The organism is Phyllobacterium brassicacearum (genome assembly GCF_003010955.1).
Classification (GTDB): domain Bacteria; phylum Pseudomonadota; class Alphaproteobacteria; order Rhizobiales; family Rhizobiaceae; genus Phyllobacterium; species Phyllobacterium brassicacearum.
Genome location: NZ_PGGO01000023.1, coordinates 1 through 57,671, shown reverse-complemented (window position 1 = coordinate 57,671; position 57,671 = coordinate 1). Strand labels below are relative to the sequence as shown.

Annotated in this window: 52 protein-coding genes (1 of these 52 running past the window's edge); 20 read left to right on the top strand and 32 right to left on the bottom strand. The window is 55.1% G+C overall.

Annotation, left to right across the window (positions count from 1 at the left end; all coding sequences use genetic code 11):
- The 3 genes from CU102_RS23310 to CU102_RS23300 all read right to left on the bottom strand — a co-directional run.
- Nucleotides 1-817: the 5' portion of an adenylate/guanylate cyclase domain-containing protein gene (locus tag CU102_RS23310; RefSeq protein WP_106713479.1), read on the bottom strand. Its footprint begins 122 nt before the window's first position; 817 of the gene's 939 nt are visible here — the first part of the coding sequence; its start codon is at nucleotides 815-817; its stop codon lies beyond the left edge, outside the window.
- 239 nt (nucleotides 818-1,056) lie between these two features.
- A complete protein-coding gene (locus CU102_RS23305) occupies nucleotides 1,057-1,662 on the bottom strand; it encodes a calcium-binding protein (protein ID WP_106713478.1) in 606 nt (201 codons plus the stop codon).
- A 316-nt stretch (nucleotides 1,663-1,978) separates the two neighbouring features.
- Nucleotides 1,979-2,875: a LysR family transcriptional regulator gene (locus tag CU102_RS23300; RefSeq protein WP_106713506.1), complete on the bottom strand. Its 897-nt coding sequence runs from the start codon at nucleotides 2,873-2,875 to the stop codon at nucleotides 1,979-1,981.
- Nucleotides 2,876-2,974: 99 nt separating this feature from the next.
- Here CU102_RS23300 and CU102_RS23295 point away from each other — a divergent pair, with 99 nt between their 5' ends.
- From CU102_RS23295 to kdgD, 4 genes are all read left to right on the top strand, one after another.
- Nucleotides 2,975-3,721: a sulfite exporter TauE/SafE family protein gene (locus tag CU102_RS23295; RefSeq protein ID WP_106713505.1), complete on the top strand. Its 747-nt coding sequence runs from the start codon at nucleotides 2,975-2,977 to the stop codon at nucleotides 3,719-3,721.
- 117 nt (nucleotides 3,722-3,838) lie between these two features.
- The gene (locus CU102_RS23290) at nucleotides 3,839-4,702 is read left to right on the top strand and encodes an alpha/beta fold hydrolase (protein ID WP_106713477.1); all 864 of its coding nucleotides are present in this window, start codon (nucleotides 3,839-3,841) and stop codon (nucleotides 4,700-4,702) included.
- Nucleotides 4,703-5,020: 318 nt separating this feature from the next.
- Nucleotides 5,021-6,202: a mandelate racemase family protein gene (locus CU102_RS23285; RefSeq protein WP_425351594.1), complete on the top strand. Its 1,182-nt coding sequence runs from the start codon at nucleotides 5,021-5,023 to the stop codon at nucleotides 6,200-6,202.
- Nucleotides 6,203-6,250: 48 nt separating this feature from the next.
- A complete protein-coding gene (gene kdgD, locus CU102_RS23280; RefSeq protein ID WP_106713476.1) occupies nucleotides 6,251-7,192 on the top strand; it encodes a 5-dehydro-4-deoxyglucarate dehydratase in 942 nt (313 codons plus the stop codon).
- Between the two features lie 32 nt (nucleotides 7,193-7,224).
- Here the strand turns inward: kdgD and CU102_RS23275 are convergent, their stop codons facing one another.
- From CU102_RS23275 to CU102_RS23245, 7 genes are all read right to left on the bottom strand, one after another.
- Nucleotides 7,225-8,283 (bottom strand): dienelactone hydrolase family protein, encoded by a 1,059-nt coding sequence (locus CU102_RS23275; RefSeq protein WP_106713475.1) that lies wholly within the window; start codon nucleotides 8,281-8,283, stop codon nucleotides 7,225-7,227.
- Entirely contained in the window at nucleotides 8,280-8,993 is a 714-nt protein-coding gene (locus CU102_RS23270) for a FadR/GntR family transcriptional regulator (RefSeq protein WP_106713474.1), read from the bottom strand. The genes CU102_RS23275 and CU102_RS23270 overlap by 4 nt, the downstream gene beginning before the upstream one ends.
- Before the next feature lie 68 nt (nucleotides 8,994-9,061).
- Nucleotides 9,062-9,820, bottom strand: a complete 759-nt coding sequence (locus CU102_RS23265) for an ABC transporter ATP-binding protein (protein WP_106713473.1) — start codon at nucleotides 9,818-9,820, stop codon at nucleotides 9,062-9,064.
- A complete protein-coding gene (locus CU102_RS23260; RefSeq protein ID WP_106713503.1) occupies nucleotides 9,820-10,677 on the bottom strand; it encodes an ABC transporter ATP-binding protein in 858 nt (285 codons plus the stop codon). The genes CU102_RS23265 and CU102_RS23260 overlap by 1 nt, the downstream gene beginning before the upstream one ends.
- A gap of 10 nt (nucleotides 10,678-10,687) precedes the next feature.
- On the bottom strand, nucleotides 10,688-11,596 hold the full coding sequence (locus CU102_RS23255; protein ID WP_245425491.1) for an ABC transporter permease: 909 nt from the start codon (nucleotides 11,594-11,596) through the stop codon (nucleotides 10,688-10,690).
- Nucleotides 11,593-12,609 (bottom strand): ABC transporter permease, encoded by a 1,017-nt coding sequence (locus CU102_RS23250; RefSeq protein WP_106713501.1) that lies wholly within the window; start codon nucleotides 12,607-12,609, stop codon nucleotides 11,593-11,595. The genes CU102_RS23255 and CU102_RS23250 overlap by 4 nt, the downstream gene beginning before the upstream one ends.
- Before the next feature lie 71 nt (nucleotides 12,610-12,680).
- Nucleotides 12,681-14,285 carry an ABC transporter substrate-binding protein gene (locus CU102_RS23245; RefSeq protein WP_106713472.1) on the bottom strand — a complete coding sequence of 535 codons (1,605 nt, stop codon included), beginning with the start codon at nucleotides 14,283-14,285 and terminating at the stop codon, nucleotides 12,681-12,683.
- Between the two features lie 325 nt (nucleotides 14,286-14,610).
- On the opposite strand from CU102_RS23245, the gene kduI reads away from it, so the two are divergent.
- Genes kduI through CU102_RS23230 form a run of 3 tightly spaced genes read left to right on the top strand, consistent with a single transcriptional unit; the run spans nucleotide 14,611 to nucleotide 16,563 of the window.
- The gene (gene kduI, locus CU102_RS23240) at nucleotides 14,611-15,456 is read left to right on the top strand and encodes a 5-dehydro-4-deoxy-D-glucuronate isomerase (RefSeq protein ID WP_106713471.1); all 846 of its coding nucleotides are present in this window, start codon (nucleotides 14,611-14,613) and stop codon (nucleotides 15,454-15,456) included.
- On the top strand, nucleotides 15,453-16,211 hold the full coding sequence (kduD, locus tag CU102_RS23235; RefSeq protein ID WP_106713470.1) for a 2-dehydro-3-deoxy-D-gluconate 5-dehydrogenase KduD: 759 nt from the start codon (nucleotides 15,453-15,455) through the stop codon (nucleotides 16,209-16,211). Before kduI ends, kduD begins: the two co-directional genes overlap by 4 nt.
- 10 nt (nucleotides 16,212-16,221) lie before the next feature.
- Nucleotides 16,222-16,563, top strand: a complete 342-nt coding sequence (locus CU102_RS23230) for a cupin domain-containing protein (protein ID WP_106713469.1) — start codon at nucleotides 16,222-16,224, stop codon at nucleotides 16,561-16,563.
- Nucleotides 16,564-17,021: 458 nt separating this feature from the next.
- On the opposite strand, the gene CU102_RS23225 is transcribed toward CU102_RS23230, so the two are convergent.
- The 5 genes from CU102_RS23225 to CU102_RS23205 all read right to left on the bottom strand — a co-directional run bounded on the left by CU102_RS23225 (nucleotide 17,022) and on the right by CU102_RS23205 (nucleotide 19,500).
- The gene (locus CU102_RS23225; protein WP_106713468.1) at nucleotides 17,022-17,261 is read right to left on the bottom strand and encodes a helix-turn-helix domain-containing protein; all 240 of its coding nucleotides are present in this window, start codon (nucleotides 17,259-17,261) and stop codon (nucleotides 17,022-17,024) included.
- 176 nt (nucleotides 17,262-17,437) lie between these two features.
- Complete coding sequence (locus CU102_RS23220; protein WP_106713467.1) at nucleotides 17,438-17,644, bottom strand: hypothetical protein; 207 nt, start codon at nucleotides 17,642-17,644, stop codon at nucleotides 17,438-17,440.
- Between the two features lie 220 nt (nucleotides 17,645-17,864).
- On the bottom strand, nucleotides 17,865-18,140 hold the full coding sequence (locus CU102_RS23215; protein WP_106713466.1) for a helix-turn-helix domain-containing protein: 276 nt from the start codon (nucleotides 18,138-18,140) through the stop codon (nucleotides 17,865-17,867).
- A 469-nt stretch (nucleotides 18,141-18,609) separates the two neighbouring features.
- A complete protein-coding gene (locus CU102_RS23210) occupies nucleotides 18,610-18,870 on the bottom strand; it encodes a helix-turn-helix domain-containing protein (protein WP_106713465.1) in 261 nt (86 codons plus the stop codon).
- Nucleotides 18,871-19,263: 393 nt separating this feature from the next.
- Nucleotides 19,264-19,500: a helix-turn-helix domain-containing protein gene (locus CU102_RS23205; RefSeq protein WP_106713464.1), complete on the bottom strand. Its 237-nt coding sequence runs from the start codon at nucleotides 19,498-19,500 to the stop codon at nucleotides 19,264-19,266.
- A gap of 302 nt (nucleotides 19,501-19,802) precedes the next feature.
- On the opposite strand from CU102_RS23205, the gene CU102_RS23195 reads away from it, so the two are divergent.
- From CU102_RS23195 to CU102_RS23180, 3 genes are all read left to right on the top strand, one after another.
- Complete coding sequence (locus tag CU102_RS23195; protein WP_106713462.1) at nucleotides 19,803-20,189, top strand: bacteriocin; 387 nt, start codon at nucleotides 19,803-19,805, stop codon at nucleotides 20,187-20,189.
- A gap of 799 nt (nucleotides 20,190-20,988) precedes the next feature.
- On the top strand, nucleotides 20,989-21,453 hold the full coding sequence (mobC, locus tag CU102_RS23185) for a plasmid mobilization relaxosome protein MobC (protein WP_106713460.1): 465 nt from the start codon (nucleotides 20,989-20,991) through the stop codon (nucleotides 21,451-21,453).
- Complete coding sequence (locus tag CU102_RS23180; protein WP_106713459.1) at nucleotides 21,443-22,534, top strand: relaxase/mobilization nuclease domain-containing protein; 1,092 nt, start codon at nucleotides 21,443-21,445, stop codon at nucleotides 22,532-22,534. Before mobC ends, CU102_RS23180 begins: the two co-directional genes overlap by 11 nt.
- 943 nt (nucleotides 22,535-23,477) lie before the next feature.
- Here CU102_RS23180 and rfbD read toward each other — a convergent pair.
- From rfbD to rfbA, 4 genes are read right to left on the bottom strand one after another with little or no spacing between them, the layout of a single operon-like run.
- Nucleotides 23,478-24,362: a dTDP-4-dehydrorhamnose reductase gene (gene rfbD, locus CU102_RS23175; protein WP_106713458.1), complete on the bottom strand. Its 885-nt coding sequence runs from the start codon at nucleotides 24,360-24,362 to the stop codon at nucleotides 23,478-23,480.
- Nucleotides 24,359-25,435, bottom strand: a complete 1,077-nt coding sequence (gene rfbB, locus CU102_RS23170) for a dTDP-glucose 4,6-dehydratase (protein ID WP_106713500.1) — start codon at nucleotides 25,433-25,435, stop codon at nucleotides 24,359-24,361. The genes rfbD and rfbB overlap by 4 nt, the downstream gene beginning before the upstream one ends.
- A 16-nt stretch (nucleotides 25,436-25,451) precedes the next feature.
- Nucleotides 25,452-26,006: a dTDP-4-dehydrorhamnose 3,5-epimerase gene (gene rfbC / locus CU102_RS23165; protein WP_166648392.1), complete on the bottom strand. Its 555-nt coding sequence runs from the start codon at nucleotides 26,004-26,006 to the stop codon at nucleotides 25,452-25,454.
- Nucleotides 25,999-26,880, bottom strand: a complete 882-nt coding sequence (gene rfbA / locus CU102_RS23160; protein ID WP_106713457.1) for a glucose-1-phosphate thymidylyltransferase RfbA — start codon at nucleotides 26,878-26,880, stop codon at nucleotides 25,999-26,001. Before rfbA ends, rfbC begins: the two co-directional genes overlap by 8 nt.
- 698 nt (nucleotides 26,881-27,578) lie before the next feature.
- On the opposite strand from rfbA, the gene CU102_RS23150 reads away from it, so the two are divergent.
- The 5 genes from CU102_RS23150 to CU102_RS23130 all read left to right on the top strand — a co-directional run bounded on the left by CU102_RS23150 (nucleotide 27,579) and on the right by CU102_RS23130 (nucleotide 31,860).
- Entirely contained in the window at nucleotides 27,579-28,364 is a 786-nt protein-coding gene (locus tag CU102_RS23150) for a hypothetical protein (protein ID WP_133624496.1), read from the top strand.
- Nucleotides 28,365-28,433: 69 nt separating this feature from the next.
- Entirely contained in the window at nucleotides 28,434-28,637 is a 204-nt protein-coding gene (locus CU102_RS23145) for a helix-turn-helix domain-containing protein (RefSeq protein ID WP_106713454.1), read from the top strand.
- Nucleotides 28,638-28,665: 28 nt separating this feature from the next.
- On the top strand, nucleotides 28,666-29,163 hold the full coding sequence (locus CU102_RS23140; RefSeq protein WP_106713453.1) for a helix-turn-helix domain-containing protein: 498 nt from the start codon (nucleotides 28,666-28,668) through the stop codon (nucleotides 29,161-29,163).
- Nucleotides 29,145-30,182 (top strand): tyrosine-type recombinase/integrase, encoded by a 1,038-nt coding sequence (locus CU102_RS23135; protein ID WP_106713452.1) that lies wholly within the window; start codon nucleotides 29,145-29,147, stop codon nucleotides 30,180-30,182. The genes CU102_RS23140 and CU102_RS23135 overlap by 19 nt, the downstream gene beginning before the upstream one ends.
- Before the next feature lie 535 nt (nucleotides 30,183-30,717).
- Nucleotides 30,718-31,860 carry an acyltransferase family protein gene (locus CU102_RS23130; RefSeq protein ID WP_208113817.1) on the top strand — a complete coding sequence of 381 codons (1,143 nt, stop codon included), beginning with the start codon at nucleotides 30,718-30,720 and terminating at the stop codon, nucleotides 31,858-31,860.
- Between the two features lie 197 nt (nucleotides 31,861-32,057).
- Here CU102_RS23130 and CU102_RS23125 read toward each other — a convergent pair whose 3' ends face one another.
- The 9 genes from CU102_RS23125 to CU102_RS23080 all read right to left on the bottom strand — a co-directional run bounded on the left by CU102_RS23125 (nucleotide 32,058) and on the right by CU102_RS23080 (nucleotide 45,688).
- The gene (locus CU102_RS23125) at nucleotides 32,058-33,182 is read right to left on the bottom strand and encodes a glycosyltransferase family 4 protein (protein ID WP_106713451.1); all 1,125 of its coding nucleotides are present in this window, start codon (nucleotides 33,180-33,182) and stop codon (nucleotides 32,058-32,060) included.
- A 1-nt stretch (nucleotide 33,183) separates the two neighbouring features.
- Nucleotides 33,184-34,299 carry a glycosyltransferase family 4 protein gene (locus tag CU102_RS23120; protein ID WP_106713450.1) on the bottom strand — a complete coding sequence of 372 codons (1,116 nt, stop codon included), beginning with the start codon at nucleotides 34,297-34,299 and terminating at the stop codon, nucleotides 33,184-33,186.
- A gap of 41 nt (nucleotides 34,300-34,340) precedes the next feature.
- Nucleotides 34,341-37,223 (bottom strand): glycosyltransferase family 4 protein, encoded by a 2,883-nt coding sequence (locus CU102_RS23115; protein ID WP_106713449.1) that lies wholly within the window; start codon nucleotides 37,221-37,223, stop codon nucleotides 34,341-34,343.
- Between the two features lie 465 nt (nucleotides 37,224-37,688).
- Nucleotides 37,689-38,648, bottom strand: coding sequence for a GDP-mannose 4,6-dehydratase (locus CU102_RS23105; RefSeq protein WP_106713447.1), 960 nt, complete (start codon nucleotides 38,646-38,648; stop codon nucleotides 37,689-37,691).
- 39 nt (nucleotides 38,649-38,687) lie between these two features.
- Complete coding sequence (gene gmd / locus CU102_RS23100) at nucleotides 38,688-39,662, bottom strand: GDP-mannose 4,6-dehydratase (RefSeq protein WP_106713446.1); 975 nt, start codon at nucleotides 39,660-39,662, stop codon at nucleotides 38,688-38,690.
- Between the two features lie 85 nt (nucleotides 39,663-39,747).
- A complete protein-coding gene (locus tag CU102_RS23095) occupies nucleotides 39,748-41,163 on the bottom strand; it encodes a mannose-1-phosphate guanylyltransferase/mannose-6-phosphate isomerase (protein WP_106713445.1) in 1,416 nt (471 codons plus the stop codon).
- On the bottom strand, nucleotides 41,160-42,590 hold the full coding sequence (locus CU102_RS23090) for a phosphomannomutase (RefSeq protein ID WP_106713444.1): 1,431 nt from the start codon (nucleotides 42,588-42,590) through the stop codon (nucleotides 41,160-41,162). Before CU102_RS23090 ends, CU102_RS23095 begins: the two co-directional genes overlap by 4 nt.
- Nucleotides 42,591-43,152: 562 nt before the next feature.
- Nucleotides 43,153-43,524 carry an FkbM family methyltransferase gene (locus CU102_RS31165; RefSeq protein ID WP_106713443.1) on the bottom strand — a complete coding sequence of 124 codons (372 nt, stop codon included), beginning with the start codon at nucleotides 43,522-43,524 and terminating at the stop codon, nucleotides 43,153-43,155.
- 127 nt (nucleotides 43,525-43,651) lie between these two features.
- Nucleotides 43,652-45,688, bottom strand: coding sequence for a methyltransferase domain-containing protein (locus CU102_RS23080; protein ID WP_166648393.1), 2,037 nt, complete (start codon nucleotides 45,686-45,688; stop codon nucleotides 43,652-43,654).
- A 646-nt stretch (nucleotides 45,689-46,334) separates the two neighbouring features.
- Here CU102_RS23080 and CU102_RS23075 point away from each other — a divergent pair.
- From CU102_RS23075 to CU102_RS23065, 3 genes are all read left to right on the top strand, one after another.
- A complete protein-coding gene (locus CU102_RS23075; RefSeq protein ID WP_106713441.1) occupies nucleotides 46,335-47,144 on the top strand; it encodes a phytanoyl-CoA dioxygenase family protein in 810 nt (269 codons plus the stop codon).
- A gap of 467 nt (nucleotides 47,145-47,611) precedes the next feature.
- The gene (locus tag CU102_RS23070; protein ID WP_106713440.1) at nucleotides 47,612-48,364 is read left to right on the top strand and encodes a DUF1698 domain-containing protein; all 753 of its coding nucleotides are present in this window, start codon (nucleotides 47,612-47,614) and stop codon (nucleotides 48,362-48,364) included.
- Entirely contained in the window at nucleotides 48,361-49,563 is a 1,203-nt protein-coding gene (locus CU102_RS23065) for a glycosyltransferase (RefSeq protein ID WP_166648394.1), read from the top strand. Before CU102_RS23070 ends, CU102_RS23065 begins: the two co-directional genes overlap by 4 nt.
- Nucleotides 49,564-49,592: 29 nt before the next feature.
- Here CU102_RS23065 and CU102_RS23060 read toward each other — a convergent pair whose 3' ends face one another.
- From CU102_RS23060 to CU102_RS23050, 3 genes are read right to left on the bottom strand one after another with little or no spacing between them, the layout of a single operon-like run.
- Nucleotides 49,593-50,948, bottom strand: coding sequence for an FkbM family methyltransferase (locus CU102_RS23060; protein WP_106713438.1), 1,356 nt, complete (start codon nucleotides 50,946-50,948; stop codon nucleotides 49,593-49,595).
- Complete coding sequence (locus CU102_RS23055) at nucleotides 50,945-52,075, bottom strand: glycosyltransferase (RefSeq protein ID WP_133624500.1); 1,131 nt, start codon at nucleotides 52,073-52,075, stop codon at nucleotides 50,945-50,947. The genes CU102_RS23060 and CU102_RS23055 overlap by 4 nt, the downstream gene beginning before the upstream one ends.
- Nucleotides 52,072-54,441, bottom strand: a complete 2,370-nt coding sequence (locus tag CU102_RS23050) for a glycosyltransferase (RefSeq protein WP_166648395.1) — start codon at nucleotides 54,439-54,441, stop codon at nucleotides 52,072-52,074. Before CU102_RS23050 ends, CU102_RS23055 begins: the two co-directional genes overlap by 4 nt.
- A 971-nt stretch (nucleotides 54,442-55,412) precedes the next feature.
- Between CU102_RS23050 and CU102_RS23045 the strand changes: the two genes are divergently transcribed.
- Nucleotides 55,413-55,994 carry an FkbM family methyltransferase gene (locus CU102_RS23045; RefSeq protein ID WP_166648396.1) on the top strand — a complete coding sequence of 194 codons (582 nt, stop codon included), beginning with the start codon at nucleotides 55,413-55,415 and terminating at the stop codon, nucleotides 55,992-55,994.
- Between the two features lie 85 nt (nucleotides 55,995-56,079).
- Entirely contained in the window at nucleotides 56,080-57,324 is a 1,245-nt protein-coding gene (locus CU102_RS23040; protein WP_106713434.1) for a class I SAM-dependent methyltransferase, read from the top strand.
- 242 nt (nucleotides 57,325-57,566) lie between these two features.
- Here the strand turns inward: CU102_RS23040 and CU102_RS23035 are convergent.
- The coding region (locus CU102_RS23035) for a transposase domain-containing protein (RefSeq protein WP_146146483.1) at nucleotides 57,567-57,671 on the bottom strand (105 nt) is incomplete at its 5' end.

Genomic DNA, 57,671 nt, shown 5'->3' with positions numbered 1-57,671 from the left:
TGCCAAGGCCCGCTGCGCCCAGCGTGGCGAGCATGCGGTCCGTCCCTTTTGCCGACCGCAACCAGATCAGCACCGATAACACGGCGAGCGCAAGCAGAGGCCAGGCTGCCCAGAATTCTCCCTGCCAGGAGAGGAGGTTTATGCCGGCGAGGGCAGCAGCAATCACCGCAAGTACGCCATATTTCCTGGTGGGCCCTCTCACCGGAGCGGCACCGGCCCGCAGCGGTACTTCCGCGGGGGACTGCTGGCGGCCAAACGCGCTATGTGGCGGCGCCGGAGCCGGGTCTTCGCCTTCTACGCCGATCCGCACCGCGTAGCTTGGCACCCCGCCATCGATGTTCTTGACCTCAAGCAGGCCGAGGAATTCGAAGCCGACAGCGACCTTGTTACGCACCTGATCGTAGACGGTATTGGAGATCACAATCCCGCCCGGTGCCGCCGACGTCTGGAGGCGCGCGGCAACATTGACGCCGTCGCCATAAATGTCGCCATCTTCGGCAATCACGTCACCGAGGTTGATGCCGATGCGAAACAGCATGCGCGCGTCATCCGAGCGCTTGGTGTTATAACCAGCCAGCTCGTTCTGCGCGTCGACTGCAGCACGCACCGCCTCGACAACGCTTGGAAATTCGGCGATCAGCCCGTCGCCCCAGGTGTTGATGACGCGGCCGTCATGCGCCACGATCAGGCGTGCCATAGCATCACGATACTGTTTGAGAGTGGCGAGTGTCCCCTCTTCGTCGGCCCGCATCAGGCGGGTGTAATCCTGAACGTCGGCCGAGAAGATCGTTGTGAGCTTGCGCCGCGTTTCCGACATCGCATCCGTCCTCGCTCGATCGCTGCGGGCTGCATCCCGGGACTGTCCAGCCTGCCGGACAATTGGTCGCTCCCGCTCTGGGCACGAACATAGGGATATTCAAGCGGTTTTCCAAGGAGTGCTGGCGACTCCAGAAAGACGAAAATAGCAAAGGGAGGAGATGCGGTATATCAGATGCAGCTAAATACTGGACGAAGCAGCGTGCCCGACCATTAGGCCGGGCACGCCATTGTTTCGGATCAATGTACGGTGAAGTAGCTGTCAGGATTCGCCTGAACATCTTCCGAATTGGTGTTCACCAGAGTGACGGAATCACCATGGCCGAGGTCGACCACGACATTTTCGCCAACCTGTGTGACACGGGAAGCCAAGTCATCCGGCGACTGGATGTCCTGGCCATTGATACCACTGGAGATCTGGAGGATGTCTTCACCAGGGGTAAAATCAAGCACGACGTCATTGCCGCCGCCGCCCGCGAACACGAACACATCATCGCCTGCGCCGCCCGATAGCTCATCGGCACCGGCACCGCCAATCAGCGTGTCGTTGCCTTCGCCGCCGGACAGAACATCCTTCCCGGCACCGCCGAGAAGCACATCGTCTCCGGCGTCACCATTCAGGATATCAGCTCCGTGATCGCCAAGGAGAGTATCGGCTCCGTTGCCGCCGGAAAGGGTATCGTTGCCCTTTTCGCCAAACAACAGATCATTGCCGTCATCGCCAAATATCGAGTCGCCTCCCTGACCGCCAAAAACAACATCATCGCCGCCATTGGCATGGATGAAATCGTCAAAACGCGAGCCGAACAAAACGTCGTCGTAGGCGCCGCCTTCTAGAGTAGCCATATGCTTCTCCTTCTGTCTGCTTTCGTGTTTGTGTCTGCCGGAATGAACCGACGATCGATGCCCCGCGATTATGCAACGCACATATGCAGGGCGGCCCTAATTAAGAATATAAATGCGGCAATCAACAATAACAATTTATTAAATCGTGTATTACACCGGCTAATTTCAATATTATCACGAAATATTGTGACCAGTACTAAGATTAATAAACGTACAGATTGGAATCAATATGGTTCATAATTCAAAACATTGTTCACATTCCGGTCACATTTGCCAGAGTGGTGCATAATATTATTATTTAAACCCATAGTTGTATTTATAGACGATCATTATCGCCGCTCAATGCAAGGTGGTGAAAGAGGTTGCGCGCAGGTGACGTCAATTCCTCTTCGGAGCGGACGCAGACCGACAGCTGCCGTGTGGCCCAGTCGTCGGCAAGGCGGACAAAAGCGAGCTTCAGGGTTCTGCTACAGCGCCGCACCGCGGTCTCGGGCATGATGCCGAGGCCCACGCCGTTGGCAGCCATATGGCAGATGCCCTCAAAGGTTGCCATCCGCGCGCGTATCCTCAGCTTGACACCCATCCTCGCCGCCTGGGCGTCGATGTGATCCTGCAGTGCGCCCGTCAACCCGACAAACGGCCCATGCAGAATATCCGCGAACGCGACACGTTTCTTCACCGTCAGCGCGTGATCGCGCGGGACCACGACGACCAGCCGGTCGATGGCGAAGGGGCGCAGCTCAAGGTTGGTGGTATCGACCGCATCCGAAAGAATGCCGATCTCCGCCAGCCCGGCCGAGACAGCTCTCGCGATCTCGATGCTTTGCCGCTCCTTCAGCTCGACATCGATCTGCGGGTGAGCCGCCATCCAGCCACCGAGCCGTTCGGGCAGAAACTCAGTGAGCGTGGCCGTGTTCACGGCGAGCCGGATGGTCGCGCGCAGGCCGCTGGCATGCTCGCCGAGCTCTCCGCGCATCTTTGCGATCTGGCGCTGGATCAGGCGGGCGTGGTGCGCCAATGCCTCGCCAGCCGGTGTCGGCCGGACGCCGCGGCGTCCGCGCTCAAGCAGCCGGACCTTGCCGGCGGCTTCCATGTCGCGCAGGCGCTCGCTGGCGGCCGGTAGTGAAAGCCCGACGTCCGCCGCCCCTTTCGTGATGCTGCCGGCATCCACCACGGCGAGAAACAGGCGAAGGTCGATCAGGTCGAAGCGCATGCCAACGAGGATACCCGACATTCAGCCTTCGGACCAGCCGAAGTCTGAATGCGGATCATCCGCATTGTGCCTGCCAGGAGATGCATTAAAGCGAATGGCATGATGGACAACCCGATACTGCTCGTGGCAGTAACCGCTACCTTCTTCGCCGCCGGCATCGTCAAGGGCGTCACCGGCATGGGTCTGCCGACCGTCGCCATGGGCGTGCTGGGCGCGCTGATCTCGCCGCTGGCCGCGGCCAGCCTGCTGATCGTCCCTTCTTTCGTGACCAATGTCTGGCAGCTTTTCGCCGGGCCGAACGTCAGCGTGCTCCTTCGCAGACTCTGGCCGATGATGCTAGCGGTGGTCGCGGGTACGATTGCCGGTTCGTCGCTGCTCACCAGCGGCGACACCATGCTGACGACAAGCGCGCTCGGGGGAGCGCTTGTCCTCTATGCGGGCTGTACGCTCGTCGCTCGCCAGATTCGTGTGCCGGCGTTGCTGGAACCGGTTCTGTCTCCCATCATCGGCGCAGCAACCGGCCTCGTCACAGGCGGCACCGGCGTCTTCGTCATCCCGGCCGTGCCCTACCTGCAGGCACTCGGCCTTGAAAAGGACGATCTGGTCCAGGCACTTGGCCTGTCTTTTACTGTCTCCACGATCGCTCTTGCGGCCGGATTGGGGTGGCGTGGCGCCTTCCAGTTGGAAAATCTCACTATGTCGGCGCTCGCGATCGTTCCAGCACTCGCTGGCATGTGGGCTGGGCAGATAATCCGTAGCCGGGTCAGTCCGTCGGCCTTCCGGCGCTGGTTCCTGATTTGCTTGTTGCTCCTCGGTGCCGAAATGCTCGCGCGGCCTTTCCTGTAAGCGCGAGAGTCGGCGGTCATCTGAAAAAATCGATCACCTCATGTCGGATCGTGGAAATGCCGTTCGTCTAACTGTCGACGCCGGCATCGGCCGCGCACAAAACGAGGAGATAGATCGATGTTACGAACCGCTCTGATTGCCGGCGCCCTGCTTGTCGCCAGCGCCGCGATTGCCCAACCCATATCCGCGGGTAAACGGGTTGAGGTCAATGGCATGCAGATGTACTACGAGGTCTCCGGCGAGGGCGATCCACTGATCGTGCTGCACGGCGCCTACATGAACATTCCGACGATGGGCGCGATCATCCCGAAACTTGCCGAGACCCACAAGGTCTATGCACTCGAGCTGCAGGGGCACGGCCGCACGACGGATATCGACCGGCCAATTACCTATCCGAACCTTGCCGACGACGTCGCTGCGTTCATGGACGCCGTGAACATCGAGAAAGCTGACGTATTCGGCTATTCCATGGGCGCGGCCGCCGGCCTGCAGCTTGCTATCCGCCATCCCGACAAGGTGAACAAGCTCGTCGCCGCCTCCGTCGCCTACGATGCCGAAGGCTGGCAGCCGGACTTCAAGGCGTTCATTCCGCAGATGACGGTCGAGATGTTCGTTGGCATGCCGTTCGCCGAGGAATATCGCAAGCTCGCCGCCAATCCCGACGGGTTTCCTGCTCTCGTCAGGAAACTCATTGCGCTCGAACACGAACCGATGGCGTGGGAAGCCGACGTCAAGACGCTCAAGACGCCGGTCCTGATCATCAGCGGCGATGCAGATGTGGCTACGCTCGAGCATTCGGTGGCGATGTTCCGGATGCTCGGCGGCGGGGTTATGGGCGACATGGGCAAGCCGCTACCGGCCTCACGCCTCGCCGTCCTGCCCGCGACATCGCACACCGCAGTCATCGATCAGACGGACCTGCTGATTGGATTCATCGAGCCCTTCCTGAACAACGAGACGCCAAAAGGGATATTTGAATAGGTGCAATCTCCCTGATGGGGGGGGAATATTTACAGAAGGGTGGTTGGGGCGACGAGAATGTCGACCCGCCCCGACCGGGACGGATCGTGGCCATCATCATACAACTAACGTAGTTTCGGCTCCAGTCGCCTCAACCAGTCTGGAGAACGGCCCGCCGATAGCTGTAGCTGGTGTTCAAGGATGTTATATTATCTCGATAGTTACGTGCATCTGGACCGATCGGCTCAAACTTGCTGGCAATCGCAAATAGGCGTTGTCAGTCATCATACAACATGATATTGAAACGGGTAGTGAAGCAGATTCGCCAAGCAATTTGCTATGATAGCCAGGCAGAGCATTGGAGACGGGATCTTGAAAATAATCGATATCAGCGTGCGTCGCTTCAAGCATACGACTTACAGACATGCGGACAGCGCCGGCCATGCCCATCCCGGCCCTGCACACAAGGTTGAACTTGCTCTGCTGACGATTGCTGCCGATGACGGCAGCGAGGGCTACTGTTTTTCGCCGGTCGAGATCGTTCGTCCGCATATCATCGACAAGTTCGTGAAGAAGGTTCTGCTTGGTCAGGATCCGTTCGACCGTGAACGCCTTTGGCAGGACTTGGCCCACTGGCAGCGCGGCAGCGCGGCACAGCTGACGGACCGCACACTGGCGATCGTCGACTGCGCCTTGTGGGATCTGGCTGGCAGGAAACTCGGCATCCCGGCTCACAAACTCATCGGAAGCTATCGCGACAAGGTCCCCGCCTATGGTTCGATCATGTGCGGTGATGAATTGGAAGGCGGATTGGCGACGCCAGAGGATTACGGCCGGTTTGCCGAAAAGCTGGTGAAGCGCGGGTACAAGGGGATCAAACTGCATACATGGATGCCGCCCGTTTCGTGGGCGCCCGATGTCAAGATGGACATCAAGGCTTGCGCGGCTGTGCGTGAGGCGGTGGGCCCAGATATCCATTTGATGCTCGATGCCTTCCACTGGTATTCCCGGACGGAAGCGCTCGAACTTGGCAGGGGCCTCGAAAAGCTTGGCTTTGCCTGGATCGAGGAGGCGATGGACGAGCAGAGTTCTGCCTCTTACACATGGCTCGCGGCAAATCTCGACATTCCGGTTCTCGGTCCGGAAAGTGCCGGAGGCAAGCACTATACCCGCGCCGAATGGATCACCTCGAAAGCTTGCGACATCCTGCGCACCGGCGTGCATGACGTGGGCGGCATTTCGCCAGCGCTGAAGACGATGCATCTTGCCGAGTCTTTTGGCATGAATTGCGAGGTGCACGGCAATGGAGCACCCAACCTGATCGTCACGGCGGTTTCGAAGAATGTTCGCTGGTATGAGCGCGGCCTGCTGCACCCGTTCCTCGAATATGACGATGGGTTTGAGTATCTCAACGCGCTGGTCGACCCGATGGACCAGGACGGCTTCGTTCATCTGTCTGACAAACCCGGCCTCGGCGAAGACATCAACTTCGATTTCATCAACGACAACCTCGTCGATTGACAGCGTCTGGATGCGGCGCGAACGCCAATCCCGAAAAAAGGACACATCATGAACTACAACTCAACGAACCGGCTGGCCTATGATCCATTGGCCCTCAAATCCGTTCTGTCATCCGGCCTGATGTCCTTTCCTTTGACTGACTTCGATGAGCAGGGCGAGTTCGACCCCGCGGGCTACCGGGCAAGGCTCGAATGGCTGATGCCCTACAGTGCGACCGTGTTGTTCGCGGCCGGCGGGACTGGGGAAGGGTTCTCATTGACCCTGGCCGAGCACGCACAGGTTATCCGAGCAGCAGTCGAAACCTGTGGCTCCCATACACCCATCATTGCGGGAGCGGGGTATAGCACGCGTCTGGCGGTTGAGATGGCGCGCAATGCCCAGGCGGCGGGCGCTGCCGGAATTCTGCTTCTTCCCCATTACCTGACTGAGGCCAATCAACAGGGTCTCGCTGCACACATCGAAACCGTGTGCAGGTCGGTCGATATTGGTGTGATCGTTTATAACCGCAATGTCTGCCGTCTGAGCGCCGATACGCTTGAACGTTTGGTCGACAGAAATCCCAATCTCATCGGTTTCAAGGATGGCATTGGAGAAATCGAGGCCGTCACAGAAATCCGCAGCAGACTTGGCGACCGCCTGAGCTATCTCGGCGGCCTGCCCACCGCAGAAGTCTATGCCGAAGCTTATAACGCCGCGGGCTTTCCGGTTTATTCATCCGCCGTTTTCAATTTCATCCCCAAGACTGCCATGGCGTTCTACGGGGCAGTGCGCAGCGGCGACCGCAACACGACCGAGCGGCTCCTGAAAGAGTTCTTCCTGCCCTATATCGCAATCCGCAATCGCGCCGGCGGCTACGCCGTGAGCATCGTCAAGGCTGGGGCACGTCTCGTTGGAAGGCCCGCCGGACCGGTTCGTCCGCCGCTGACGGATTGCTCGAAACAGGACCACAAGGACTTGCAGGTTCTGATTGAAAGGCTCGGACCGCAATAGGGTCCGTGCCTGACACGCCGAATACGAGCGATTCAACTTCGGTTAAACACCGCATCGAGCCACTGGATTGCCGCGTCCTGCTGCGCGGCTCCAAACTCATGACCTGACGGCCAGATTCTGGTTTCCAGATGCCCGGGAGCCTGGGCAGCGCCCCAGCTTTCGGTCAGATCGCCGAATGCCGCCGTTACGGCTGCGCGCGGGAAATGAGGGTCGTGATCGCCCGCGTAGAAGAGCCCGGGTCGCGGGGCTATGAGGGCAGCGATATCAGGGTAATCCAGCTTTCCGGCAAGTGGCGGATGCAGCATGTAATAGGCCGATTGGCCGCGGAGCAGATTGGCTCCCGGCTCCATCAACCCGGTTAACCGCCCCATCCAGCTGATGGCCACCGAAGCCGATATTGCCTCAGTCAGTGCGGCTACCTGCCAGGCACGGTAGCCGCCGAATGAAAATCCCATGCTCGCCACGCAGAGTTCGTCAACTTCCGGCAATGCGCTCAGGCAAAGTGCGGCCTGCACATCCTCCGACGCCACGACCGCAGCAAGTGACGTCCCGAATTGCAACAGGTTGGCGGCCAGAGCCTGTTGCGCCTGATAGCCGTTTCCTTCGCGGCTGCCCCAGCCGAGGGCGTCGGCACAAAGAACAACATAGCCACGTTTGACGAGCACCTCACCAAGGTAGCGACTATCGTAACAGCGTTCGGTCCACGCGCTTGCAGAAAGCGCCTTGTCGTCATTCCAGGGCCGAACGAGCTTTTCCTTGCCGATGTCAAAACGCGAGCCATGGTCGTGGAGCAACAGGACGGCGGGACGTCGGGTCTTGCCGGCGGGTAAGAGAAGGAATGCTTCAGTTGTTTCACCGCTGCTGAATGTGAGTTCCAGCAGCCGGGTCTCATGCGATTCGTGATCTCGCCGCTCAATGGTTCGGGCGCGTGCTGCGCAGGCATCGCGAAGGTCGAGTGCCTCAGTGACAAATGCCCTCGTCGCTGACTGCCAGGAATCGAACGACAGATCTGTCGACTTGAATGATCTGGTAAACTGGACTGACTCACGCAGTCGCCGCGACAAACCGGACATGTTGTCCCGGTCAATCATTGTCCATCGTCTATCGACTGCTGAAGGCGGTCGCGGCTGCCGCTCAAATGCATCCGCATCGTCGCCCGCGCGCCATCTGTGTCACTCCGGCGGATGGCGACGAGGATTTGCCGGTGTTCGGAATTGACGCGTGCGAGATATTCCGAGAGCGTGGATTCGTCAAAACGATGCGTCTGCAGTCGTGCTCTCGGGATCAGGACTTCGCCGAGATAATTGAAGATCTTCAGAAAATGATCGTTCTGACTGGCGCGGGCAATGGCCCGGTGAAAATTCAAATCCGCTTCAATACTGTCGCTTCCCGTCTTGATGGCATCGGCCATCGCCTCGCACGCGCCTTCGATTGCGCGAATGTCGTCATCACTGCGTCGCTTGGCGGCCAGCGCCGCAGCCTCGGACTCCACGGCAATGCGCAATTCCAGACCCTTGACGACCTCCTCGATGACGGAAAGATCTTCTTCCGCGATGCGGAATGCAGGCAGAGCGGTGTTGTGGACGACGAAAGCGCCGATGCCCTGCTGGGTCGAAACCATGCCATTGGCGCGAAGATTGGCGATCGCTTCACGAACGACAGTTCGGCTGACACCGAACTCGTCGATCATTTCCTTTTCAGTCGGGAGTTTCGCGCCCCTGGGAAATTCACCCGATTTGATCCTGCCAGCGACTTGCCTGACCAATTGTGAGGTTAGTGTTTCTCGCCTCTTCGTGTTCATTCGTTCCCCTTTGGAGAAATCTACTCACGGCCGATCAGACGCATGCAAGTCCAGTGATAATTGAGGACTCATGCGACTCGATCATATTCAATACTCGAGTCGATCAATTGGCGCGCGTATGGATGTTTTGCCCCGCCTTTGCACAACTCTGTACGATTCATGATCTCCACAATGCTTCCGGACTGCATGACGGCCAGGCGCTCGCACATGTAGTCGATGACAGCCAAATCGTGCGAGACGAACAGATAGGTCAGCTTTCGCGTGCGCCTGATTTCGTTCAGCAAGTTGAGCACCTCCGCCTGAACAGATACGTCGAGCGCTGATGTGGGCTCATCAAGCAAGAGCACGCTCGGCTCAAGGATCAACGCCCTCGCAATCGCCACACGCTGCCTCTGTCCGCCCGAGAGTTCATGCGGATAACGTGAAAGGAAGGAGCCATTCAAACCAACATCGATGAGCGCTTTTTCCATTCGCTCTTGCTGGCGATCGAGCCGGTGAATCCGAAGCGGCTCCTGCAACGCGGTCTTGATCGACTGGCGCGGATGAAGCGAACCATAGGGATCCTGGAACACCATCTGCACGAGGCGACAATACTCAGCGGCAGGGATCTGGTCGACCGGCCTGCCGGCAATCGAGATCTCGCCGGACCAGAATGTCAGCAGGCGCGCAAAGCAGCGCAGAATGGTCGATTTTCCCGAACCGGATTCGCCGACGAGCCCGAACGATTCTCCGGACGCAACTGAAAAGCCGACCTCATTGAGGATCTTCTTCTGGGCAGCACCCATGCCCAGTGAAATGGTGAGACCCTTGATGGTTACATCGCTCATCACATTGTCTCCACTGCTGGTTTTGCGAGACCGGGATCGCGGCCGAGGACCGGCAAGGGTCCCCTATTGCCCCCGATATGCGGCTGCGCGGCCAACAATCCTCGCGTGTATGGGTGAGAAGCATGGGTCAGGTCGCGCGCCGCGCAGGATTCCACGATCTCGCCCGATCGCATGATCAACACCCGATCGCAGAAGTTGCGAACCAGGTTGAGGTCGTGACTGATCATGATCAGTCCCATGCCCTTGCGCGTCACCAGTTCATTGAGAATATTCAGCACCTGCATGCGGACAGTGACGTCCAGCGCTGATGTCGGCTCGTCGGCAATGATCAGCTGTGGCTCGGGTATCAGCATCATTGCAATCATGATGCGCTGACCCATGCCGCCGGATACCTCGTGCGGATAGAGGTCGTACACACGCTCGGGATCGCGGATATGCACAGCCTCGAGCATCTCCAAGGTTTTCTGACGTGCCTGTTGACTGGATGCGCGTGTGTGCACGCGGTACGCCTCCGAGACCTGATGGCCGACCCGGTGTACCGGGTTGAGCGAGAATTTGGGATCCTGCAGGATCATGGAAATGCGGCGGCCGCGAATTGTCAGCATTTCCCGTTCGCCAGCCTTGAGCAGGTCGGTATCCTGAAACTGGAGCCGGTCGGCGCTGATCCGTGCGGACGGGAGCAGCTTCAACAAAGCCCGGCCAATTGTCGATTTGCCGGACCCGGACTCTCCCACGATACCCAGTCTCTCACGCCCAAGTGTAAAGGAGACACCCCGCACCGCATCGGAATAGGTCTTGTCCTTGCGGTAGCTTACGCGGAGGTTGGAAACGTCCAATAGAGGTTGCTGGTCGTTCATGGTCCTCTCCTCAACGCTGTTTTGGATCGAGGGCATCGCGAAGACCGTCCCCGAGAAGGTTGAAAGCCAGACTGACGATCAAAATGGCAGCACCCGGAAATGCGACCAGCCACCAGCTGTCAAGCATGTAGCGGCGACCCGTTGCGATCATGGCACCCCATTCTGGCAGCGGCGGCTGAGCGCCGAGGCCCAGGAACCCAAGTCCCGCTGCGGTCAGGATGACGGTCGCCATGCTCAACGTTATCCGCACCAGGACCGAAGGGAGACACATCGGCATGATCGACTTGGTGATGATGCGGATCGACGAGGCGCCCTGCATGCGTGACGCTGAGATATAATCCGCCGAACGGAAGGTCAGCGTTTCGGCCCGGGCAAGGCGGGCGATCGGCGGCCATGATGTCAATGCGATGGCGATGATCGCGTTTTCGAGCCCCGCACCCAGTGCCGCAACGAATGCGAGTGACAGGATCAGACCGGGAAATGAGAGAAAGATGTCGGTGATCCGCATCATGACGGTGTCGCACCAGCCGCCGAAATATCCTGCGGTCGTGCCCACCAGAAGACCGACTGGCCCGACGACGATCGAGACGAGGGTGATGATTGACAGGGTGATCCGCGTACCATGGACAATGCGGCTGTAGATGTCGCGGCCAAGCTCGTCCGTGCCAAACCAGTTCGCGGCATCCGGAGATCGGAGCGCATTGGGCAGGTCCACAAGATTCGGATCATGCGTTGCGATCCAGGGTGCGAGGATGGCGCAAAGCACAAGGATGACGACGACAGCGAGGCCGAAGCAGGATGAAGGGTCGGAGGAAAGCCGTTTGAGGACGGCACCCAGTCCTTTCAGCGGTCCGGAGAACCATGGGGAGACACGTGCGTTCGACATGTTTTCGGTACCGTACAAGCTCTTGATTGTCATCGCGTCCTCGGATCAAAGATTTTGTAAAGGACATCGGAAAGCAGATTCAGACAGATGAAAATGATGCCGACAATGAGCACGCAGGTCATGACGGCGTTCATGTCGCCGACCAGCATGTTGTTCGTCATGTACTGGCCGAAGCCCGGCCAGGAAAAGACGGTTTCAATCAGGACGGCACCTTCGAGCAGGCTGCCATAGGCGAGCGCTACAATGGTCACGAGCTGGACGCGGATATTGGCGAAGGCGTGGTGCCATACTGTCCTGCTGTTCGAGAGCCCCTTGACGCGGGCGGTGACCACATACTCCTGGTTGAGCTGGTCGAGCATGAAGCTGCGGGTCATGCGCGTAATGTAGGCCATCGACGAGTAACCCAATATGCTGGCCGGCAAAACGAGATGGTTGACCGCGTCCCGGAACACTTCCCAGTCGCCCGCCATGGCGGCGTCGATGAGGAGAAATCCAGTGGTTTCGGGGACCAGCCCGATATTGTAATCCGACATGCGTCCGCCGCCGCCGACAAGACCGAGCGATGCATAGAAGACGATAAGACCGATCATGCCGATCCAGAAGATGGGCATCGAGTGGCCAAGCAAGGTGACCACGCGGATCGCGTGATCGATCAGGGTGTTGCGGCGGACTGCGGCAAGGATACCCAGCGGAATGCCAAGGCCTGCGCCGCAGATGATTGCGAATGTCGCAAGTTCGATTGTCGCCGGCATGACATGGGCGATATCGTTGATTACCGACTGGCCAGTGCGGATCGACACGCCAAAGTTTCCGGTCAGGATGTCACCGAGATAGCGCAGGAACTGTTCATAGATCGGCCTGTCCATGCCAAGCCGTTCGGCCACCATGTTGTAGGTAGCGGCATCTGCCTCCTCGCCGATGATGGCGCGGACAGGATCGACTGGCATCAGCCGGCCGATGCAGAAGGTAAGAACCAGAAGACCGAACAGCGTCACCAAAATCGTGGCAGCTTGTCTTGCTCCGGCATATAAACGTTCTTGCGTCATCTGGAACATCTCTTGCGGTTGCCTTGCTGCCGCTGCCACACGGTGATGCGGCAGCGGCCGGGTCAGGGGATTCAGCGCGCCTTGGTGACGGCACTGAGATCCGTGGACCAAGACGGATTAAGCGCGAGGCCCTTGATGTCCGCCCGTGAAGCGACAGAATCGACGACTTCGGAGAACGGCTGGATCGATGGCATCATATCCGCATAGTAGGTCTGGATCTCGCCATATTGGGTTGCCTGACGCTTGGTATCGGACTCGACCAGGGCGTCATCGATCATCTTGTTGAGCTTTTCGTCGAAGAACGATGTTCTCCAGCCTTGGAAATTGGTGAGCTTCGCATCGTCCGCATTGTTGGGATTATAGGCGATGGCGCGCAGGTTTGAGTCCGGGTGAGGCAACTGACCGCCGCCGCCACGACCCACGATCAGTTCGAATTTTCGCTCGCGCATCGCGCCGTAAATCTGATCGCCGGACCCGGTGATGACTTCGGCCTTGATGCCGCCCTGAGCAAGGCTTGCCTGGATGGCGGTGGCAAGGTTGAGGAACGGGGCATCCGAGAGGGCGCGCAATGTCGTGGAGAAGCCATCCGGATAACCAGCTTCGGCAAGGAGAGCCTTTGCCTTTGCCACGTCGAGCGTGTAGCCGACATCTGGAAGTACGCCGGGCAGACCACTCTGGATGGGCCGGTCATGCGGCTTGCCGAAGAACGGCAGCACTGTCGCGTTCAGGCCCTTATAATCGATGAGATAGCGCAGCGCCTCACGCACCTTCGGCTTGTTGAATTTTTCATCCTTCATCGACACTGCGAGGTAGTAGAAACCACTGCCGCCGATTGTCTGCACCACAACGTCCTTGTTGGCCTGCAATGCCGTCAAATCTGCTGCTGCCATCGAAAAAGCGATATCGATGTCGCCCTTTTCCAGCATCAGCCGCTGGCTCTGCGATTCGGGAAGGTGCCGCATGATGATGCGGCGCATGGCGGCCTCCTTGCCCCAATGATTGTCATTGCGGGCCAACAATACCCGCTCATTGGACTTCCATTCCTGCAACACGAAGGGTCCGGAACCCGCGGAATGGGTAGTGAGCCAGGCGCCACCCATGTCGCCGTTCGCTTCATTGGCCATGACGGTCTTGCTGTCGAGGACCGAGCCGGGCCCGACGATGCCCAAGGTCAGGACGATGATCTGCGGATCGACGCGCTTGGGTAGTGTGATGACTACTGTCGAAGCATCGGGAGCGGTGAAGCTCGCGTCGGCATTGGCAGCCGAGAACCCATGGGTCTTCAGGAAGGAAGCCTGGGCAAGATTGAGTTTCATCAGGCGCTTGAACGACCAAACGACGTCCTCAGCGGTCACCGTATTGCCGGAAGCAAACTTGGCGCCTTCGCGCATCTTGAACACAATTTTTGTATTGTCCTCGCTGACAGTCCAGCTCTCGGCGAGTTGAGGATTAGCCTGCGAACGGTTCACCGGGTCAAGCGACACCAGGCCTTCGTAAATGTTGGCGAGGACCTGCACGGTTTCCTTGCCGGTAATTGCGGCAGGATCGAGCGTCAGGATGTTCGACATCGAGAACCCGACCACAAGCTGGTTCGGCGGCGTTTCGGCAAACGATACGGTTGCAAAAGAAACGGTACTGAGCATCGCGGCCGCTACGGCCCTTGCGAAAACATTCATAAGTAAGCTCCTCCTCGCGGACAATGATTGGCGCGTGTCTTGAATGATTCAAAAGTTGCCTCCTGCAACTTGATTTCAAACATATGACATCTTACAACTTGTGTCAAATGGGTTAGTGCTATATGGTTCGGACAGGGATCACCTAGGGCTCATCAGAGGATATTAGCCAGATGTATCAATTAGTTACTGATAGAACGACAATGAACTCACCGGAGCGCAAGGTCGTATACAATGACAGGAACCCAATAGCCGACGTGGCCCGCAGGTTGGGTCTATAGCCATAGATACTCAGGGTAGTATGACCTCTTGGGAAAGGAAAGATAATATGACTGGAACACATTTCACCTCGCGCTTTGCAATATCACCAGCCGAGGCCGCGACGTTCGGAACGAAGGAGCTCCGCGCCAATTTCCTTGTGGCGGATCTGTTTGCTACGGATCAGATAAACCTGACCTATTCGCACTATGACCGCATGATCGTCGGCGGCGCCAATCCGGTTTCGCAAGAGCTGAGGCTGGAGAGCATCAAGCCAACGGGAACCGCGAATTTCCTCGATCGCCGCGAGATGATCGCAGTGAATATCGGCCAAGCCGGCATCGTCAGCGTCGACGGCCAGCGCTTCGAACTCGGCCATCGCGACATGATCTATATCGGCATGGGAGCCAGGGACGTGCGGTTCGCATCGGTCTCGAAGCAAGAGGCTGCTTGCTTCTATCTTATCAGCGCGCCGGCGCATCAGGCCTATCCGACGACATGTATCACTATCGGCGACGCGAAGCGGATTGACCTTGGCTCACAGGAAACCAGCAATGAGCGGTCGATTTTCCAGTTTGTGCATCCCGAAGGCGTCAAGACCTGCCAGCTTGTCGTGGGAATGACCACGCTCGCGCGGGGCTCGGTCTGGAACACCATGCCGGCGCATGTGCACGACCGCAGGTCCGAGGCATATCTTTACTTCGGCTTGGCAGAGAATGCACGCGTGGTGCATCTGATGGGTGAACCAGACGAGACCCGCCATCTCATTGTCGCCGACAAGCAGGCCGTTCTGTCTCCCGGCTGGTCGATTCATTCAGGGTCGGGGACGTCGAACTATACCTTCATCTGGGCGATGGCCGGCGACAATGTCGATTATACGGATGTCGATCCGGTAGCGATCGGAGATCTGGCATGACGAGCCCCTTCAGTCTCGCCGGCAAGCGCATCGTCGTGACCGGCGCAAACACCGGCATCGGTCAGGGCATCGCGGTCTCGATTGCCCGGGCGGGCGGCAGCGTCGTCGGCGTTGGCCGGTCGCCAATGACGGAAACAGCCCGGATCATCGAGGCGGACGGCGGCACATTTACCGGTGTCCAGGGTGACCTTGGCGATGTGCAAAAGGCGGTCACGATCATCAACGACATCTGGGATGGAATTGGAACCGTCGATGGACTGGTCAACAATGCGGGGATCATTAGGCGTGCTGACGCACTTGATTTCAGCCCTGAAGATTGGGACGAGGTCATGGACGTCAATCTGCGGTCGGTCTTCTTCATGTCCCAGGCCTTCGCCAAGCGACTGGTCGCCGAGGACAGGCGCGGCAAGATCGTCAACATCGCGTCGATGCTGAGCTTCCAGGGCGGCATCCGGGTGGCCTCCTACACCGCATCGAAATCCGGCCTGGTCGGCATCACGCGACTGCTTGCGTGCGAATGGGCGCAAAGGTCTATCAACGTCAACGCGATCGCGCCTGGCTATATCGTCAGCAACAATACGGAGGCCCTGCGCAACGATCCTGACCGCAACAGTGCAATTCTTTCCCGGATCCCTGCCGGGAGATGGGGAGAGCCACAGGATATTGGCGACGCCGCGGTGTTTCTGCTGGCAGCTGCTTCGAATTACATGCATGGCGCAGTCATACCCGTCGATGGCGGCTGGCTGGCAAGATAAAGGATAAACAATGTCAAACGTGAAACTCTTCGCCCAGGCCGACGAACACGCCTGGACCACTCTCGACAATGGCAATCGCCGCCGGGTCATCGTTTATACGGATGAGCTGATGCAGGTGGAGTTCGATTTCGATGAAGGAGCCGTTGGTGCCCTGCATTCGCACCCCCATGTCCAGGCGAGCTATGTCGCCGAAGGTCGCTTCGAAGTCACTGTGGACGGCAAGTCCGCCATCATCGGCAAGGGCGGCAGCTTCATAGTGCCCTCGGGTGCCGTGCACGGCGTCAAAGCTATCGAAAAAGGCCGCCTGATCGATACGTTCACGCCGCATCGTGCGGATTTTCTTGGGGGGTGATGGGTCAGCCAGGGCCTCGACCTGGTAGCCATTGCCGACGCCGTTCGCTACGTGGAGAACTCTTCGACCAGATCGTTTGGTTGCCCGAACGAACACCGCAGTTGGTCTATTCACAACGGTATATCTCTTCGGGCGGTCCGAGATTTCCGCAGACCTAGTTTAATCAGGCATGGACGAACCCTGGCGTGGCCAGTGTGGCTCCGGTTAGGGAGAGAACGTGCGCTACATGCCGGTTCGGCTCGTGATGCCAGCATGCAGTTTGCCTGCTCGCAAAATCTTTTCCAACGTCCGAGAGTTTCATGTGGGCTCCGCCTCACATTCGAAACCTCCGGCGCAGAGGGAAAAGTCCCGACACAACAATTGTGGGTACCTATTCCCGCCACGAACACGGGCGACATCGGATCGCACGCCTTTTGGGGACGGTAATGGGATGCTGTCCGTGTTCGTGGCAAGGCAAGTCAGTGGACTTTCAGTAGTCGGCTTAAGATCGCGTCCGGTTCGAATTCCAGTATCGAGGCCAGTTCGAGAAATTCAACAACGTCCACGCGCCTCTGTCCACTTTCAAGTCTGGCAACGAACGATTGGTACTCACCCAAACGGGAGGCGAGTTCAACCTGGGTAAGGCCGGCAGTCTCCCGCTTCTCTATCAAGAGGGCTATCAGGGCTTTGTGTCTCGCCGTTCCCAGGGTCTTTACCACGATCGATTCCCCATTTTCAGATGGGGTCTTCAATTATATCTGAAAATAAGTTATCTTAAATTCAGATATTCGTTTTTGATTCGAGCTCTGGAGGTCACCTTTCGATGGAACTACGCCAGCTCCACAATCTTGTCGTGGTTGCCGAACGCCTTCAGTCGCGCGGGCAGGTTGACAGTTCATATTGCCTGGCCGGCACCGAGCACGCAGATCCAGTCCTGGATTGTGACGTGACCGCTTCGGGAGGAGTAGATGAGCGGGTGCGTTGCATTTGGCGCGAATGGATGGCAACGCACAGAAAGCTCGAGGAGCTGTGTAAGGCGCAGCAGCGTCTTGAACGCCGTCTGGTTGCGGCTATCGGCTTCCCCCGCGTTGGCAGCGGACATGGAGCGACCGGCCGCGGCGTTTACAGCAGGCGAGATCGATTCCCTGCTTGGCGGAGGAACAGAGACCGTCGACGCACGAAAAGAGGCGAAGGCAGTTCTTCGTGCGCGGCAGCACGTCTGGGACGGGATGGACGAGCGGTTGGAGTACAGTCGTGCGATTCGTGCCGAGGCAGAGGCGGATGTAAACGTTGGATCAGACGGAGGGACTTCTGAGGGATCATTATCCGTTTCCGCTTCCCGCGTTCGGCCCCGGCGTCTTGGTAAGTCTTACGCCTACACCTTTGTCGTTGCTCTCGGGGAGAAACTCTATTCCTGCCCTTTCAAGGACCGCCTGAATGGCGTTCAGATTTGCGGCGGTGATGGAGGGCGTCGTGTCCTCCGCTTCCGCGCGGCGTACCGTCGAAATGCCGACAACCGCCGCACTGGCAAGGTCTTCCGCACTCCAGCGAACAAGAGCCCGCGCTGCTCGTATTTGGGCTCCATTAATAGTTTTCATTTCTTCCGATTTTTCAGCTTGAATGTTTTTCATTCATATGATACTAAAAGGCTCACTCTGATCCGCGAAGCACGCTTATAAGAGCGGCGCTGGTGGCAAATTCAGAGAGTGCGGCTGCACAAGGTGCTGGTAACACCGTGAGCAGCCTGACCATAAACCAAGTTAATAGGGAACTCGGATCGATGGCTGATTCTGAGAATAGCAGAACTTTGTCGCCAGTCACCTGCAGAGGCTTGCTCTCGGGTGCGGCGGTATGGTTGGCAGGCCAAACGGCAAATGTGATGCCTGTTTGCGGCGTAACCGCTTCGGCAGAAACGGATGTGCGGGTACTTTGCATTGGCGCAACTGGATGGCGGCGCACAGAGAGGTCCGATCAGCTGCGCCGGGCGCAGCAGCGTCTTGAAGGACGCCGGGTCGCGACTATCGGTTTCCCTCGCGTTGAAATAAAAGCTGAACGGTATTTTGAGCGTCAGTTCGATTGTGCTTCCTTCTTCAACCTAACGCCGGGTCCTTCGCCATTCTCTGGAACGAAGATCACGCCCGCAGATTCAAGGACAGCGATAACCGCTCGCAAATTATTTGATAGGGGTATCGGGCGTCTTTCGGCCTCCATGCGCCTTACGGTGGGAGCAGAAATATTGGATTGCTTGGCGAGTTCCACTTGACCAAGCCCAGTCAGAGCGCGCGCTGCAGCTATCTGTCGCCCCGTAACGTGATTAATTTCGCTCATTTTGATAAATTCCGCTTGACTCTTCTCTTGACCGCGTAATATATATCGTGGCGAGCGATTCTAATCAAAGGAATCCCGTGGCGGCCGAATAGCGTCGCCGATTCAACCATTTTGGCAGTGTGGTTCTTTGTCATACCGAGTCCGCCAAAGCGACGTAATACGAGGAGACCGGCATCAATGGAAAACGGTTAACCAAAATTGACCGAACGTTTGTATTGCATGGCCGGCGCAGGTCCATGCTCTGCAATGCGAGCTCGGTATTCATCTGACGGTTCGCGCCACAAGGCATGATGCCGAATACAGCCCGACCATAAACCAGCTTAACGGAGCTCGGATCATGACCGATTCTGAGAATAGTAGAACTTTGTCACCAGTCACCTGCAGGCGGGTCAATCAGCGGCTACCAAGCTTCACGCCGGTTCCATTGAAAAATTCAATGCCGGCCGATTCCAATACCAATCGAACGGCGGCGACATTATTTATCATTCCACTGGCTGGGCCATCGCTGGCCTCCATTCGCTTTAAAGTGGGGACTGAGATGTTTGCGCCCTCAGCCAGCTTGGACTGTGACATCCCCAGCAGCGCTCGAGCGGCAGCAATCTGGCGTCCAGTGATAGCGATGTGATCCATAGGTATCAAAATTATCCAAAGGTGTTGACATGCGTATCGCTGTGATCTAAAAGTATCACATCGACCCAATGATCTAACCAGAATCAAGCTGTTGGGAGCTCGGATCATGGCTGATTCTGAGAATAGCAGAACTTTGTCTCCAGTCATCCGGAGAGGTTCGCTATCGGGCACGGCGTTATGGCTGGCGGACGAGACCGCAATTGTGGCGCCTGATTGTGACGCCGCCGCAGGTGCTTACCGGCACCAAACCTATGACCAATGGCTATCTCGGATAGCACAACAATAGAGGGAAATATACAGACATGCAGACAACGAAACCATTCGTAGCTCGCCCCGTTTCTCTGGCTTTGATCATTTCGGCCTCGGCGCTGGCTGCCAGTATTGCGATACATCCCGTACTTGCCGGTGCGCTCGATGGAGAGAGTATTGGCGGTGGCATCGGCGGCGCTGTCGGCGCGGGCCTTGGCGGAGCAGGAGGGGCTGCAGTGGGCGGTCCAACCGGGGGCGCCATAGGAACGGGCCTTGGAAGTCAGGCGGGAAGAGAAATCGGGGAGCGTGTCGGTAAACAACTCGGCGACACCGACTGGAGCGGAGTGCCCGACGACGCTAACTACGATGCAATGGGCAATTACACAGGGGGCAGTAGCGATACGAGTGGAGGCCGTCGGGATGCCGGCGATCACCATTAATTGTTGAATCAACGGCACTATCGTAAAAGAGCAGAGGCGCTATCGCTTCTGCTCTTTATGCAAAGGAAGATCTCGACAATGGAACTTTCGATATCGGCAAACAACGCAATCATGAGAATGTCGTTTATGGCAAGATTGCTATTGCGGTGCGCAATTGTCGGTGTGGCCACGCTCGTTTCCTATCAATTTTTCTCCAAAGATTCATACTACCTGTTCGTAATATTGCTCTGCATTGCCGCTATTGTCGGAGGACTATGGTGGCGTAAAGACGAAAGAGGTCTGTGGAGCCGGAATGACAAACAATAGGATTGTTTGCCTCAATCGCAGGCGTGCCAAGGCAGAGGCGAAAGCCCATCGTGACGAGCTGGCGGAAGCCCTTTGGGCAGCGCGTGCCCATCGGTGGTGGGAATAGTCGCGAAGCTTCATACCGTCCTATCGAGATGCGAGGACGACGGACCTCACGACGAACCGCCATGGCCGCAAATCCGTTCGGTCCTCATGGAACTCACCAGCCTCAATGGCACCAGCTCTGGCCGTTTCGAGGCGCGACCTGAGCCAGGATCCGCAGCGTCATCCATCATCGAAATGTCACCCCAACCGGTTCAGAGCCCTGATGTCGTCGGGGCTTTTGGCTGGCCATTTGCTCCCCCCCTGTCGGTGAACCAGGTGGATCCTTTGGCGAGCGCACGAGACAGCACAGACATGTAAACGTTGTTCCCACGGATTTTTTGGGTAAAACGTTTCTAGTGCGGGGTAGCTGTCGCGACTGAATTTTTGCCAACTGACGCCAAACGGGGACATGAAGCATTTAAGCACCCACATCGATGACAGACTGGCCGTCGATGGACCATCGCCGGAACAGACGCCGACGCTGCCCGATCCCGCCGAGCGAATCTTGCACCTGTCGCTGCGGCTTTGGGCGAGCGAAGCAGCGGCGGTGAGAAGGGCGGCAGCAGCGCGCGGCGTGAAACCGGCGCAGTGGCTCCGCTCGGTGGTGCGCGTGCGCCTCGGGGCCGGCACGCAATACAGCGCGTCGGAGCTGCACGAACTGCGCGCCCTGACCAACCAGGTGCGCAGGATCGGCGTCAATCTCAATCAGCTTGCCCGCGCTGCCCATGAAGCGCGTCTCGAACAGGTGCCCTTCGCCGTTGACACCAGGGTTCTTGCAACCGCGTGCGGGGAAGTCGAGCGGATATTGGCCGCGCTGCATTCTATGGCGCGCGGCAACGTGCGCTTCTGGGAGGGGTTGGCCGATGGCGAATGACCCGAAGGTCCGCCTGCTTTACGATGATTTTTACAAGGAGGTCGGTGTGGCCGCGGCATGGACGCCGCCGTCGAAAATCAGGGTCTATCGCGATGCGCTTTTAAAGGGGCGGGTAAAGCCGGGGCCGCGCAACAGCGCGGCGGACAAGGCAAGGCTCGCCCGCATTGCCAGCAAGGCGCCGGAAGTCATGATCAAGGTTACCGGACGCACCGGCGATGCCGCGCATCTGAAAGCGCATATGGATTATATCACCCGCAACGGGAAAGTGGCCGCAGAGACCGATTACGGCGCAATGAAAGGCAAGGACGCTGTCAGGGATCTCTATGACGACTGGATGGACGATGACATTATCTACGGCGGTCAGCACCAAATCCGCAAGGCGCCGCTTTCGGTGAACATGATGCTGTCCATGCCGCCCGGCGTCGACCGGGACGCCTTCCGCAATGCGGTGCGCGATTTCGTCGACGCCGAACTGCGGAAGCGTGCCGATGTGATGGTGGCGTTTCACGACGACACGGAGCACCCGCACGCGCATGTGACCGTGCGCGGCCGTCAGCACGACGGCAAAACCTTCAATCCGCAAAAACCGGTGCTTGCGCGCTTTCGCGAGCAGTTTGCCGGCGCATTGCGCCATCGCGGCATCGAGGCGGAAGCAACGCCGCGGTATGCGCGCGGGCAAACCATGAAGTCCGAGCGGTTGCATATGCGCCATATGCGCACGAAAGGGCTGATGCCCCGCACCGAGAGCGCAGCAATCCTGGATGCGTTCCGGGATCTTGAGCGCGCGAGGAACAGCGCCTCACTTCCCGAAGACGAGGGGAAATCGCGCCCATGGGTCAAGGTGGCGAGGGAGCGCCATGCGGGCGTCATGGCGGTGTATGCCGCCGCCGTGCGCGAATTGGCGGCAAGCGCAAACCCTTCCGATCGACAGCTTGCGCAACAGGTCGAGCAGTTCGTTCGATCGATGCCGGCGCCCATGTTCGCGCACGATCTCTACAAGCAGGCGCTTGAGCGGCAGCTTGCCGAAAGAGCAAAGCTGCCCCCAACGACCGTGAAGCAGCGGGACAGGCCGGAGCGATGAACGAACTTGGTTACGCAGACGCTCTAAGTGCTGGAATCGAGCCAGTCCCTTATCGTACAGTTTCAATTAACGCGCCCGGTCCAGGCGAATTTCCCGGGACTCTGGACGCTTTGGTTTGGGCAAAGCGGCAACCGGCCTTACTGGCACTCGTGACACTGGATACCGGGTTGAAGGTCGTCGTCGTCGGCTATCACCGCAACCGGGATGGGGTTCCATACGCGGGTTTGCGTAATTTTACGCCCGGTCAGAAGATCAAGGTGAACGTCGAGGTCGGGCCCCGAAACGGACTGCGCTCCAGATTATCAGCAATCAACGTGTCCCAATGCTCGGGTCCCGCTTATGCTCGATCACCTGCTTCCCGGCCTTGGGCTGGCGCGCGGCAAGCGTAATGGTCTATGCTTCGTACTCAACCGGTAGGTTGGCGAGAAGTTTCACAAAGGGCGTGTTCGAACCAGGCGGCCGCGAAACTGATGTGTCTTGGTCTAAGCACGGCAATACAATGGCTGCCGAGAGTTCGCGACGCAGCTGGGCAAAACGGATGATCTCGAACCGGCGGCAGAGACTGCGTCCGAACCAAGCAAGACAAGATCGCCCACGGTGAGTTAGAGGTCTGGTACCTAGTTGCTGTCCCGTTGCATAGCAAGCTCCCCGACCTTGCCGTCGGCGTCAAGGGTCAAGGTAGCCGCCGAGGCTCGCGAGCACCTGGAGTGCGCTGCAGCGCTGAGCAGCCGGTAAGCTGAAACGCACAAGGGATGGGGCCGGCCTTGTTCGCTCAAAATCTTCGTCGTGAGCCTCAGACAGAAACAGCGCGTTTGAGCGCCTCCTTCAACCGAGCGAAATCTTCGTCACTGCACCCAAGAGTCCTTGCATACTCGGATGCTCTGGGTGGCGCTTGTCTCTAAGCTGCATCTGCTGACCATGCGAAGCTAATGCCGGGAAATGGTTATGCGCGCAAGAGCCTCTTGACCACGCTCGTCATCGATTGTTCCCATGCTGGCGCCCGCCAGTCAAAAACGTCATGGAACTTTTCACTGGAAAGTCGGGAATTCAACGGGCGCCGAGCTTGCGTCTGATATTCTGCCGTCAGAATATCCTTGACCTCGGCGAATGGCCCCCGCAGGTTCCGGCTGGCTTCGAAAATTGCGCGCGCAAATGTGCTCCAGTTGGTGCTGCCCGTGCCAGCCAGATGGTAGACGCCAAAAGCATCGAACTGCCCATCTGTCCGAAGGCGGTTCGCCACACGTAGAATTCCGTCAGCAATATCGATGGCCGATGTCGGGTTGCCCCATTGATCGGCAACAACCGAAATACTGTCGCGGTTTTCCGCGATGCGCAGCATTGTCTTGACGAAATTCTTGCCGAACGGGCTGTAGACCCAGGCCGTACGCAAGATCAAATGACGGAGATTGGCACCGGCAACTGCCACCTCACCGTCGAGCTTGGTCCAGCCATAGACGCCGTGGGGTCCTGTCGGATCATGCTCGGTGTAGGGTTTTTCGCCGTCACCCGAGAAAACATAGTCCGTGGAGAGATGGATAACCGGAGCGCCAATATCGGCGGCAGCTTGCGCGACAGCTCCTGCGCCCGTCTCGTTGATGCTGCGTGCCAGGTCGGGTTCGTCCTCGGCCTGATCAACCGCCGTATACGCGGCGGCCGACACGACCAGATCTGGCCGGGCAGCACGTATGGTTTGGTAAACCGTTTCCGGCTGCGTCAGGTCCAGTTCCGGGCGTCCGAGAGGTAGGAGCTCGACGGATGGATCAAGCGCCGCCCTTTCGACCAGGCTGCTGACGACCTGTCCTTCCCGTCCGGTAACGACGATCCTCACGCCGATGTCCTATCGGCCGACGCGGCGCCGAGCCGCTCGCCCGCATAGCGTTCGCCACGAATCGGTTGCCACCACCATTCATTGTCGAGATACCACTGCACGGTCCGCTCCAGACCCGTCTCGAACGTCTCGGCTGGCGTCCAGCCAAGCTCTCGCTCGATCTTTGTGGCATCGATGGCATAGCGCCGATCATGTCCCGGCCGATCGGTGACAAAAGTGATCAGATCACGATAGCGCGCGCCACCCGTCCGCGGCCGCTTTTTATCGAGAATGCCGCAGATTGTCTCGACAACACTGAGATTGGTGCGCTCAGCACGGCCGCCAATATTGTAACTTTCGCCCGGCTTGCCCCTGGTGACGACAAGCTCGAGCGCACGGGCGTGATCCTCAACGAAGAGCCAGTCACGAACATTTGCACCGGCGCCATAAACCGGCAAAGGCCGCCCGTCCAGCGCATTGAGGATAACTAGTGGAATGAGTTTTTCCGGGAAATGGAAAGGACCATAATTGTTCGAGCAGTTCGACAGGACCACGGGTAGACCATAGGTCTCGTGCCACGCCCTGACCAGATGATCCGATGATGCCTTCGAAGCCGAGTACGGTGAGGAAGGTGCGTACGGCGTTTCTTCGGTGAAGATGCCACTGTCAAAAGGCAAATCACCGAACACCTCATCCGTGGAGATGTGGTGAAACCGGAATGTCGACCTGGCAGACTCCGGCAGCTCGCGCCAATAGACAAACGCTGCATTCAGCATGCGGAACGTGCCAACGATGTTCGTTTCAATAAAAGCCGCGGGGCCGTCAATAGAACGATCAACATGGCTCTCCGCTGCCAGATGCATGACCGCGTCGATCTTCTCGCTGCGAAGAATCCCCAGGATGGTCGCATCGTCGCAAATGTCTGCCTGGACGAAGCTGTAATTTGGAGAGTTCTCTATCTGGCGCAGCGAAGCGAGGTTTCCCGCGTAGGTGAGCTTGTCGACGTTAATGACGCGATTTTGAGGATTGGCGGCAAGATGGCGGCAGACTGCAGAACCGATAAAACCGGCGCCCCCCGTAACGAGAATCTTCATCGGATAAACTGCTCCTTCAGGGGAAAATGTCTGCGCCATCAAGCAACGGTGCTTTCCGGTCCTTATCCGACAGTTGAATCGCCGAGGCATCGAAAGGCCATTCGATGCCGATGGACGGATCGTCGAAACGCACCGAACGATCGTGCTCGGGAGAATAATAGTCCGTGACCTTATAAACGACTTCAGTGTTTTCCTCCAAAGTCACGAACCCATGGGCAAAGCCTTTGGGCACCAGAATCTGGTTCCATTTCTTTGCCGAAACCTCGAGCGATGTCCATTTGCTGAACGTCGGGGAGCTTTCCCGGATATCAACGACCACGTCCAGTATAGAACCCTTCACGACGTGCACGAGTTTGTCCTGAGCGCGCGGAGGCAACTGATAGTGCAAACCGCGCAGCACCCCCTTCGAAGCCGAGAGAGAATGGTTGTCCTGGACAAATTGCAGCGTGATACCAGCCTCGGCGAAACTCTCCGCATTATAGGTTTCGGAGAAGAAGCCACGATCATCGCCAAATTTACGGGGGAGAATTTCAAGCACCCCCTCCAACGCGAGAGGTCTGACTTCAATCATTGTCTGCCTCTTCAGCACGGCGGAACAGATAAGCTCCGTACTCAGTCTTACCCATTTCTGATGCTCTTTGACGAACCTGTTCGGAACTCAACCAGCCCCACTCCAGGCCAATTTCTTCCGGGCAGGCAATTTTAATTCCCTGCCGAAGCTCGATCGTTCGCACGAAAGAAGACGCATCGTGCAAACTGTCATGGGTGCCTGTGTCGAGCCAAGCGTAACCCCGCCCCAATTGCTGGACACGCAAATCGCCTCGCTCGAGATAGATATTGTTGACACTGGTGATTTCGAGTTCGCCGCGTGCGGAGGGCTTGATGGAGGTGGCGATATCAACAATGTCATTGTCGTAGAAATAGAGCCCGGTGACGGCCCAATTGGATTTGGGTTTTACCGGTTTTTCCTCAATGGACCGCGCTTGCCCGGTTACCTTGTCGAAATCGACGACGCCGTAGCGCTGCGGGTCGTCGACGTGATAGGCGAACACAGTGCCGCCCTTCTCTCCCGAAGCAGCAAGCTGGCACAATTGGGAGAGTCCATCACCGAAGTAGATATTGTCACCGAGGATCATCGCAACGCTATCGTTGCCGATGAAACTTCGGCCGATGATGAAGGCTTCGGCTAGGCCGTTGGGTTGTGGCTGCTCAGCATAAGTGAAATTGACACCGAACGCGCTGCCGTTTCCGAGCAGCTTTTTAAAAAGCGGCAGATCGTGAGGCGTCGAAATAACGAGAATATCCCTTATGCCGGCGAGCATGAGAACACTCAACGGGTAGTAGATCATTGGCTTGTCATAAATGGGAAGGATCTGTTTCGACACCGCGATTGTCAATGGGTAAAGCCGCGTACCGCTTCCACCCGCCAGTATTATACCCTTCATTCGACTACTTCCCTATGTAACAGACATCCAAGAATGCAATTCACCGACATCGGTTCTAGCCAATAAACGCCAACGGTAGTTTGCGTATCATTATGGCAGACATTCGGCGTCAACAAAAAGACAGCGCAAGGGTGTTGAGAAGGCAGTTCAACTGCGCTTGCTACCGTGTCTATCTCAATAAATCCGCAGCGCACCGGCAAGACAATGCCATTGTGTGTTCGAGCTTAAGGTAACTGATGTGACGCATTCGTCTTGGGAAGACGCGTTCTGAAAGTGATATCGTAGTTCGTGGCCTTGGCCGGCAATCATTACCAAAGTAAGCCCCGTCCAGACAGGAAACTAGACCATTGCCATTTCGGTCAATCGCCTTTTTTTACACTTTCGATTGTCTTTGGCCCGTAGAACGCTAGAGGCTGCGTCAAGCTGCATTTTTATGCCCTCCTAGTTGCCGCGGGTCATCTCGCCGTGACACGCCAGAAGAGGACCCGCAAATTCTGATCAAGCAATTGATATTAAACAGCAAAATTATGATGAGAGAATGGAAATGCCAACAAATGTGCCAACATCGAGTTCCGGCTGATTAAGTATCGGTAGCGGATTGACTAAATCTGTAAATCGTAAATGTTCACTGTTGGTCACTCACGTCCCGGTGTGTCCGTTCGCGCTGTCAAAGCGGACTTATTCAGTTTGGAGTAAATGTGTCAGGCGTTGATAGCAATAAACTCAGAAAACGGATAGCCGGTTCGACCACCCACGCGCACCTCAAGGAAAACGCCTGGATTGGCTTCGGTGCAGCCGTGGATTGGATCGCCCTTCGAGGGCAGAGCGTTGCCGAGGGTGAATATGGCGACCGCCTGGATGATGCGGTGGCCGTTCTTATAACCGAGATTCAAAATCTGGACCCTGCAAGTTGTGAAGTTGTAGTGGAGGGGGTTGAGCTCTTGGATGTGAAGGGTCCGCACGTTTCTGTTTTGCATGGCTGCTGGTCTGGCGTGCGTTTCAGGGAGGCCGATTTTGAACTCGGAGCGTTCAATCTTGTCTTGGTTGATGACGACGACGAATGGGGTGGTTCACTCGATGGCAGAAGCGACGGGTACACGAAGCTTCGTATCCGAACACACTTCATTCTCGATCGATGGCAACTTGGAACGCTTGAGGTAGATCCAGACAAACAGTTTGCAGCGAAAAAACTTCAGAGGGTGTCTAAAGGTGCACGCTATTCAGAGCTTGGCTTCACCCAAGCTCTGAATAAATTGATATCCCTAGCTCCCGCCGACATTCTTCCACTCACGGTGCGTGAGTTGGATTTTATAACAAAAGCCAAATTTCCAACCGTCCCGAGAGATGTTTCGCGGAGGATTTATAAGAAAATTGCGGGGCAGCAACGGCCAGGCCCGCGAGGATCACGCGATTCGGATTTGGGTCGCAAGAAGCGTATTCAGGAATTGTGCGAGAAAATACTGGCCGCACAATTGCACGATTAGCTCGCGCAATTTTTCCGCATCAATCTCTACGTGTCCACCGGAGCTCACCGGGACGCGATGGAGATTTAGATGAACAGCAGGACTACACTCAGCATTTCAGAAGTTTGCAAAACCCTTGGGATTGGTCGGTCGACTCTTTACGTTTTGATTAAGGAAGGGCGCTTGCCAGTGCGCAAGCTGGGCAACCGGACGCTTATCCTGCGGTCAGATCTTGAAAATTTCGTGTCGGCACTGCCTCTCGGCCGTCCACACCATGACTCCGCCACCGAATAATCTGTCGTGCCGATTGGCGGAGGACCAAATGCCTAAGCGTTTTTCGACGTTCAGAATCAAAAAGAATTTGCTCTATACGACTGAGGAAGTAGCGAAACTGTTGGGCGCGAAACAGCAGACAGTTCAGCAATGGATTTGGAGACAGGGTCTGCAAACCGTTGATGATCGCATTCCACATCTTGTTCGGGGAAGCGCACTGTTTGAATTCATCAAAATCAAAAACAACCGGAAGCGTCAGAAATGTGCGCTCCACGAGTTCTACTGTTTCTCCTGCAAAGCGCCTCGTCCCGCGGCCTTTGATGAAGCTGATCTTGTGAAACGCTTAGCGAGCGGTGGGGGCTTGCTTTCCGCCCTTTGCCCCGTCTGTGCCTGCAGCTTGCATAAGTGGGTTTCGTGCGCTCAGTTTGCCGCTTTCAGCCAGCACGCCAAAGTTGCGATAAAAGCGGTCCTTCACACTCAAAATGATACTTGGATCAACGTTGTTGGTGATAGCCAAGGGAGGTCACAATGCCCCCTTCAAGACTGATCCACAGTAACGCCCGGATGGTGCATCGGTATTTGACATTCATGCGCCACGCTCGCGGTCGGAGCATTTCGACGATCGATCAGATCTCGGCCGCGATTATGGACTTCGAGCAAAGTACCGGGGGCAAAGATTTCCGTCTCTTTAAGCCGGCTTGGGCAATTAGATACAAGGAGTATCTCGCGGCCAGACCATCGCAGAATACGCCGGGTAAACTTGCCCCATCGACAGTCATCTCGCGGCTTTCAAAGATTGAGCATTTTTTTCAGTGGCTGTGCGAGCAGGAGGGATACCGGTCGAAGATAAAGTTCTGTGACACCAGTTACTTCGCTCCTACACGCCATGAAACCGGAATGGCTAATTCCAGGCGGCGTCGACAAATCCCGACTGTCGAACAGATAGTTCATATCGTGCGAGCTCTGCCTGCCAGCAAAGACGAAGAATTGCGCAACCGCGCCCTTATAGCATTCATTCTATTGAGTGGCGCTCGCGCGAATGCGGCTGCATCGTTCAGTTTAGGAAATATCGATCTGAACGCCAGGACGATATTCTTTGACAGTCAAACCACCCGTACAAAAAACCGTAAGGCTTACACTGCAGATTTCTTTCCGGTTGGAGACGAAATCGAGACAATTGTGACGGATTGGGTGCACCATTTACATCAGGTAAAACTTTTCAGCAATTCGGACCCGCTGTTTCCCGCGACAAGCGTTTCAAAAGGTGAGCAGCTTGTGTTTGAAGCGGATGGCTTGTCGCGGACATTCTGGAAAAGCTCCGAACCAATAAGGCGAATATTCAAACTATCCTGTGAGCGTGCCGGTGTGCCATACCTCAACCCGCATTCGCTTCGAACCACTCTGGGACTACTCGGGCAGCAGATCACCACAACGCATGAGGAGTTCAAGGCGTGGTCTCAGAACCTCGGCCACGAAAGCATTGATACTACATTTCGAAGCTACGGACATATTGGCGAGTTTCGGCAAGCGGAGCTGATGGATGTGATAAGGAAACGGTTGGAATAGAGAATGGGTGGCGCAGAACGAAAGGCGCAGATCATGTTGGACTTGTAACCCAAACATCGAAACAACATTGTCCGCAACGACTTCTGCCTCTGTTTAAAATAGTTTATGCGCCAGCTACCGGCGGGGTCTGGATCTTTCATGAACAAGCTACTTTGCCTTCGCGATTTCGAGGAATCACAATCGTTTGGCGCGTGCATTCGAACTCCGAATGGCAAACGTGGGTTGAGGATGCAGATAATTGGCTAGTAGCATCACTACACGCGACACGAAATCTACGAAAACAGGCATCTGACCAGGAGAGGGCAGCGCAATTCCACGGACTTCAACCGCTCCATGCGCTGCCAAAGCGCAATGATCCAATCTAAGTTAGCCAGAGCTGTGACCTCGACTGAAGACTGAGCCAGAATTGTTGACCGCGGTACGCAATTAGATGTGCTGGCTCCCCTCGACATCCAACAAGCACATGGTTATTGGTGGCCCCCGATCCATAACGTACCGAGGACTACCTTTGCATTTGAGTGAGAGAATATACGGTTTGGATGCATTGCGTGGATTTGCCGCCCTTTCCGTTTTAATCTGGCATTGGCAACACTTCTTCTTTGTGGGTGGCGTTCCTTCGGCCGTACCGATGACGAACCAACCGTTCTATCCAATCTTATTTGCGTTCTATCATTTCGGTTACTACGGCGTGGAAATGTTTTTTTGCTTATCGGGATTCGTTTTCTTTTGGCTATTCTCGACCAAGATAACCAAACGAGCCATCAACCTTTCACAATTTGCCGTTGATCGGTTTAGCAGGCTGTATCCGCTTCATTTTGTTACTTTTTTGATGGTTGCCGGCCTGCAATATTTCTATATCAGCAACCACCGCGTGCTCTTCGTATATCAGGCCAACGACGTCTATCATGCTGTGCTCAATTTGCTTTTAATGCCCGCATGGTTTCCAGAACCAGGTTGGTCGTTCAACGGCCCTATCTGGTCAGTATCTATCGAAGTTTTAATGTATGCTTTGTTTGCGGCAGCGTGTCTGACCGGCCGGCTGAAATACGTCATTTTCGCTGGCTTCATTATCGTCGGGTTTCTGTTGCCGGGTGAATGGCACAAAGTCGCCAAGGGCCTGAAGCTTTTCTTCGTGGGTGGATTTGCATATCTGGCCCTGTCCGCTCTACTGCGGCTTATGTCTGCACATCGCACTGCTGGGCTATTGTGCGGATTATGTCTCGGCGCATGGAGCTGGATTATCATATATGGTGCTGGGGTACTATTTGTTACCTGCATCACATTCCCCCTCACCGTAATGGCTCTTGCCGCACTCAACGCGGTCTGGCCCGATCGATTTCGATCCCTAAAATGGCTTGGCGATAGCAGCTATGCGATCTATTTGTTGCATGTCCCGTTTCAGATCACACTAGCCATGATCGCCGACGGTCTAGGCTACACGCGTGAGATATTCCAAAGCCGCGCAATTTTTCTCCTGTTCTTCTCGGTTCTGGTGGCTGCATCCCTATTATGCCACCACTATTTTGAGACATGGGCGAAGAACGGAATACGGATGCGTTACGCGAAGGCTGTGGCTGCTAAACTTCGAATCGCAGATCGAGATCATTTCAAACGGCACATCGAGGACGTTCGCCCCGTTACTGCAACAAGCACAAACGGGGCCGTGAGGGTTGACTGAATGGACGGACGCCCCATGACAGACGGCATCGCAGTGGTCAGCGATCTCCTTGCCGCCGCCTCGCCATCCGCGCTGTAAAGCCTATCCATATCGAAATCTCGTCAGACACCCCGTGTCAGAAGTCGGACGCAGGATTCCGACCCGCTGGGCAGGAATTTCTCGCCTGGCGGTAGATCGTCTCTAATGGGCGGAAAAGGCTAAGTGGGCCGATTTTTCGATGCTACTGCTTCATAGATATCGGCATATGATTCAGACATCTTCGCCATCTTGAAATTATTCTCGTAGCGCCAAAGCGCAGCAGCTCCGAGTTGTTTATTCAGGTCTGGCTCCTCCCAAAGCGTTGTCATTGCATTGGCAAGTTCCACCGGATTATTGGGGCTCACAACCAGACCAGTTTGGTTGTGCAGATTGACGTAACTAGTCCCGGTGCCAATTTCGCACGTAATCATCGCTTTACCGAACATCGCAGCTTCGACGAGAGAGAGGCCAAAAGCTTCGGATCGCAGGTGGGATGGAAAAATCGCGGCATAACAAAGATCTAGCAGGGCAACCTTATCGTCGTCTGGGAGTGATCCGAGGAAAAATACATCTCGCAAGTTTAAATTTACTGCCTGGAGTTTGAGATCGCCTTCAACTGGACCCGTGCCCACAATCACAATTGGATGGCCTGTTTGACGGGCGGCTTCGAGAAGGATATGCAGGCCCTTGTAATAGCGGAGTACTCCTACGAAAAGAAAGAAGCGTTCCGGTAGCTTCGCACGCCAAGCGGCCCTACGCGCCTCGTCAAGCGGCGGATAAGCGTCTCGGTCCAGCCCAATGGGAACTACAACGGATTTGGACTTGAATTCGCTCAGTTGCTCGCTCGAGTCCAGGTAGTTCGGCGACGTGACCACAATCTGGTCTACGCTCTTTAAGAAACGTCGCATCAACGGCCGATAGAGGCGCAGCAGGGTCTGCTGTTTGACGATGTCTGAATGATAGGTCACGACAGTTGGTTTGTTCAGTCGAGTGGCAAAATGGACAATATCCATAAAGGGCCACGGAAAATGGTAATGGATAACATCCGCCTCATTGGCCAACTCGCTGAAGCGATGAAATGCACTTAAAGAAAATCCCGTGGACGCCAATTCAAAGTCGAGTTTGGCCTTATGTGCCCAATGTCCGTCAAAGAATAGGGAGTTCTTTTTCGGCTCCCTGCTGAGCGAAAGCACTTGTGTTTCGACTCCATAGGCCGATGTGCCCTTTGCAATTGAATGGATCGTGCGTTCCACACCGCCAAACGTATCGGGCCAATATGTCTTGAAGAAGTGAAGCACACGCATGTCAGTGCTTCCTCACTGCGATGGCTTCCTCAAAGACGGATAGCAGCTCGCGAGCACTTTTCTCCCAATCGAACCGAGCCGCGTTTGCACGGGCGTTGTTGGCCAGCTGTTGGTGCAGCGCGTCGTCCGTGGCCAGGCGACGCAGCCCATCAGATATTGACCGAATGTCTGTCGGATCGACCAGCAGGGCCGCGTCACCAGCCACCTCCGGCATTGATGAGGAATTCGATGTCAGCACTGGTACGCCCATGGCATTGGCTTCGATGATCGGGAAACCAAAGCCTTCGTATAATGAGGGCATTGCGAGTAGTCTGGCATGGCTATAAAGAGCCGCCAGGTCGTCATCCGTCACATATCCCGTCAAACGAATAGAGGCTTCGATGTTCAGCCGCTTGATGTGTTGGCCAAGTTCTCCTAGGTGCCAACCTTGACCGCCAGCGATGACAAGTATCAATCCCGCCCTAATCTCATCGGCGAGCAGGGAATATGCTTCCAGCAAGTTGAGCAAATTCTTGCGCGGTTCTAGCGTTCCGACAAAAAGCGCGTACGGGTGATCGATACGATGGTCTCGCAGCGTGTCATTGGCTGCTGCATGACCAATCTTTGTCAGGCCTGAATAAACCACCCGTGCTTTTTCGGTAGCACTGGGCACCAAAGTTTGCAGTGCCTTCCGAGTCGCCTCAGACACTGTAACTATCCTGTCTGCTCCTTCGATAGCTGGCTTCATCAGATAGCGGTCAGCGAGCCAGCTCTGCCGCCGCATGGTCGATCCGGCATGAAGCCAGACAAGGTCGTGTATCGTCACCACGCGCGGTATTCGCCGATCAAGCGTAAAGGGCAAACGATGCGCGGGCCCCCAAAAAACGTCGATCTGATCACGTGCGGCCAGGCGCGGCAATTCAGTTTGCGCCCAGATCATGCGCCGTATCGCACCGCGCTGATTTGCAATCCTGATGGTCGCTCCGGCCAAAGGTGGAATAGGAGAATGCGGTTCCTCTGGCAAATAGAGAATCAGTTCAGTTCCCTGTAGCGCCAGATGGCGGCACATTTCCAATAGATAACGCCCGATCCCGGTAAGATTCGGAACGAGGTTGCGAGCATCAATGCCGATTTTCATTTGGGATCACTAGCGCCGAGCCAATCGTTTGCCATGAGCATTCACGTTAACGGAATATGCAGCGTATTGTCCCACCAGCCAACGCTTTCTTGCACAATTCCAACCTCGACGTGCGTGGCGCCGCGCTCGCGCCACTCCGTCGGCACTTCGACCGCAATGTACAGTTTATCGCCCGGGATATGCACAAAAGGAATGCGCGCAAGCGAGTTATCTTTCTGCAAATTTACACCCTGCTCATTCAGCAAGCGACAACCGACGTATAGCGCCATTGGTCCGCGGCTCGACCAAACAACCTGCGATTGATTCTCCACCTTCACCGTTAAGAGCAATTGGCCACGGACTTCATCAAGTGTTGGGCCGCTGACAAACTCCATTTGATACTCGCGCTCGTCAATACTGACTGGCTTCGACATGGATATGTGTCCCAAGTCATTGAGTGCAACGAAAGGGTTGGAGTTTCTTGGTTCGTAGATTTTGTACCAATTGTCTCCCATAACGACATTGCGCAATTGCGCGGCGCTTTGATCCCAATTGATCCAATCTGACGGCGATGAGTGCCCGTTTCCGCCAAATCCCTGTCTGATTTCAACAAGCACATTGGCTAGGGCGTCGGCAGAGCCAACTTCAAAAAAACGGCACGCGGCGCCCTCTGTCACTTCGCGAAAGACCGGGATATCGCTGGTGACAATCGGCTTGCCGAAATGGCGGGCTTCAACGATCGGCAGCCCGAATCCTTCAGCAAAGGAAGTCGCAAGCAGCGCATCCGCATTGCTGTAAAGTTCGGCCAATTTCTCGTCATTGACATTTCGGTGCCAGTGCAGGCGACGTCCATACTCAGCATGGTTGGTGATGCGGTTCGAAAGCTCTTTTGTATTCCAGCCCGGTTTGCCCACGATAACAAGTTCTTCATCACCCCCGTCCCGCCATAGCTTTTCAAAGGCGTCGATTGCCACCGTGTGCCCCTTGCGTGGTTCCATCGTGCCAACCATCAAATAAGAACGGTTCTGTGCGGGCCGGCGAGCAGAGGCCGAAATCTTCACGCCATTGGAAAAGTTGGCGCCAAGGTGCCAATACCCAACCTTCATGCGGCGCGGAAATTCAATGGCTTCGAGGATGCCAAACAGCTCATCGGCAACTGCTCGTGAAATGCAGACGAAGCCCGTTGACCAAAGAAGAGCCGATTTTAGCCATTCGGTGAATACCGGCGGCATGTTCTTGTCACACATCGCAGGGTGTTTCAGGGGGATGGTGTCGTAGAGACAGGTCGCAACGTCACAGCCCAACAAACGTAAGGAGATTAGGCTCGCAAGGTGCGTTTCATGCAGATCCCAAGAACTGTCGAGCATCAAAACATGATCCGAAGGCCTGAAGTAAATATTAGATGATCCTAAAGCGTCTCGCTTTGAGATCTTTTTTGTAATTTCGCTCGATTGGGCTTGCTGCCATGTCATCTTGCTATCGCTGAACATAATGAAATTCCTGTCGCCGATCTCATTTGGCCGATTGCTGAGCGACGAACAAATTTCCTTGACGACACGTTGAATGCCGGTTGCATGGTCGTGAAGAAGTGTCGAGGAAGCGTCGATAAAGAGACGCTCCTCGGTGAATTTCCTGACTTCAGAGTTCGCAAACGCTTTCGCTATTTCGATTGGCTCCAGAGCAAATTTGGAAGCCGCTTCGCCATACATATCGCGGCTGGACTGAAGGTCTTGGCTCAGAGGCACCGGGTTGACATCAATTTTCAGCAGTGTATCCAAAGCTCGACCGGCCGTTCGTTCCCAAGAAAATTCCTTTGCGCGAACCAGGTTTTGTCGAGACGCACGTTGTGCGGATGGTTCGTCGGTAAGGAAACGTTCAATCTTATTCGCAAGGTCATGAGCATTGGATGGGTCAAACTGGTAATCGTCATCACCGATGACTTCGGAAAGTGCACTTCCGCGCGAGCCCAAGACGGGGGTACCTGTCAGCATCGCCTCGACGGCGGTCAACCCAAATCCTTCCATAAGCGATGGCTGAACCAAGACGCGCGCTGCTCTGTACAACTCGAAGAGTTTTGAGTCATCGACGTGCTCAAGCGCAACCAGATTGCCATCAGGCAAAGCATTGGCCTTCCACTGTTCGACCAGCGGACCCAACAGCTCAGATGGTTGCTCGCCGACCATAACGAACTTTGTCTGGGATTGGATCTTATCTGGCAGCAATGCAAATGCGTCGATGACAAGGGGAACGTTCTTGCGCCAATCCAGAGCGCCAACATACAGAACAAAAGGATCAAACCGTGAGAACTGCTTCTCGTTGGCTGTGCCAAGCAGATGATTGAGAAGATCAGGGTCAACGCCTGTGGAGATATTTGTCGCCGGGACATTCGGAAACAACCTCTTTGCGTCGTTGCAGGAGAACTCTGAAATACAAAGATTGTGGGTAAAACGATTGTATGCTGAAAACCTCCTATTGTAGGCTCGCAACTCATCCTTTGAATTCAGATATCGATCTGGAAAATGATGGGGAATAGCATCGTAGAATATCGATACGATTGGGCGGCTGAATAGGGTGTTAGGTAGTAACGGCACTGCACAGTTCCATGTCCCTTCGAAGGGACTGGCGCTTAACGCAACATCTGGTTGTAGACTTTCGACATGCCAAGATATTGCCAATTCACTCAGTTTACGCTGATCCGTATACCCGAACGGTACCTCCCCACCCTTCGCTACACCACTCCATATATGAATATTACGAGGGTCTATCCATTTCTCGACGACGCTGCGTGCGGAGATTGCTTGATACGGCATTTCGGCGTTGAAGGAGATAGTCAACTCGGCATTCGGAAATTGAGCCAAACTTCGGATGAAGTTCGTGACGTAACGCCCAATCCCGCGCGTTCTGCTGGGCGTTTGCAGGCACTGCCCGTCAATCCAAATCCGCATCTATTGGCGCCTTCGTATCGTATATTTGGACGAAACGTTGAGCCAGATGGATACAAGCTCTGGGTCCGGAATCGTGAAAATTTCCGGTAGCGATGGAGAACATTTTGACGATGAATACTTGCGATTCTCCGCAAACAAAAATGCCTTCCTGCGAATTGACGGAAGCATTTGCAGCAGTTGGAACAGATATGCCTTCAGGCGTGGCCTGCGCTTGACGTAAAGAAGTGCATGCTCAAGAAATAAGCGCGCGCCGTTGTTCAAGTGCTCTTTTACAAAGTGTGCCTGCGCGCGCGGGTGTAAGATCAACCAGAAAGCGCCAAGCCGAGATCGAGGAAATCGCCCGCGCAATTCCCCGAGAACTGAAGCCAAAATAGATTGTCCATAGTGCCATACACTACGCAGCATGCAGGTTATCTCCAAGGGCGTAAAATTTGGCCGCTGCCGAGCGTGGAAAGGGTAACATGGTCATGGAGCAGGCATACGCGCTTTCCAATCATCAAATACGTCAGCTAAGGTCTCTTCGAAATCAATATTTGGCTGCCAATCCAGCACACTTTGTACCGCGCCAGCATCGCCAGATGCGCTTGCTACTTCACTGCTGCGCAAACGCTGGGGGTCGACGTGAACTTCAATCTTCAAACCCGACAGCCGGATCAAAGTGTCAAGGATAGACTGAATCTGGCGTGGCTTACCTGACGCGAGGTTAAATGCCTTGCCATAGGCTTCCGGATTTTCTGCGAGAGCTGCATCCGCGTAAGCGCGAACCACATCGCGGACATCCAGAAAATCCCGGTAGGCAAGCAGGTTGCCAACGTGCATTACAGGCGGCTTCAAGCCGGCCGAAATCTCCACCAGTTGCTTGGCAAAAGCTGCAACGACGTAAGCATCCGTCTGGCCCGGACCAGTGTGATTGAAGGGCCGAAAACGAATAGCATTCAAACCCTCATAAGCAAGCTCCCCAACAAGAATATCGGCCGCCGCCTTTGTCGCACCGTAAACATTCATCGGCTTGAGTGCTGCGTCCTCGGTGAGTGGCACGCCCCCAGAGTCAATGAAGGAGGCGCCATACACCTCGGAACTGCTGACAAAGATAAAGCGCGCGTCTGGAGCTGCTTCCATCGTCGCATAAGCCAAATTCATTGTGCCGGTGAAATTGATGTCCCAAGCGCGGCGCGGTGCCCTGCTTGCATCCGTTGCCGCAGCAACTGCAGCCAGATGCACGACAGATGTTGGCCGGAAGTCATGAACAAGTTGGAGAACTTGTTCATTATCTGTCACGTCGACATTTCTACCGGAGAGCAAGCCGTGCCCAACTGGAAGGACCAGTATGGACTGGTTCTGTCGACGCGCCTCCAATTCGCGCTGGAGCCAGGAGCCGACAAACCCATTGCCACCGGTTATGAGAACGCGATGTTCAATCGCCATGAAAAGCCACCTTGTTGCGCACTTCTCTCGAACGCAAGCTTACTTGCTCAACCGCTTCAAGTCCGCCTCGACCATCTCCACGATCATCTCTTCCAAGGTAATCTTGGGCTCCCAACCGAACTTTTCCTTCGCTTTTTGTGGGTTGCCCAAGAGGACATCAACTTCAGCTGGACGGAAAAGCACCGGATCGATAATCAAATGATCGTCGATATTCAAACCGGCATGATTGAAAGCAATCTTGCACATATCCCGGACGGTTGTCGTGCGACCCGTTGCGATGACATAGTCATCTGCAACATCCTGCTGCAACATCATCCACATGGCTCGTACATAGTCCTTGGAATGACCCCAATCGCGCTTTGCATCGATATTGCCGAGGCGGAGTTCCTTGGCCATACCAAGTTTGATGCGTGCAACCGCATCAGTCACTTTGCGTGTGACAAACTCAATCCCGCGAAGCGGCGATTCGTGGTTGAAAAGAATTCCGCTGGATGCGTGGAGACCAAAGCTTTCGCGATAGTTTATGGTCAGCCAGTGGCCGTAGAGCTTGGCCACGGCGTAAGGCGAACGTGGGTAGAACGGTGTGGTCTCCGACTGCATTGGCTCCTGAATGAGGCCGTACATTTCGGAAGAAGAAGCCTGGTAGAAGCGAGCATCCGATTTTTCCAGTCGAACCGCTTCCAGAACATTGGTGACACCAAGACCGGTAACTTGACCCGTCAGAATGGGTTGCTGCCAGGAAGACTTGACGAAAGATTGCGCTCCGAGATTATAAACTTCGTCAGGCTTAACATCCTGCATGGTGCGGACAAGGCCGGAAAGATCCAGCAAATCACCATCGGTTATCCGCACTTCACGCTCGATACCTAGCCATTCAAGTCGAGTCAGGTTCACATCGGAAGTGCTGGAACGCCGTGCCAGACCGTGGACTTCATAACCCTTTTCAAGCAAAAGTTGCGCGAGATATGCGCCGTCCTGTCCCGTAATACCAGTTACCAATGCTTTCTTGGCCAATTTAAATCTCCGTATTCGATAATTCTACATCTGCGAACTTTGTTGTTCGCGATACCAATTATTACATTCACCTCATAGCGAAATTTTACGTCCGTCCATAAACATCTTCAAACCGGACGATATCATCCTCGCCGAGATAATCCCCGCTCTGCACTTCAATCATCACAAGGCGCATGATTCCGGGGTTTTCAAGGCGATGTTTATGCCCACAGGGGATGTAAGTCGATTCATTCGTGGAAAGGATGAGTTCCTGCTCGCCATTGATCACTTTCGCCGTCCCGCTAACGACAACCCAATGCTCCGAGCGGTGGTGGTGCATCTGCAGGCTCAGGCTCGCGCCGGGCTTCACCTCGATGCGCTTGATCTTGAATCGCTCGCCCTCTTCCAGCGTCGTATAGGTACCCCAGGGACGATGTACTGTCCGATGCAGGCTATGCGCTTCGTGCCCGCTGTCTTTCAACTGTGCGAACAGCTGTTTCACATTCTGCGCCTGGTCCTTGTGGGCAACCAGTACAGCATCGGCGGAGTCGACAATCACCAGGTCGCTGACGCCCACGGTTCCGATCAAGCGATCGCTGCTTTGGATGAAACAATTTTCGGTGCCTACGAGAACGGTATCGCCGTTGATGCGGTTGCCCGCTGCATCTGCGTCCGTCAGTTCCGCGAGCGCATTCCATGAGCCGATGTCGGTCCAGCCGATATCGCAACCAACCATGGCAACATTGTCGGCTTTCTCAAGCACCGCATAGTCAATCGAGTTCTTCGGGACCTGTGCAAACAGGTCGCGGTCGAGCGTAACCTGCGTGCCGCTTGCGACCTTCGATTGAAACGCTGCGAGGACGCTCGCCTGGCATTGAGCCAAAATTTCCGGGCAATGCTGCTCCATCAGGCCGATCATTGTGCCTGCCGAAAAGCAGAACATGCCGGAATTCCAGAAGAAGCGGCCCGACGCGATGTAATCCTTGGCGCGTGCGAGATCCGGCTTCTCGACGAAACGGACAACATTCTCACCGTCAGCTTCGATATAGCCGTAACCCGTTTCCGGATATTCCGGATTGATGCCAAACGTGACGAGCCGGCCCTTGGCAGCAAGTTCGATGGCCTTCACGGACGCCGCACGGAATGCCTCGAGATCACGGATCATATGGTCTGCCGGGAAAAGCACGATGATCGCATCGTCACCATACACCTGCTGGACGTGCAACGCTGCAATCGCCGTGGCGGCGGCAGTATCCCGACCCATCGGCTCCAGAAGATACGTGCACTTCAAACCGGGCGCAGCGATTTCGCGATACTCGTCCTCGGTCTTGAAGAAGAGTTCGCGATTGGTAATGGTCACGATCTGCTCGACATCCGGCAGGACAGCGGCGCGTACGAACGCGTGTTGAAGCAGGCTTTTGCCGTCGGCGAGTTTGATAAAGGGCTTTGGGTGTGTCTCGCGTGAAACGGGCCACAGGCGGGCACCGGCGCCGCCGCTCATGATTGTCGGAATGATCTTCATGCGTTGTTCGACCCCAGCGCCTTTTCAGCTTGTCCAAGTCCCCATTCAAGCAACTGTTCCGCCCGCCCGTCGGTCGATGCTTCCGCATAACAACGAAGCTCAGGTGCGTTGCCAGATTCACGAAAATGGACTACTTCGCCCGTTGCGAGGACAACCCTGACACCATCGATAGCGTCGTTGTCTCTGATTGTGCCGAGCTGGGCGAAGAAGCCCGCCCGTTTGTCATCATTGTCACGGAGCCCTTGCAGGAACGGACCGCTTCGTTCCGCGGAGACGTTTTCGATGCGGCCGCTGCGCGTGAAGCGCGAAGGCAACCCGTCGAGCAGTTTCGAGACCGCAACGCCATCCCTTGCAGCCATGCCGAGAACGCTGAGGATCGGTAGCATGGCATCGCGGGTCGGTAACGCGCCCAGTTGCCCGCGGTCGGCGGGGACGGATGAACCAAGCAGGACGCCGCCATTGGCTTCGAACCCGACAACCCGGCCATGGCCATCCTTGACGGCCTGTTCCATGCCTTCGATGACATAGGGTGATCCAACGCGCGTGCGATAAACCTTGGCAAACAGGCCGCTGAGCTCGATAGCGGTATTTGAGGTTACCGGCGTAACAACCGCGTCGGCATTCACAAAGCGCGCTGTCAAAAGTCCGAGGCTGTCGCCGCGCAGAAACACGCCGTTTTCATCGGCAATGAGAGGCCTGTCCGCATCGCCATCGGTCGAGACCAGCGCATCGAGCTTGTATTTCTTGGCTGCAGCATCGGCGAACGCAACATCTTCGGGACGCAGAGCCTCCGTATCGACGGGGACGAACACATCTGAACGGCCAAGCGCCACGGCATTGGCTCCGAGTTCCTGCAGGATAGTCACAATCAGATCCCGCGAGACCGAACTGTGCTGGTAAACTCCAATCCGCTTTCCAGCGAGCGCTTGTGGACCAAGCAGTGCAACGCATCTTTCACTATAGTTCTTCAGTGCATCGGGCACGATCGCAGCCGTTGCGCCGACAGGAGAAGGCGCCAAGGTATCGAGCTCAAGAACAGAGAGAATGCCGGCCTCATCGACCTTGTCGATCTCGCCGTCGGGGCGATAGAATTTCAAGCCGTTACGGTCTGCAGGGATATGGCTGCCGGTCACCATGATGGCCGGAACCTTGAGGCTCATCGCTCGCAAAGCCAGGGCCGGGGTCGGCAGTGGTCCACAATTTTCGACAGTCATGCCGATCTCTTGTGCGGCGGAAATACAAGCAGCCGCCATCTGCGGGCTGCTGGAGCGCAGATCATAGCCGAAAAGCACAAGCCCGCCGGCTGGAACCGAATGTGCATTTTGCATGTGTTTAAGGAACGCCAGCGTATACGCTTGGCAAACCGCATCGGGCAGTTCAGTGACCAGACCACGAAGGCCGCTCGTTCCAAATTTCAAACTACTCATTGTTGATTTCATCGGGGTTGAAACTAGCGAAGGGCGATTCTGATATTCTGCCACTCACCATCCTGAGCAAGGGAAGCACAACAGATAGTGCCGTCTAGCCTTTTTGAACGACGATGACAACCGCGGGCGAGTAAGCCCTTCGCTTTAACATTCCTTCGGCAATCGCGCAACGCAATGGCAAAGACAGTGCAAGCGGCGCTGTAACGCGCACGCGTTTTCGCATCCTTGGGTTGAGCTGGTTAGAGGCAAGCCGATAAAGTGGCGTAAGGCTAAGGCGTGGCGGCGCGCTTGATGTTCCTTGGCGGATTTTGCAGCGCATTCAACTAAGGCTGCCTCGTCGGTTCGTCTTGCCCATCATCAGTTATTGCGCCACTTGAACCACATGTCCTGGAATTGGATAGGGCGTTCCGTCGTGCTCTAGCCATGGCCGACTGGGTCACCTCCTCCCGATCAAGGCGAACCCAGAGTCCGTTTAAACGAATTGTCCTAAGGGAAGGCGTCCCTTGAGTAAGCTGACGGAAAACGGAGGTCGCCTTCGCCGAGAACGATCGCCGGAGATCACCTATGCGAGCTTGAGCCTTCGCTTCACTGCACCCCACGCGTTCGCAATTTGTGATTGGTCGCGGACGTAAATGTCGTTTGGCGGAAGCTTGGACCAAAGGCTATACCCACAGCCCTTCATGTATTCGACGTAATCTGGACTATCAAAAAGGTTCTCGAGAATGACTACCATGGGACGGTATCGGTTCAGACTAAATCCCCGCATCACATTCAGTTCCCAACCTTCCACATCAACAGCTAAGATATCTACGCGGCGAAGTTGCGGCTCATGATCGGCGAGAATTGTATCCAGCCTCCGAACCCTGACTTTGATAGTTTTGAGGCTCGTTTTAACGGGGCTGGTTTCTCGTAACTCAGCGTATTTCCCCTTGATACCGGACTAGAGTAGCTTTCATAGGAAACAGGACCATCACAATAAGGCGCACCGTGGGAATCGACCACGAAAAACTCAACGTCGTCTTCATCAACGTTTCCGGCGGCGTATTGTAAGATGTCACTACTTAAGATCCGGGCGGAGGCGAGGAACGCCCTAGGTTCATTAGGCTGCGAATGACCCGCGCCAATGGGAGGACCGCCCGTAAAGCTCTAGGGCTGTCATCCATTCGCAAGTCCATTCTCAGACGCTCGATGCGCCGAAGCTCGACTCCCAGCGCGTTCTCTAGCGCCGTATTTGACGAAGTCAGACGCTCGGTGCGCTGGACCTCCACTCCCAGTGCGTCCTCCAACGCCGCGAGGCGGCGCTCATAGAGTAGTTGTTCACCTGCCAACAAAGTTTTCCAGGGAGGACCACCCAACTCTCGCTTGAGCGACTCGGCGTAACGCATGATCTCCGCCGGCAGCCGCGTGAATACCCAGGTAGCGAAGGCATAGTGACAACCCTCATATTCGAAGTCCTCGGCGCCATCCGACCAAGTTGGCGGATCGATCAGAGCGCAGTCGGGGAGAAGGCCCATCAGCCGCGATTGCAGATCGTGTTGAGTATACAATCGCTGATCAGCGGCCGGCCGCAGGCCAGTCTCGGGATAACGCTCCGAAAAATCCACTGTGAAGATGGCAATGCCGTCTGGCGCCAGCAAGGCTGCAGCTTGACGCACGAACGCCTCGTCGTCGGGAACATGCTCCAGCACAGAGACGCACAAAACGATGTCGAATTCCGACCCGGCGGAAGGGTCGCGATAGAATTCTTCGAGGTCTCGTCCGTCAACCTGCGGGTCCACCTCAACGATCTGGTAGCCGAGGGCCTTGAGGCTCGCGACGGCCGTGTCCTCGAACGATCCGATCGCCAGGACGCGAGGGGCTACGAAGCGTTCGGCAAGACGCCGGGCCGCGTCGAGGGCGAACGCCTGCTGAATGTTCGCCCGCTCAATCTTACGTTCCAACATATCTGGGGCCAGTCGCCGCAGATCTTCAAGTGGGCCTGAATAGGCGGCGCGAGAGCGATCGTCGAGTAGCTTGTTGAAGCCACGACCGTCGGGCACGCCCCGGGACATACGCCGTGTCGCAAGCGCGCCAAGAATCGCCGAGTTCCAAGCGGCACCCGCGGCCGCGGCCGCATAGGTTTCTCGGTAATGTTCAAGGGCGTTTGTCCCGCTCTCAGCGATGGCAGCAAGCGAGCGGTCCTCAACGCAAATCGACGGGTTGACGCCGCTCAGGTGACGGAACATTGACGTGCGTGTCACTGCAATCGGCCGACCGGCCGCCAGAGCGTAGTCCGTGCAACTTGAGATCCCACGACCCGGAGCATCATCGTAAAGGAACGCATTGATCGAATTTGTGGCAAGAAAGTCGAGGAGACCTGGTTCATCAAGAAAATTGTGTGTGATGTCGAGCTCTATGCCGGGACGAGTGACAGCGGCCCGACACGCATCGACGATCTTGGTGATTTCCTCCGGCGAGACTATTGTCGGATAGTCGTGCGGCGGGATGTTGATGCGGATTCGCGCATCGTTGCACTGCGCGTTGACCAATGCACATAGCTTCTCGAATCCCTTCCCTGGCGTACCAAAGCCAAAGGAACCAACGGTGAAAACGCTCGGGACTGGCGGCAACTGCTTCACTGGCGTCGGCATGAAACGTGGCACAGCCAAGATACCAGGATCATTCGCAATCAGCGTCGGGTCAGGACAAAGCAGTATGTCAAACGGCCGATTCTGGAGCGCCGCGATCGATGCCCGGCTCGCCTCGTGGAATACGGAGAAGCTGACGGCGCCATCGGCCCTTAGCCCCTCCGCTGCCCAGGGCATTGTGGAAGGGTGGAAGTTTGCCAGAATGACGTCAGGCTTGGTAGCCACTGCTGCTGTCTGAAACTCCTGAAAGTCGGCACACTCCACATAGTACCATTCGATCCTGCCGTCGGCAGCCAGCGCCTCGTGCAGCCGCGACCCGAATTGCCAGACGCCGCACCTTTGGCCGCGATGCGTGACGAATAGGCCGACAGCTGTTACCTTAGCAGCATTGACCTGAAGAATATCTCCACGTTGTTTTTTCGGAACGAATTGAGTTTTGACAACTTTTTTAACATCGCGTTCGGCAGTCATGCAATCATCCCATGAAGAAATCGATGGCTGTATCGTATATATGCAGCGGACAAAACAAAAAAGCCCACCTTTTGAATGAACGGCGGCGGGCAGCCGCCCGAAAAAGAGCGAGGGTGCAATCCGGACCGCCCTCGCGGCGGCGCGGCGCTGGTTGGCGTCGGGGTTTGGCCCTGTCGCTGTGCGCAGGTGCGCCCCGAGGCGCTGCGAAAGCGACCCTGCTGCTGCTTGTGGATCAGTCGGTCGAACCCCCTGGGACCAACTGATTGAGAGTTTGCTGGTTCTACATTTCTCCATCCCTCTTACCATTGCATAGAGCTGTGCACAAACTGGCTGAAGCTTTTGATTTTCAAAGGCACGCAGCTATACTCTCGCTGCACAGCGCTACAAAATAGCGCTGTGCAGCAGTTTCGCTTGTGGTGGCGACCCGAAGGAATGAAGGATCGATCTTGGACAAGATGGCTTCGGAAAAGCTAGCCAAGCGAGTGGTTGACGGCGCCGTGCCCGGAGATAAGCGCTATACGAAATAGGACAGCGAGATCATGGGTATCGGTTTGCGCGCCTTTCCTTCAGGCGCGAGAAGACATGGATTTTTGAGTATGGGGTGGTAGAAACCCATACTAGGCTCTCCCAGCACCAGAGAGGACGCATGAGCATTCTCGACCGTATTCTGAAGCCGCGCGCCGCTGTTGAGACACCGGCGCCACCGCGCTCGCGTTTGATCGTTGAAGACTGGGCGGCGATGACGACCGAGCAGCAGCAGGACTACTTCAACGCCAACGGCTTTCTCGTAATTCCTGATGCTGTTCCTCAGCCCCTTGTCCTTAAGATCGTGTCCGCCCTGGAGGCCAAGGAAGGCGAGATCGACGAGCTGACTGAGGACTTCTGGAAGGCAGACAGCATCTTTGAGCTTGTCGGCAATGAGAAGGTCACCGCCACCCTGGAGCACCTGTTCGAGACGCCGGTGAAGTTCTTCAAGGCGGCCTATACGCGGGTCAAGCCGGTGGCTGAGAGCAAAATGCGCCCCGGGCGGCAGGTGCTGCATATGGATTACGGCGGCGGGGAAGAGATCGGCGACTACCGCAACTCGTGCGCCTGCTGGGTCAACGTGGCCTATCACCTGACGACGCTCACCGAGCATCACGCGCCGTTCTGGGTCGTGCCGGGTAGCCACCGGCGTTTCAATTCCGTGCCGACCACCAACCTTGACTACATGTTCGACCAGGCGAAGATGCTGCTCGTGAATGCAGGGGACGCGCTAATCTTCCACTGCTTTGTTGCGCATTGCGGCGACGCGAACACGTCGGATAGTACGCGGCATTCGTTCTTCTTCTCGCACCGACCGGTCTGGGCACGGCATGCTGGAATCGTGAAGGAGTGGCCGGCGGAGATCGTGGAGAACGTGCCCGAGCCGCGGCGACAGGTCATGCTGGATTTGAATAGAGGGCTGCCGCTGTAGGCACCTGCGCCGTCCTGAACGCAGTAGCGCGCTTCCCCGATCTGATCGGTTAGCTGCCGACCTTCGTGCGCGAAACCTGACCAATTATTGAAACGCTAGTCGCGCTTAGCGATTCCGCGTGTGCGGACGATCATTCCATGCTTGCCTACCTTGATCGACATTGCGAGAATGAAGCACAAGACGTAGGTAAGAAGGCCGGGAGAGCAATGTTAGACAGAAGTCCAGCCCGGCCCGCCACTTGTTTGTGAGACGCATGAGATGGTTCGGCGGAAGATTGAAACGGCGAACCAATGGAAAAAGCGCGTAGCCACTTGTTGGTTCCGGCCGTTATCTCAACTCTGACATACCGGATGATGAAGATGTAGGGTGAGGACATGGTCATGGCTGTCTGGTACTTGCGCTCCGATCAGGCGTTGTTTTCTTAGGTGTGGTGTGGTTCAACGAGAAACTCACGGGGGAGAGAACTTATGAGCCTTCTAAAACGCGCGCTGGGTCGGACAGTCCTGCAAGACAAACCTAATGCAGCTGTCTCGAACGAAACCATACCAGAGTACTTGGAAGAGCTTCAGAGAAGGGTAAATTCGCTCCCATGGCATCATCAAATCGACTTCGGGAACGGGGTCCTCGCACCGGGGAATACACCCATCGAAGTGCTGCAAGCACAGGCGGCTATTTACTTTGACCGCATCGTTCACGGAAAGACATTTTTAGACATTGGAGCTTGGGACGGCTTCAACAGTTTCGAGGCATTCAATCGTGGGGCATCAAGGGTTCTAGCAACAGATCATTTTGCGTGGTCGGATCAATGCTGGGGTAAACGGGAGGCCTTCGAATTAGCGCGGGCCCATTTGGCGCCAGCAGTTGAAGTTTTGGACATTGACCTTCCTGAACTAAGTTCAGAATCTGTCGGGGCATTCGACGTGGTTCTCTTCGCAGGTGTATTCTACCATCTTCGTCATCCATTTGCAGTGCTTGAGCAGGTATCGACCCTCGCCAAGGAATGGTTGATTGTAGAAACTCATTTAGATGCATTAGACTACGGGAGGCCCGCAATGGTGTTTTATCCCACAAACGAATTGGCCAATGACCATACCAACTGGTGGGGTCCCAACCCCACATGTGTCATAGCGATGTTAAAGGACGTAGGATTCACGACAGTAGAATTTATCGTACACCCTTTCCATTCGAACCGCGGCATATTCAGGGCGCACCGTCAATGATATACGCTGACATCACAGAATTCGTCTCGAATCCCGTCGGTACCGGTATTCAACGCACGGTTCGAGAAATCTTCCTTCACTGGCCCGACGCTCTCATGGCCTGCTATTTCGATCGCACTGGTAATGCCCTGCGAAAATTGCCCACGGCGGCATTCGCCTCCGCATTTGACGATGATATCACGAAGTCAACCGAGGAAAAGGCTGCTAATGCAGCGGAGATCATGGCACGACTACCGGGTGAGCTCGTGAGCGATGATGATCTCATACTCATTCCCGAAGTGTTCTATGATCCCTCAAGAATTGCATTTTACAGAGAAAGACTTGACGCTAACCCAGCAAAAACTGCTGCAATCGTATACGACATCTTGCCTTGGACCCACCCAGAGCTGTTCGGCATTAAGGATATGTCCCCGTTTGAAGCTTATTTCAGACTTATCTTCTCAATGGCATACACCGCCCACATCAGCCAGGAAACCAAGGAATCCTATGAAAGGTACGCTGGCTCAAGGCCATGGCCGCTTCCTGTTCTTCACCTCGGGGCAGATGGGATAATTATTGAGAGACAGCACTTCCATCCGTCACGCAAGTCGTTTGTGTGTCTGGGATCAATAGAGGAGCGCAAGCGTCAGATTGATATTTTGCGTGCCTTCCAACGATTGTGGGACACAGACGTGCCTGCTGAATTAGTCTTTGTCGGACGCAACACGGCGCACACAAACGCAGCGCTCCCCCGAATGGTCAAGGAACTATCTGCGTCCGTTCCTTACTTCCATCACTACGAAAGCGCTTCAGACGACGAAGTGGCCAAACTACTATCCAGCGCGCGCGCAACAATCGCAGCAAGCACCGTTGAGGGATACGGTCTTCCTGCTATCGAAAGCCTTTACGCCGGAATTCCGGTGATCGTGAGCGAGACGATGCCGAGCACTCGGCGGCTTCCGGAAACGGGTCAGATTAGATTTAGGCCAAAGTCCCCAGATCAGATTGCAAACGCCGTTAAATCAATGCTGGACGATGCCGAGGCAGAGCGAGTTTGGAAACAAGCCGCCGCTGCTGATCTGCCGGTTTGGCGAGACACCGCAATGCAGGTGCACGATTGGATCATGCAGATTTGGCTGACTCACCAAGCGATCGATACGAAACGCAGTTTCACTGCCGAAAAGTCAGCCCAACAATGGCTATCTGAGATCGCTAGCTAGGCACCCGAACCCATTCAGCTCTTATCGGTTCATTGCCGTGGCTGCGATAAGATTGTGATGGCCAACATTTTGAAGCTCTTGCCTAATTCTTCGTTATTGCTCAGAATCTCGTTGCGAAGGTCATTGACCGGCTGCGTGAAAAATGTCCTCAAGCGCAACATAAAAGGCCGAACAAATGGTCTCAAAATGACGTTATAGGTGCGTACGGCAGCCCTCTTCAAAATTGATTGTGGGGGAGTCTTAGAGGCGGCAGGAACTGGAGGACGACTAGTTTCTACTGCAACTACGGAATGACTCAACGCAGTTGGATTATCAGACTTAGCAGAAAATGCTCGCTGAATTTTTCGTATCAAGCGGGCCAACGGAAGAACAAGGCGCAGCGCGCGGGGACCGCCAGGATCGCGTAAATTATTGACTATGTTATCGTAGCGGACAGCGCGCGCCGTCGATGCTGCCAGTGATTTTCTCTCGAGATGAAGGAGCCCTGTTAAATCGAGAACTTGGGAATTCAAGCGGCCGACTTCGTCGCGAGAATAGTCGAGAGAGTCTGCAAGATACTCCGCACGCTCATTGGCCTTTTCTATTTCCGCCCTAAGCTCATCTCGTTCGGCTGAAAGTTGTTCCAGATCTTTTTGGATATTTAAGTTTTCAACCTTCATCCTCTCAAATTCCGTATCGAATAGCGTGTAGTTGTCCAACACGTTCACCGGTAGCTTGAATAAGGATCGAAGCGATTTGTCCTCACTTCGAACATAAAAAACGTTAATTCCGTCGAAATACACGCGAATGAAATCGTTAGCGAGGAGTGTGGAATCCCACTCCTGATTGATTAGACGGTTCGACCAAGGGGCAGTCGCCTCTATCACAAGAACCTGCGGACGAACGACCCGCCAGTTGGTTGAATTAATGATTGCGGCTTCAGAGCCCTCAGCATCGATCTTCAGGAAGTTAATCGTTCTTTTTGAGGCGTGCTCCGCTACCAAGTTGTCCAATGTGACGGCCTTGACGCGGGTAGTCTCGCCTTCAGATTCAGGTTCGCTTGGCGTGATCCCGGTTGCAACGCGGGATGTCCCAGGATCAACGGCATTCTGGAAAAAATCAACTTCGCCTTCTTTATCGACGACCGCCGCCTTTATATTTGTATCGCGGGGTCGTGCTCCCTGAAGTTCGTCGAAGACATCACCGGGCTCTACATTGATGCCAGACCATCCACGGTCATAAAAAGCTTTGGTCACCGACCCTACAGTCGGATGATATGCTCCAATATCAATGTAGAAGCCATCGGTCACGTTTCTGAAAACACGATTCAGCAGAACGTCTTCATGATTTTGCGCGTAGCTGACCATCGTTGCTCCTTCGAACGGTGACGTTGCTTCCGTGTTCATTTTTCTACTCCTTCATGCTGAACCCAAGCGGCGAGCTGCCTAACAAAGCCGTTCCATGTCGGAACTTCTAGCAGTGACGCCTCATCCCGAAGTTTTTCTGCAACGCGATCATTTAGCAGGGTGATTACAGCGTCTGCAATCAACTCTGGACTTGCCCTCTCAATCGTAAGACGCCCACCCGGTGAAATCAAATCAAGGCTAGGAATTCCCTTCAACGCAATTACTGGGACGGCGGCACAAAGACTCTCATACGGTCTGACGCCAAATCCATCAGCGGATCCGACCGATATTGTAGCCCTTGATCCGCTCAAAATTTCCCGCAAAGCTTCTTCCGTCGCTTCCGTTACGTGGGTGAATTGTGCTCTACCTTTGAGGCGCTCAAGTATTGCGGCCTCCTCAGGTGCTTGAGGGTCGACTTTACCTACTATCATAAGCGAGGCATCGACTTCGGCATCCCAGAGTTTCTCAAAAGCCAACAAGATTGCCGCTACGTTTTGTCGAGGCTCGATCTCCCCGATAAACGTGAACGTTCGCTTTCCGCTATCGAATTTGTTTTTCGATGTCCCCAGTCCGTCGCCGCCTAGGGGGATTACCGGACCAGCCCGATCGTGTAACCTCACAATCCGATCAATATAAGCAACGCGCGCGACGTCACTGATAAAGGATACCTGAGGCACCTCCCGAAGAACTCGAAGATAGGGCATTAACCGTTCGGTTGTCCGGCACGGCCGATCCTGCGGACGCAAATACGGAACGAAGTCGTATACCAGCCACTTAACGCCAGACTGAGGTAGCAGACACAATTTTTTATAGGCTTCCAAGCGAGCATGATCGTAAAAGACCTCTGGATTAAAGAGGCCTTGGGCGAGGTCATCAGTCGAGATCGGTTTTGTTCTAACGGGAGTGGGAGGACTATCGACGTCGCCCGGGATATCATCCACAATCACTCGCAAGCGATCAGCTGGCACCTCGACAAACGATTCTATAGCACTATCAAACAGGCATGGAACCAGCTCAGCGGCTCCCGGCCAATAACGTATAATCTCGCGCTCCACTCTATGGATAGAGGATCGCACCGGATTCGCTACAAGGTTTGTAAGATCGATGAAAATCGGTGATCGATTCACGGCGCGGCTTCCTTAGTCTTCGGCTTCGAACGGACCTTTGTATCCAATCCAAGTGACTGACACAGCAATTCTGAATATCGCTCAAAGCTGTGATCGTTGGAGTAGTGAACCCTTTCTCCTCTAAGCTTTGTTCGATCCCGAGTGCGGTCTGAAATTTCGGCCAGCGCCTCCGCAATCAGGACAGGACTTGGGTGATCCGGAACACGCACTACATAGGAAGGGGCGTCCATTGCTTCCGCCATATCATCGTTTGCAACGGTCGGGAGACCTGCCGCGATGCAGTCGAGGAGGCCGCCCGATAGTCCGCCTAGGAAATGAGTTCGTAGCTGTATTCCAGCGTCGGAAGCCAAAAGGAAGTCACGATATTTGGCATCGCTGGTGTACTCCGATGCGAACACGACGGTTTCGTCCAATCCCAACCGACTGCGCAAGTCTAAAAACGGTTGGTAATCAGTGGTTGCCCATCCTCCCACGCAATAGAGCTTTACTGGTATGTTCCAGCTACGGAGAAGATCAATCGCCCACATTATTTCCTCGACCGCCTTGTTCGAGTGAATATATCCAAATGAAGCAATCGCAAATTCTCCGTCCTCCATCCCAAGCCGCTTCCGCGCACTTTTCTTGATGGCGAGATCAACGGGATCAAATGTCCAGGGACGATAGATCGAAAATGGCAGATGGATCGCGCTCGCGTTGAGCCTCTCATTGACAAGATCGGTCGTCACTTTCGAATGCAGAAAAAGCGGCGTTGATGACTTTGCCAATTCCCCCAAAAAAGTCGCTTCAAGCAACGACTCATCCCCCATCCAACTGTCGATTTCGTGACCGCTTACGGCGCGCTTCAGTTCCATCTCGGCTACTTGTCGAGCTCGCTCCCGACCATGAAGTATTCGGTAAAACCCGAGCAAACGGTTGTCGTGCTCAATGCAAGCTCCTCCGTAACGCATCAGAGAATTGAATATCTCCAGATGAAAATGCGAATTACCGACGACGCCGACAACTCTGTCGTACTGAGGCGAAACGAATGGGAATGCTGATATTACGTTAGCGACTGCAGCACCTTCGGGTGTTGCCGCCAGCATCGCCCTCGCATACACGTCAACGTCAACTAGCTTGCCTAGCTCTTTGATCGTCGCTGCGGAATAATCCGCAACTCCCGACCTGTCGGGCGGCATAGGGGTGAGAAACGCAATACGAGGGCGTCTGCCTCTGTTGACGTTGAAATGTATCATAGGTTTCCGAGGAGTCAGTAGGCCACCCACGGAATCCCAGAATTCGTTTGCTATGGTGTCAGCTCGAAATCGTTGCCAGCGTGTTGACTGATCTTCGATGACCGAAGCACGATGTGTCTCATCGCCCACCAGCATTTCCAACTTAGCCATGGCCTCTTGGACATCGTCGGCCGAGAACATCAAATCGCCACGCTCGACCAGTTCGACGTGTGCAGGTATATTGGAAGCGATGACTGGGGCGCCGGCAGCCATGCCTTCAACGACAGGGATTGAAAATCCTTCCATGTGTGCAGCTACAATCACACAAACTGCATCTCGATAAATTGCAACAAGATCGCCTTCGTCAACGAAACCCGTGAAGAACAAAAGCTCCGGTTTCCCACCACTGCCAACGTAGAGATCGCGCAATCTCGCCTGCCATTCGGGTGGATAATTTCCGGAAACAACCAAAGCAACTTGCGCGTCTTGCACCGCGCGACTTCCCGCGTGGGCCTTGATCGGGCATTCGATGTTTTTCCTGGGCTCGGCACCACCGCAGGCAAGCACGTATCTCTTGGGCAGCCTTTCTCTGACGGCCGATGAGAAAAGCCGTTCAAAGGCACTGTCCACCGGCGCGGCGGTGTTTGTAATCCTAGATGGATCGATTTGCAAAATTCGATGCAGCTCATCGGCAGTATACTGCGATATTGGAAAGAAATGATCGTAGCGCGAAAGCCAGATGAGTTGGGTGTCGTAGTGAAGCCGATCCGATGCCTTAGGCAGATATCGTTCCGGCTTCAGCATGGGAATGAAGTCATATACGACAGCAATCCTGAGGATGTTTGCATCGTTCAGCATGCGCGCTACGAACAGCGGATCGTGCGTCATGGGAGACAATTCGATAAAGACGATCGATCGACCTTCCGAGACTATGTAGCTGTTATCAACTACTTCATCGACAAGGCATCGAAAGCCCTCTTCCAGAGGGGGAAAGCCCGCATCAATAAGACCGAGAGTTGAAATTTGATACTTCTTTCTTAGTCGCCACACCGATCGGACTAAGTTGGCCGAAAGCCTGCCTACGCCGCGGTATTTGTAGGACGAGTCTTGCAGGCACCGCATGTCAAATATGATAAGAATTTCGTTTTCGTTCATCCCGCATCCGCTCATATTGGAGCCCGCTTCTAGCTGCATAAACTGGAAGCGGCAAGGTATTATCTAGATAGAACAGGAACACTAGTCTCATATTGTTTTGTGGACAGTGACACGAAGGTTGCCTGACGGAAAATTGACGGTACCACCAGTCCGGTTGGAAAGTGTGACTGTCACTGTGTTGGAAGATGGTCACATTGGCCAATTCAGCATCACCCTGGCACCAGATGAACGGCTCAGTAGCAATGAGACCGGCAGGATCTAAGCGACATCAATGGCACCAAACCATGCTGTGACGTTATTGGCACCTGCCGCAACTTGGACAGGCCGCAAGAGACTGCATCGAAGGTGCTACAACGAAGTAGATCGACAGTACCAGTAGGCAGAGTACCCAAAGCGCCCTGTTGGATGATCGCCATGCCACGCTGGTAGCCAAAGACGAAGACGCGGCCAAGCATCGTTTTGTCGACACGTCCTGGGATCAAGCCCTGACCATTGTTGCGGGCATAGTTCTATACCGGGGTGCTTGCATTCCAGATAGGCCGTCCGTGCAGTGTGTAGCACGAATTCCTTCCAGGAATGGTTGCCCCTTGATATTCCGGATCGAGATATGCCCGCAAGGATCGCCTGGCGATTTCTTGCCACTGGACTCCTTGGATGAAGAGTTTTTTAGCTCGTTATACACTAGGTTTTGTCGCACACAGAGCTCACCCATGGTCGCTGTGTTCAAAATCCATTCGGATTGACGGCTTTCGCCGCTTCGGTGTATAGCCTGCTGCCAAGAGAGTGGGTATCTAAGACTTGTTTTAGTAGATGGTTGAGGACGGTTTTGATTATTGTAGCCGTCACAGACTGAGCGGAAGGAACGGTCTTTTTTGGAGCGCTTTGAGGCATGCTAGTAAGATACACGTTATTTAGTGGGCTCATCCAGCACGATGACGCATGTTCTCCAAAACAGCTTGCGGAAAAAGAATATGATTGCTTGGCATTCCTCTATGACATTGATTTCCCGCGCTCAGAATTTTGAGGATGTCATTCTTTCGCGTGCCCTTAAACATGTAAACGGCGACTTCTACGTTGATATAGGAGCGCAAGATCTTCTGATCGATTCTGTAAGTGAAGCTTTCTACCGAAATGGAAGGCGTGGCGTCCACGTCGAACCCATCCATTTTTGTTGTGAAAGGCTGCGTATTGCACGTCCGGATGAAATCGTCATCGAAGGTGCCGTGGGTCGGGGATCAGCCAATACTCCTTTGTATGAATTTGAAGAAGCCGGCATGAGCACCGGCAAATTCGATATCGCGGAAACGCATCGCCTAAATGGCCACACGGTGAAAAAGATCGATGTGCAGTGTATGTCTCTAACGGAGCTATTCCTAAACTATACGGATGGCAATGTTCACTGGATGAAGCTTGATGTCGAAGGCATGGAACAAGCTGTAATCGAAAGTTGGTCGCCTGCCAGCGCGACCGCACGTGAATTTGCGCTTGAAAATTTTGCGTATGAAAAATTTCGGGATCGACTCTGCGAGGTCTTTATACCCTCAAAGAACTAATGTAGGGCTCGGTTAGAGACATTGGTGAGCCTTAAATCGCTCATGGAAAGGCGTATAGCGCTCAATAAGAAAGGATAACATCGTCATGGCTCAGGTGAGTTACCAGGCTATCAACGAATGCCGCGTAGGGCATAAAGAAGATTTGGTGTCAGTACTCAATCTCGGTATGCAGGCGCTAACGGGAGTGTTTCCGAAGTCACCAGACGAGCCAGTCACCCGTGGCCCTCTGGAATTGGTTTGGTCTGCCTCCAGCGGACTTTTGCAGCTGAAACATTCGTATGACCCTTCGGAGATGTACGGCGACAACTATGGTTACCGATCAGGTCTGAACCAATCGATGGTGGATCATCTGACTCATAAGGTCCGCTATCTGGAAAGACTGGCAAGTCCTAAAGCCGGCGACGTAGTGCTCGATATTGGCAGCAACGATTGCACGACATTGAAAGCTTATTCCACAGCTGGCCTCTCACGTATTGGTATCGACCCGACGGGCAAGAAATTCTCGAGCTACTATCCAGAAGAGGTGAAGCTCGTTCCAGAATTCTTTTCAGCAAAAGCCTTCCGCTCGGCAAGTGCCAAACCGGCCAAAATCGTGACATCAATTGCGATGTTCTACGATCTCGAGAATCCGATTGCTTTCGCTCAGGAAGTCGCCGAGATTTTGGCGCCAGACGGCGTCTGGCACTTTGAACAAAGCTACATGCCGTCTATGCTTAGGTTGAATTCCTACGACACGATTTGTCACGAGCATATCGAATATTATTCTCTGGGTGTTGTAGCCAAAATATTGGATGCAGCTGATCTGAAAGTAGTCGATGTAGTTATGAACAATATCAACGGTGGCAGCTTTGCAGTTACCGCTACCCATAAAAGAAGCAGTTCCCCCGCCGCAAACCTGCCGGTCATCAATTGGCTATTGGATCAGGAAGATCGCATGGGCTTCAGCACGCCAAAGCCGTTTCGCGATTTTGAGGAGCGTGTCTTCAGGCACAAAACAGATTTATCCAATCTCATACGCACGTTGGTCGGCGATGGGAAAAAAGTGCTTGGATACGGTGCATCGACCAAGGGAAATGTTGTTCTGCAGTTTTGCGGGCTGACTCCGGCTGAAATCCCAGTGATTGCTGAAGTGAATTCAGAAAAATTTGGACGATTCACGCCCGGAACGCATATTCCGATTGTTTCCGAAGAAGAGGCCCGCGCGATGCGTCCTGATTATTTCCTGGTGTTGCCGTGGCATTTCAAAGATGGAATTCTAAGAAGAGAGCGCGAATATCTTGCTGATGGCGGAAAGTTTATTTTCCCGTTTCCTGAGATAGAAATTATCTGAGCTAAGACATTTGGCAGTCTCAACTGTTAAAAGCGCTCCATTCACACACCTCTTTTTGTGGGGTGGAGCGCTGCCCAGCGGGAACGAAGCATTGCCCGCACGAGGATTTCCCAGGACAGGAGCGTTCGTTGCTTTTCAGATTGTCAAAAATGGACGGGTGCCTATACCGTGCGTTACCGCAACGGGTGGAGAGACTATCAGCGTTGACAATCCCACCAGAGTAAGCGGGAAGCTGAGGCCGTTCAGGCGTTGTAGTTCCACGGCATGAGAGCATCGATTTTGCTATTTGGCCAGCCGTTGGCGATGCGCTCGAGGGTCTGTGTGAGCCATGCCAGAGGATCGACGTT

Coding starts and splice junctions, on each gene's coding strand:
- CU102_RS23305 (WP_106713478.1), bottom strand. CDS start 1,662: ATGGCTACTCTAGAAGGCGGCGCCTACGACGACGTTTTGTTCGGCTCG.
- CU102_RS23300 (WP_106713506.1), bottom strand. CDS start 2,875: ATGCGCTTCGACCTGATCGACCTTCGCCTGTTTCTCGCCGTGGTGGAT.
- CU102_RS23295 (WP_106713505.1), top strand. CDS start 2,975: ATGATGGACAACCCGATACTGCTCGTGGCAGTAACCGCTACCTTCTTC.
- CU102_RS23290 (WP_106713477.1), top strand. CDS start 3,839: ATGTTACGAACCGCTCTGATTGCCGGCGCCCTGCTTGTCGCCAGCGCC.
- CU102_RS23285 (WP_425351594.1), top strand. CDS start 5,021: ATGATAGCCAGGCAGAGCATTGGAGACGGGATCTTGAAAATAATCGAT.
- kdgD (WP_106713476.1), top strand. CDS start 6,251: ATGAACTACAACTCAACGAACCGGCTGGCCTATGATCCATTGGCCCTC.
- CU102_RS23275 (WP_106713475.1), bottom strand. CDS start 8,283: ATGATTGACCGGGACAACATGTCCGGTTTGTCGCGGCGACTGCGTGAG.
- CU102_RS23270 (WP_106713474.1), bottom strand. CDS start 8,993: ATGAACACGAAGAGGCGAGAAACACTAACCTCACAATTGGTCAGGCAA.
- CU102_RS23265 (WP_106713473.1), bottom strand. CDS start 9,820: ATGAGCGATGTAACCATCAAGGGTCTCACCATTTCACTGGGCATGGGT.
- CU102_RS23260 (WP_106713503.1), bottom strand. CDS start 10,677: ATGAACGACCAGCAACCTCTATTGGACGTTTCCAACCTCCGCGTAAGC.
- CU102_RS23255 (WP_245425491.1), bottom strand. CDS start 11,596: ATGACAATCAAGAGCTTGTACGGTACCGAAAACATGTCGAACGCACGT.
- CU102_RS23250 (WP_106713501.1), bottom strand. CDS start 12,609: ATGACGCAAGAACGTTTATATGCCGGAGCAAGACAAGCTGCCACGATT.
- CU102_RS23245 (WP_106713472.1), bottom strand. CDS start 14,285: ATGAATGTTTTCGCAAGGGCCGTAGCGGCCGCGATGCTCAGTACCGTT.
- kduI (WP_106713471.1), top strand. CDS start 14,611: ATGACTGGAACACATTTCACCTCGCGCTTTGCAATATCACCAGCCGAG.
- kduD (WP_106713470.1), top strand. CDS start 15,453: ATGACGAGCCCCTTCAGTCTCGCCGGCAAGCGCATCGTCGTGACCGGC.
- CU102_RS23230 (WP_106713469.1), top strand. CDS start 16,222: ATGTCAAACGTGAAACTCTTCGCCCAGGCCGACGAACACGCCTGGACC.
- CU102_RS23220 (WP_106713467.1), bottom strand. CDS start 17,644: ATGTCCGCTGCCAACGCGGGGGAAGCCGATAGCCGCAACCAGACGGCG.
- CU102_RS23215 (WP_106713466.1), bottom strand. CDS start 18,140: ATGAAAACTATTAATGGAGCCCAAATACGAGCAGCGCGGGCTCTTGTT.
- CU102_RS23210 (WP_106713465.1), bottom strand. CDS start 18,870: ATGAGCGAAATTAATCACGTTACGGGGCGACAGATAGCTGCAGCGCGC.
- CU102_RS23205 (WP_106713464.1), bottom strand. CDS start 19,500: ATGGATCACATCGCTATCACTGGACGCCAGATTGCTGCCGCTCGAGCG.
- CU102_RS23195 (WP_106713462.1), top strand. CDS start 19,803: ATGCAGACAACGAAACCATTCGTAGCTCGCCCCGTTTCTCTGGCTTTG.
- mobC (WP_106713460.1), top strand. CDS start 20,989: ATGAAGCATTTAAGCACCCACATCGATGACAGACTGGCCGTCGATGGA.
- CU102_RS23180 (WP_106713459.1), top strand. CDS start 21,443: ATGGCGAATGACCCGAAGGTCCGCCTGCTTTACGATGATTTTTACAAG.
- rfbB (WP_106713500.1), bottom strand. CDS start 25,435: ATGAAGATTCTCGTTACGGGGGGCGCCGGTTTTATCGGTTCTGCAGTC.
- rfbC (WP_166648392.1), bottom strand. CDS start 26,006: ATGATTGAAGTCAGACCTCTCGCGTTGGAGGGGGTGCTTGAAATTCTC.
- rfbA (WP_106713457.1), bottom strand. CDS start 26,880: ATGAAGGGTATAATACTGGCGGGTGGAAGCGGTACGCGGCTTTACCCA.
- CU102_RS23145 (WP_106713454.1), top strand. CDS start 28,434: ATGAACAGCAGGACTACACTCAGCATTTCAGAAGTTTGCAAAACCCTT.
- CU102_RS23140 (WP_106713453.1), top strand. CDS start 28,666: ATGCCTAAGCGTTTTTCGACGTTCAGAATCAAAAAGAATTTGCTCTAT.
- CU102_RS23135 (WP_106713452.1), top strand. CDS start 29,145: ATGCCCCCTTCAAGACTGATCCACAGTAACGCCCGGATGGTGCATCGG.
- CU102_RS23125 (WP_106713451.1), bottom strand. CDS start 33,182: ATGCGTGTGCTTCACTTCTTCAAGACATATTGGCCCGATACGTTTGGC.
- CU102_RS23120 (WP_106713450.1), bottom strand. CDS start 34,299: ATGAAAATCGGCATTGATGCTCGCAACCTCGTTCCGAATCTTACCGGG.
- CU102_RS23115 (WP_106713449.1), bottom strand. CDS start 37,223: ATGCGGATTTGGATTGACGGGCAGTGCCTGCAAACGCCCAGCAGAACG.
- CU102_RS23105 (WP_106713447.1), bottom strand. CDS start 38,648: ATGGCGATTGAACATCGCGTTCTCATAACCGGTGGCAATGGGTTTGTC.
- CU102_RS23095 (WP_106713445.1), bottom strand. CDS start 41,163: ATGAAGATCATTCCGACAATCATGAGCGGCGGCGCCGGTGCCCGCCTG.
- CU102_RS23090 (WP_106713444.1), bottom strand. CDS start 42,590: ATGAGTAGTTTGAAATTTGGAACGAGCGGCCTTCGTGGTCTGGTCACT.
- CU102_RS23080 (WP_166648393.1), bottom strand. CDS start 45,688: ATGACTGCCGAACGCGATGTTAAAAAAGTTGTCAAAACTCAATTCGTT.
- CU102_RS23075 (WP_106713441.1), top strand. CDS start 46,335: ATGAGCATTCTCGACCGTATTCTGAAGCCGCGCGCCGCTGTTGAGACA.
- CU102_RS23070 (WP_106713440.1), top strand. CDS start 47,612: ATGAGCCTTCTAAAACGCGCGCTGGGTCGGACAGTCCTGCAAGACAAA.
- CU102_RS23065 (WP_166648394.1), top strand. CDS start 48,361: ATGATATACGCTGACATCACAGAATTCGTCTCGAATCCCGTCGGTACC.
- CU102_RS23060 (WP_106713438.1), bottom strand. CDS start 50,948: ATGAACACGGAAGCAACGTCACCGTTCGAAGGAGCAACGATGGTCAGC.
- CU102_RS23050 (WP_166648395.1), bottom strand. CDS start 54,441: ATGAACGAAAACGAAATTCTTATCATATTTGACATGCGGTGCCTGCAA.
- CU102_RS23045 (WP_166648396.1), top strand. CDS start 55,413: ATGATTGCTTGGCATTCCTCTATGACATTGATTTCCCGCGCTCAGAAT.
- CU102_RS23040 (WP_106713434.1), top strand. CDS start 56,080: ATGGCTCAGGTGAGTTACCAGGCTATCAACGAATGCCGCGTAGGGCAT.